Source organism: Gordonia zhenghanii, assembly GCF_021738965.1.
GTDB classification, from domain to species: domain Bacteria; phylum Actinomycetota; class Actinomycetes; order Mycobacteriales; family Mycobacteriaceae; genus Gordonia; species Gordonia zhenghanii.
The window spans coordinates 56,107-113,777 of record NZ_JAKKOQ010000010.1; the positions used below are offsets into that span (position 1 = coordinate 56,107).

52 protein-coding genes and 1 pseudogene (1 of these 53 running past the window's edge) are annotated in these 57,671 nt (G+C 64.7%); 35 read left to right on the top strand and 18 right to left on the bottom strand.

Translation table 11 applies throughout. The features are described 5' to 3' along the window. Positions 1-160 precede the first annotated feature (160 nt). The 5 genes from L5G32_RS12265 to L5G32_RS12285 all read left to right on the top strand — a co-directional run bounded on the left by L5G32_RS12265 (position 161) and on the right by L5G32_RS12285 (position 5,483). Positions 161-2,038: an alkyl/aryl-sulfatase gene (locus tag L5G32_RS12265; protein WP_237011341.1), complete on the top strand. Its 1,878-nt coding sequence runs from the start codon at positions 161-163 to the stop codon at positions 2,036-2,038. A gap of 20 nt (positions 2,039-2,058) precedes the next feature. Then, complete coding sequence (locus tag L5G32_RS12270) at positions 2,059-3,741, top strand: SulP family inorganic anion transporter (RefSeq protein WP_237011342.1); 1,683 nt, start codon at positions 2,059-2,061, stop codon at positions 3,739-3,741. A 27-nt stretch (positions 3,742-3,768) separates the two neighbouring features. Then, positions 3,769-4,176, top strand: a complete 408-nt coding sequence (locus L5G32_RS12275; RefSeq protein ID WP_237011343.1) for a DUF7144 family membrane protein — start codon at positions 3,769-3,771, stop codon at positions 4,174-4,176. 4 nt (positions 4,177-4,180) lie between these two features. Further along, complete coding sequence (locus L5G32_RS12280; protein ID WP_237011344.1) at positions 4,181-4,834, top strand: GAP family protein; 654 nt, start codon at positions 4,181-4,183, stop codon at positions 4,832-4,834. A 160-nt stretch (positions 4,835-4,994) separates the two neighbouring features. After that, positions 4,995-5,483: a DUF1269 domain-containing protein gene (locus tag L5G32_RS12285; RefSeq protein ID WP_237011345.1), complete on the top strand. Its 489-nt coding sequence runs from the start codon at positions 4,995-4,997 to the stop codon at positions 5,481-5,483. 67 nt (positions 5,484-5,550) lie between these two features. On the opposite strand, the gene L5G32_RS12290 is transcribed toward L5G32_RS12285, so the two are convergent. Beyond that, positions 5,551-6,537: a TIGR00341 family protein gene (locus L5G32_RS12290; protein WP_237011346.1), complete on the bottom strand. Its 987-nt coding sequence runs from the start codon at positions 6,535-6,537 to the stop codon at positions 5,551-5,553. A gap of 169 nt (positions 6,538-6,706) precedes the next feature. Here L5G32_RS12290 and L5G32_RS12295 point away from each other — a divergent pair, with 169 nt between their 5' ends. From L5G32_RS12295 to L5G32_RS12310, 4 genes are all read left to right on the top strand, one after another. Next, positions 6,707-7,903 (top strand): NAD-dependent epimerase/dehydratase family protein, encoded by a 1,197-nt coding sequence (locus L5G32_RS12295; RefSeq protein WP_237011347.1) that lies wholly within the window; start codon positions 6,707-6,709, stop codon positions 7,901-7,903. Positions 7,904-8,076: 173 nt separating this feature from the next. Continuing rightward, the gene (locus L5G32_RS12300) at positions 8,077-9,762 is read left to right on the top strand and encodes a hypothetical protein (protein ID WP_237011348.1); all 1,686 of its coding nucleotides are present in this window, start codon (positions 8,077-8,079) and stop codon (positions 9,760-9,762) included. Next, complete coding sequence (locus tag L5G32_RS12305) at positions 9,759-11,654, top strand: glycosyltransferase family 2 protein (RefSeq protein WP_237011349.1); 1,896 nt, start codon at positions 9,759-9,761, stop codon at positions 11,652-11,654. The genes L5G32_RS12300 and L5G32_RS12305 overlap by 4 nt, the downstream gene beginning before the upstream one ends. A gap of 60 nt (positions 11,655-11,714) precedes the next feature. After that, positions 11,715-12,509, top strand: coding sequence for an SDR family NAD(P)-dependent oxidoreductase (locus L5G32_RS12310; protein ID WP_237011350.1), 795 nt, complete (start codon positions 11,715-11,717; stop codon positions 12,507-12,509). Here L5G32_RS12310 and L5G32_RS12315 read toward each other — a convergent pair. After that, the gene (locus tag L5G32_RS12315; protein ID WP_237011351.1) at positions 12,494-13,792 is read right to left on the bottom strand and encodes a PucR family transcriptional regulator; all 1,299 of its coding nucleotides are present in this window, start codon (positions 13,790-13,792) and stop codon (positions 12,494-12,496) included. The genes L5G32_RS12310 and L5G32_RS12315 overlap by 16 nt on opposite strands. Before the next feature lie 151 nt (positions 13,793-13,943). Here L5G32_RS12315 and L5G32_RS12320 point away from each other — a divergent pair, with 151 nt between their 5' ends. The 4 genes from L5G32_RS12320 to L5G32_RS12335 are packed head-to-tail and all read left to right on the top strand — an operon-like array spanning position 13,944 to position 19,493. Next, on the top strand, positions 13,944-14,714 hold the full coding sequence (locus L5G32_RS12320; protein ID WP_237011352.1) for a glucose 1-dehydrogenase: 771 nt from the start codon (positions 13,944-13,946) through the stop codon (positions 14,712-14,714). Positions 14,715-14,725: 11 nt separating this feature from the next. Next, on the top strand, positions 14,726-16,195 hold the full coding sequence (locus L5G32_RS12325) for a class I adenylate-forming enzyme family protein (protein WP_237011353.1): 1,470 nt from the start codon (positions 14,726-14,728) through the stop codon (positions 16,193-16,195). A gap of 2 nt (positions 16,196-16,197) precedes the next feature. After that, entirely contained in the window at positions 16,198-18,060 is a 1,863-nt protein-coding gene (locus tag L5G32_RS12330; RefSeq protein ID WP_237011354.1) for a DUF3556 domain-containing protein, read from the top strand. Beyond that, positions 18,057-19,493, top strand: coding sequence for a phytoene desaturase family protein (locus tag L5G32_RS12335; protein ID WP_237011355.1), 1,437 nt, complete (start codon positions 18,057-18,059; stop codon positions 19,491-19,493). The genes L5G32_RS12330 and L5G32_RS12335 overlap by 4 nt, the downstream gene beginning before the upstream one ends. A 13-nt stretch (positions 19,494-19,506) precedes the next feature. Here the strand turns inward: L5G32_RS12335 and L5G32_RS12340 are convergent, their stop codons facing one another. Continuing rightward, positions 19,507-20,985 carry a phospholipase D-like domain-containing protein gene (locus L5G32_RS12340; protein ID WP_237011356.1) on the bottom strand — a complete coding sequence of 493 codons (1,479 nt, stop codon included), beginning with the start codon at positions 20,983-20,985 and terminating at the stop codon, positions 19,507-19,509. 36 nt (positions 20,986-21,021) lie between these two features. Further along, complete coding sequence (locus tag L5G32_RS12345; protein WP_237011357.1) at positions 21,022-21,639, bottom strand: hypothetical protein; 618 nt, start codon at positions 21,637-21,639, stop codon at positions 21,022-21,024. Here L5G32_RS12345 and L5G32_RS12350 point away from each other — a divergent pair. The 7 genes from L5G32_RS12350 (at position 21,638) to L5G32_RS12380 (ending at position 27,621) form a co-directional block, all read left to right on the top strand. After that, the gene (locus L5G32_RS12350) at positions 21,638-21,799 is read left to right on the top strand and encodes a hypothetical protein (RefSeq protein ID WP_237011358.1); all 162 of its coding nucleotides are present in this window, start codon (positions 21,638-21,640) and stop codon (positions 21,797-21,799) included. The two genes, L5G32_RS12345 and L5G32_RS12350, sit on opposite strands and share 2 nt — an antisense overlap. A 5-nt stretch (positions 21,800-21,804) precedes the next feature. Further along, a complete protein-coding gene (locus tag L5G32_RS12355) occupies positions 21,805-23,022 on the top strand; it encodes a sensor histidine kinase (RefSeq protein ID WP_237011359.1) in 1,218 nt (405 codons plus the stop codon). Then, positions 23,019-23,726, top strand: a complete 708-nt coding sequence (locus L5G32_RS12360; RefSeq protein ID WP_237011360.1) for a response regulator — start codon at positions 23,019-23,021, stop codon at positions 23,724-23,726. The genes L5G32_RS12355 and L5G32_RS12360 overlap by 4 nt, the downstream gene beginning before the upstream one ends. Before the next feature lie 86 nt (positions 23,727-23,812). Next, positions 23,813-24,802, top strand: a complete 990-nt coding sequence (locus L5G32_RS12365; protein ID WP_237011361.1) for an ABC transporter substrate-binding protein — start codon at positions 23,813-23,815, stop codon at positions 24,800-24,802. 2 nt (positions 24,803-24,804) lie between these two features. After that, positions 24,805-25,821, top strand: coding sequence for an ABC transporter permease (locus L5G32_RS12370; protein WP_308192040.1), 1,017 nt, complete (start codon positions 24,805-24,807; stop codon positions 25,819-25,821). Continuing rightward, positions 25,808-26,839 carry an iron chelate uptake ABC transporter family permease subunit gene (locus L5G32_RS12375; protein WP_237011362.1) on the top strand — a complete coding sequence of 344 codons (1,032 nt, stop codon included), beginning with the start codon at positions 25,808-25,810 and terminating at the stop codon, positions 26,837-26,839. Before L5G32_RS12370 ends, L5G32_RS12375 begins: the two co-directional genes overlap by 14 nt. Beyond that, positions 26,836-27,621 (top strand): iron ABC transporter ATP-binding protein, encoded by a 786-nt coding sequence (locus tag L5G32_RS12380; protein WP_237011363.1) that lies wholly within the window; start codon positions 26,836-26,838, stop codon positions 27,619-27,621. Before L5G32_RS12375 ends, L5G32_RS12380 begins: the two co-directional genes overlap by 4 nt. Before the next feature lie 474 nt (positions 27,622-28,095). On the opposite strand, the gene L5G32_RS12385 is transcribed toward L5G32_RS12380, so the two are convergent. The 3 genes and pseudogenes from L5G32_RS12385 to L5G32_RS12390 all read right to left on the bottom strand — a co-directional run. After that, the gene (locus L5G32_RS12385) at positions 28,096-29,040 is read right to left on the bottom strand and encodes an alpha/beta hydrolase (RefSeq protein ID WP_237011364.1); all 945 of its coding nucleotides are present in this window, start codon (positions 29,038-29,040) and stop codon (positions 28,096-28,098) included. Positions 29,041-29,173: 133 nt separating this feature from the next. Further along, positions 29,174-29,620: a nitroreductase family deazaflavin-dependent oxidoreductase gene (locus L5G32_RS19395; RefSeq protein WP_308192041.1), complete on the bottom strand. Its 447-nt coding sequence runs from the start codon at positions 29,618-29,620 to the stop codon at positions 29,174-29,176. Beyond that, positions 29,621-30,881 (bottom strand): annotated as a pseudogene (locus L5G32_RS12390) (NADH:flavin oxidoreductase/NADH oxidase family protein); the annotation flags it as partial. Positions 30,882-31,184: 303 nt separating this feature from the next. Between L5G32_RS12390 and L5G32_RS12395 the strand changes: the two are divergent. After that, on the top strand, positions 31,185-31,742 hold the full coding sequence (locus L5G32_RS12395; protein WP_237011365.1) for a dihydrofolate reductase family protein: 558 nt from the start codon (positions 31,185-31,187) through the stop codon (positions 31,740-31,742). A 430-nt stretch (positions 31,743-32,172) separates the two neighbouring features. Here L5G32_RS12395 and L5G32_RS12400 read toward each other — a convergent pair whose 3' ends face one another. Continuing rightward, a complete protein-coding gene (locus L5G32_RS12400; RefSeq protein WP_237011366.1) occupies positions 32,173-32,715 on the bottom strand; it encodes a DNA polymerase III subunit beta family protein in 543 nt (180 codons plus the stop codon). Between the two features lie 409 nt (positions 32,716-33,124). Further along, a complete protein-coding gene (locus tag L5G32_RS12405; RefSeq protein ID WP_237011367.1) occupies positions 33,125-33,304 on the bottom strand; it encodes a hypothetical protein in 180 nt (59 codons plus the stop codon). Between the two features lie 383 nt (positions 33,305-33,687). Between L5G32_RS12405 and L5G32_RS12410 the strand changes: the two genes are divergently transcribed. Next, positions 33,688-34,485 (top strand): hypothetical protein, encoded by a 798-nt coding sequence (locus L5G32_RS12410; RefSeq protein WP_237011368.1) that lies wholly within the window; start codon positions 33,688-33,690, stop codon positions 34,483-34,485. Positions 34,486-34,533: 48 nt separating this feature from the next. Continuing rightward, a complete protein-coding gene (locus L5G32_RS12415) occupies positions 34,534-34,953 on the top strand; it encodes a hypothetical protein (protein WP_237011369.1) in 420 nt (139 codons plus the stop codon). Between the two features lie 136 nt (positions 34,954-35,089). Here the strand turns inward: L5G32_RS12415 and L5G32_RS12420 are convergent, their stop codons facing one another. After that, entirely contained in the window at positions 35,090-35,551 is a 462-nt protein-coding gene (locus L5G32_RS12420) for an SHOCT domain-containing protein (protein WP_237011370.1), read from the bottom strand. Between the two features lie 1,022 nt (positions 35,552-36,573). Between L5G32_RS12420 and L5G32_RS12425 the strand changes: the two genes are divergently transcribed. From L5G32_RS12425 to L5G32_RS12440, 4 genes are all read left to right on the top strand, one after another. Continuing rightward, entirely contained in the window at positions 36,574-37,434 is an 861-nt protein-coding gene (locus tag L5G32_RS12425; RefSeq protein ID WP_237011371.1) for a deaminase, read from the top strand. 924 nt (positions 37,435-38,358) lie between these two features. Then, the gene (clpB, locus tag L5G32_RS12430) at positions 38,359-40,911 is read left to right on the top strand and encodes an ATP-dependent chaperone ClpB (RefSeq protein WP_237011372.1); all 2,553 of its coding nucleotides are present in this window, start codon (positions 38,359-38,361) and stop codon (positions 40,909-40,911) included. A gap of 165 nt (positions 40,912-41,076) precedes the next feature. Further along, the gene (gene gnd, locus L5G32_RS12435; RefSeq protein WP_237011373.1) at positions 41,077-42,522 is read left to right on the top strand and encodes an NADP-dependent phosphogluconate dehydrogenase; all 1,446 of its coding nucleotides are present in this window, start codon (positions 41,077-41,079) and stop codon (positions 42,520-42,522) included. 295 nt (positions 42,523-42,817) lie between these two features. Further along, positions 42,818-43,195 carry a PPOX class F420-dependent oxidoreductase gene (locus L5G32_RS12440; RefSeq protein WP_237011374.1) on the top strand — a complete coding sequence of 126 codons (378 nt, stop codon included), beginning with the start codon at positions 42,818-42,820 and terminating at the stop codon, positions 43,193-43,195. A gap of 18 nt (positions 43,196-43,213) precedes the next feature. Here the strand turns inward: L5G32_RS12440 and L5G32_RS12445 are convergent, their stop codons facing one another. Next, the gene (locus tag L5G32_RS12445; RefSeq protein WP_237011375.1) at positions 43,214-44,431 is read right to left on the bottom strand and encodes a M20 family metallopeptidase; all 1,218 of its coding nucleotides are present in this window, start codon (positions 44,429-44,431) and stop codon (positions 43,214-43,216) included. Between the two features lie 67 nt (positions 44,432-44,498). Between L5G32_RS12445 and L5G32_RS12450 the strand changes: the two genes are divergently transcribed. Genes L5G32_RS12450 through L5G32_RS12460 form a run of 3 tightly spaced genes read left to right on the top strand, consistent with a single transcriptional unit; the run spans position 44,499 to position 46,717 of the window. Further along, the gene (locus L5G32_RS12450; RefSeq protein ID WP_237011376.1) at positions 44,499-45,467 is read left to right on the top strand and encodes a TtfA family protein; all 969 of its coding nucleotides are present in this window, start codon (positions 44,499-44,501) and stop codon (positions 45,465-45,467) included. 31 nt (positions 45,468-45,498) lie between these two features. Then, the gene (pyrE, locus tag L5G32_RS12455; protein ID WP_237011377.1) at positions 45,499-46,041 is read left to right on the top strand and encodes an orotate phosphoribosyltransferase; all 543 of its coding nucleotides are present in this window, start codon (positions 45,499-45,501) and stop codon (positions 46,039-46,041) included. Next, on the top strand, positions 46,034-46,717 hold the full coding sequence (locus tag L5G32_RS12460) for a TrmH family RNA methyltransferase (RefSeq protein ID WP_237011378.1): 684 nt from the start codon (positions 46,034-46,036) through the stop codon (positions 46,715-46,717). Before pyrE ends, L5G32_RS12460 begins: the two co-directional genes overlap by 8 nt. Positions 46,718-46,772: 55 nt before the next feature. On the opposite strand, the gene L5G32_RS12465 is transcribed toward L5G32_RS12460, so the two are convergent. Beyond that, positions 46,773-47,183, bottom strand: coding sequence for a nitroreductase family deazaflavin-dependent oxidoreductase (locus L5G32_RS12465; RefSeq protein ID WP_237011396.1), 411 nt, complete (start codon positions 47,181-47,183; stop codon positions 46,773-46,775). A 236-nt stretch (positions 47,184-47,419) separates the two neighbouring features. Beyond that, entirely contained in the window at positions 47,420-47,866 is a 447-nt protein-coding gene (locus L5G32_RS12470; RefSeq protein ID WP_237011379.1) for a TetR family transcriptional regulator, read from the bottom strand. A 263-nt stretch (positions 47,867-48,129) separates the two neighbouring features. On the opposite strand from L5G32_RS12470, the gene L5G32_RS12480 reads away from it, so the two are divergent. Continuing rightward, positions 48,130-49,710 (top strand): GMC oxidoreductase, encoded by a 1,581-nt coding sequence (locus tag L5G32_RS12480; protein WP_237011380.1) that lies wholly within the window; start codon positions 48,130-48,132, stop codon positions 49,708-49,710. Here L5G32_RS12480 and L5G32_RS12485 read toward each other — a convergent pair. Then, on the bottom strand, positions 49,703-49,975 hold the full coding sequence (locus tag L5G32_RS12485) for a Rossmann-fold NAD(P)-binding domain-containing protein (RefSeq protein WP_237011382.1): 273 nt from the start codon (positions 49,973-49,975) through the stop codon (positions 49,703-49,705). The genes L5G32_RS12480 and L5G32_RS12485 overlap by 8 nt on opposite strands. A gap of 111 nt (positions 49,976-50,086) precedes the next feature. Beyond that, positions 50,087-50,797, bottom strand: a complete 711-nt coding sequence (locus tag L5G32_RS12490; protein WP_237011383.1) for a DedA family protein — start codon at positions 50,795-50,797, stop codon at positions 50,087-50,089. Between the two features lie 148 nt (positions 50,798-50,945). On the opposite strand from L5G32_RS12490, the gene fbaA reads away from it, so the two are divergent. Next, entirely contained in the window at positions 50,946-51,980 is a 1,035-nt protein-coding gene (gene fbaA, locus L5G32_RS12495; protein ID WP_237011384.1) for a class II fructose-bisphosphate aldolase, read from the top strand. A 106-nt stretch (positions 51,981-52,086) separates the two neighbouring features. On the opposite strand, the gene L5G32_RS12500 is transcribed toward fbaA, so the two are convergent. After that, the gene (locus L5G32_RS12500) at positions 52,087-53,583 is read right to left on the bottom strand and encodes an Rv0361 family membrane protein (protein WP_237011385.1); all 1,497 of its coding nucleotides are present in this window, start codon (positions 53,581-53,583) and stop codon (positions 52,087-52,089) included. A gap of 117 nt (positions 53,584-53,700) precedes the next feature. Here L5G32_RS12500 and L5G32_RS12505 point away from each other — a divergent pair, with 117 nt between their 5' ends. The 3 genes from L5G32_RS12505 (at position 53,701) to L5G32_RS12515 (ending at position 56,312) form a co-directional block, all read left to right on the top strand. Continuing rightward, positions 53,701-54,129, top strand: a complete 429-nt coding sequence (locus L5G32_RS12505; RefSeq protein WP_237011386.1) for a DUF3151 domain-containing protein — start codon at positions 53,701-53,703, stop codon at positions 54,127-54,129. A 90-nt stretch (positions 54,130-54,219) separates the two neighbouring features. Then, entirely contained in the window at positions 54,220-55,323 is a 1,104-nt protein-coding gene (locus L5G32_RS12510) for an FUSC family protein (RefSeq protein WP_237011397.1), read from the top strand. Positions 55,324-55,376: 53 nt separating this feature from the next. Beyond that, positions 55,377-56,312 (top strand): cation diffusion facilitator family transporter, encoded by a 936-nt coding sequence (locus L5G32_RS12515; RefSeq protein ID WP_237011387.1) that lies wholly within the window; start codon positions 55,377-55,379, stop codon positions 56,310-56,312. Between the two features lie 22 nt (positions 56,313-56,334). Here the strand turns inward: L5G32_RS12515 and L5G32_RS12520 are convergent, their stop codons facing one another. After that, positions 56,335-57,120 (bottom strand): site-2 protease family protein, encoded by a 786-nt coding sequence (locus L5G32_RS12520; protein WP_237011388.1) that lies wholly within the window; start codon positions 57,118-57,120, stop codon positions 56,335-56,337. Continuing rightward, a protein-coding gene (locus L5G32_RS12525; protein ID WP_372491692.1) for a hypothetical protein crosses the window boundary here: on the bottom strand, positions 57,117-57,671 show its 3' portion. It continues 87 nt past the right edge of the window; only the last 555 of its 642 coding nucleotides appear in the window; its start codon lies off the right edge, out of view; the stop codon is at positions 57,117-57,119. Before L5G32_RS12525 ends, L5G32_RS12520 begins: the two co-directional genes overlap by 4 nt.

Below are 57,671 nucleotides of genomic sequence, written 5' to 3' on the forward strand. Positions count from 1 at the left end.
TCGTGGGTCGTCGTCGAGACCGACGGTCGGTGAATTCGGCTCACCCGCAAAGAATGAGGTCATCTGTGCAGTGGTCCGGCGCACGGAAGCATTCGTGGCACGGGTTCGCACGACTCAGTGCGGACTCGGGTGCGTGACCACCACCATCGAGGAGGAACCGATGCCACAGCCAGACGCCAGTGAGTTCGTCGCCGCCGTCCACCGTCGAGCGGCCGAATCACTTCCATTCGACGACACCCGCGATTTCGATGACGCTGCCCGCGGCTTCATTGCGAAGCTCGAACCCGGAGTCGTCCGTGACGATGACGGCACGGTCGTCTGGGACAACGACGTATTCGAATTCTTGGATTCCGAACTCGAACCTGGCACTGTGCATCCGAGCTTGTGGCGCCAATCGCGATTGACGAGCATTCAAGGGCTCTTCGAAGTGGTAGCGGGAATCTATCAGGTGCGCGGGCTCGATCTCTCGAACCTGTCGATCATCGAAGGCGACGAGGGGGTCGTCGTCATCGACACGCTGACCTCTCGTGAGACGGCGGCTGCAGCGATGAGGCTGTACCGCGAGCATCGTGGAGACCGGCCAGTCAAAGCGATCATCCACACCCACTGTCACATCGATCACTTCGGTGGCGTCCTCGGCGTCACCGACGCCGAATCCGTCGCCCGTGGTGACGTCGAGGTGATTGCGCCAGAGGGATTCGTTGAGCACGCGATCGCTGAGAACGTGTACGCGGGCACCGCGATGGGCCGGCGTGCCGGGTACATGTACGGCGCAGCCCTTGCTCATGGCCCGTCCGGGCACGTCGGGGCAGGCCTCGGCCAGGCTCCTTCGACGGGGGCCGCAGGCATAGTGGTGCCGACCATCGACATCCATACCACCGGCGAGACCCTGACGATCGACGGTGTGGAGATGGAGTTTCAAATGGCGCCGGGTACGGAGGCCCCCGCCGAGATGCACGTCTATCTTCCGCAGTACCGCGCACTGTGCATTGCGGAGAACGCGACTCATACCCTGCATAACCTGCTCACCCTGCGGGGCGCTGTCGTCCGTGACCCGCACGGATGGTCGGGGTACCTGAATGAGGCGATCGACGTCTTCGGAGACCGCACTGAAGTCATGTTCTCACCGCACCATTGGCCGACGTGGGGGGCCGATCGCATCGTGGAGATGCTCACGCTCCAGCGTGATCTTTACGGCTACCTTCATGATCAGACGCTGCGCATGATTAACCAGGGTTTACAGGGCGCTGAGATCGCTGAATCGATCCAGTTGCCTCCAGCATTGGAGAATGCGTGGCATGCGCGGGGCTACTATGGTTCGGTCAGCCATAATGTCAAGGCGATCTACCAGCGGTATATCGGGTGGTTCGACGGCAATCCGGCGCGATTGTGGCCGCACCCGCCCGAAGCATTGTCGGCCCGCTACGTCGACGCCATCGGCGGTGTCGACCGGACCGTCGACGCGGCGCGGGTCGCCTACGAATCCGGCGATTATCGCTGGGCAGCGACCCTTCTCGACCATGTCGTCTTCACCGATCCCGAACACGTCGAGGGGCGTTCGCTGTATGCCGACACCCTCGACCAACTTGCGTACACGGTGGAGAACGGTACGTGGCGCAACTTTTATCTGTCCGGTGCAACCGAACTACGGGGAGCGAATTTCGGGACTCCGACCAACCCGAGCGCACCGGAGATCCTCGCGCAACTTTCGCCGGCGCAGCTCTTCGACTCGATCGCCATATCGATCAACGGGCCGAAAGCGTGGAATGAGCGCGTAACGCTCGATGTGACGTTCACTGATCTCGATCAGACACATCGCTTGGTTCTCAGCAACGGGGTCCTGGTCCACCGTCTGAGGCTGGACAAGGACGGAGATGCCGACGCGATTGTATCGGCCACCAAGCCGCGACTGTTGGCTCTGCTCGGAGGCGATGAGACGTCGCCGGGTATCGAGATAGTCGGCGATCCAGAAGCGTTGAGCCGACTGACTGGTGTCGTCGACGACGCCGACCCGGCGTTCGACATCATCGTGCCGTAGGACCGAGGGAGGTGCGGCACGTGTCAACCCGGCGCCTGACCGGCACACTGCGCGGATACCGTGTGGTCCCAGGACTGAACAAACAGAATGTCGCACGCGAAGCGATGGCCGGGATCACCCTTGTCACGATCGCGATTCCGCTCAATATCGGATACGCACAGATCGCCGGGCTGCCTCCGATCGCCGGCCTGTACGCCCTGATCATCCCGACGATCCTGTACGCGATCGTGATCTCGTCACGGCAGCTCGTCGCCTCGCCGGACGCCGCGGCGGCAGCGCTGGTGGCGTCGTCCATCGGCGGGCTGGCGGTGGCCGGAACCGATGACTATGCGGCGTTGGCGATGGCGCAGGCGATCATCTGCGGCCTGGTTCTACTGCTGATGTCGGTATTCCGTCTCGGCTTTCTCGCCAACTTCCTGTCCGAGCCGATCTTGACGGGCTTCGTCGGTGGCCTGGCCTTGGACATCCTGGTGTCGCAGACCGCGAAGATGCTCGGCGTGCACCTCGATTCAGGCGAGGAGTTCGTCGGCAAGCTCGTGGGACTGGTCACTGGGCTGCCCGACGCCAACGGATGGTCTGTCGTGATCGCTGCGGCGTCACTGGTCGTCCTCCTGTCCTGGCGGGTGCGGCTGCCACGCGTGCCGTGGGCGTTGATCGTGCTCGTCGGTGCGACTGTCGTCGTCGCCACAGTCCACCTGGACGAGCACGGGGTGTCCGTGCTGGGCGAGGTTCAGGGCGGGCCGCCGATCTTCACGTGGCCGTCCCTGAGTATCGCCCAATGGCTCGCGGTGGTGCCGTCCGCGATCGCATTGGCCATGGTCACCACCGTCGAGGGGTTGTTGGTGTCCCGGTCCTATGCGGAGAAACACGGTTACACGGTGTCCCCCGACCGCGACTTGGCGGCGTTCGGCGTCGGCAACGTCGCGGCGGGCTTCACCGGCTCATTCTCGGTCGGCTCCTCCACGTCACGTACCGCAGCGATGGACGATGCGGGATCGCGTACACAACTGCCGTCGTTCGTCCTCGCAGTCGCAACCTTCTTTCTGCTGCTGTTCGGAACCGGCTTGCTCACCAGTATTCCGTCGCCCGCCATCGGTGCGATCGTGGCCGTCGCAGTCGTCCCACTCTTAGGCATCGAGAAGTTCATCCGCATGTGGAGTCTGGACCGATTCGAGTTCTCGATCGCGGCCGTCTGTTTTGCGACGACGATCTTCGTCGGCTCGATCGCGGGGATCTTCGTCGCGTTCGTGCTTGCACTCGTGAACATCGCCCGTCGTGCATCGAATCCGGCGATCGATGTGCTGCACGCCGACGGGGCAGGTAGCGGCAGGCACAAGCGTCTCACTGCAGCGGACAAGACGGTCACCGCACCAGGACTGATCGTGCTGCGGCCTGCTGCGCCACTGTTCTTCGCCAACGCCGACGTCGTCGTCCAAGCAGCGAAGGACTCCGTATCGGCCGCTGAGACGCCAGTGAAGCATCTGGTGATCGATATGGAAGCGGTGACCGATGTCGATGTGACGGCGAGCGATGCACTGGAGCGATTGCGCACGTGGCTCGCCGACAACGACATCACGCTCGGGTTCAGTCGGCTCCGCGAGGCGATCACGCCCCGGCTACGGACGCTCGGAGTCCTCGGCGAGTCCGACCGAGTCTTCAGCACGAACAGGGAGGCCGCCGCGGAACTACGCATCGACGAATGACAGACGACACATATGAAGGGATAAGACATGACATCGACAGACAATCGGGACCCCAGTCCCGTCCGACAAGGCCTATCGGGAGTCACGACATTCGCGGCCGCCGTCCTACTGTTCGTGGCCGGACTTCTGGCCTTCCTCCAAGGGCTGTCCGCCGTCCTGAACGACGAACTCTTCGTCGTCGGGCCCGAATACACGTACGCGTTCGACACGACGACATGGGGATGGATACACCTAGTCGTCGGCATTCTGGGCATCCTCATCTCGATCGGCATGATGACAGGTGCGACCTGGGCGCGAGTGTCGGCGATCGTGATCGCCGGGATCTCCATCGTCGCCAATTTCCTGTGGCTGCCTTACTACCCGTGGTGGTCGATCCTGATCATCGCACTCGACGTGATCGTCATCTGGGCAGTCACGACGTGGCGGACGGACTAACGCTGTGGGAGCGGTCATCGGTGACCTGCTGCCTCTAGCGGTCGGGGTAGCAGTGTCGCCGGTGCCGGTCATCGCCGCCATCCTGATGCTGATGGGAGTTCATGCCCGAACCACGAGTCTGGGATTCGTGGCCGGGTGGGTCCTCGGAGTCGCAGTCGCGACGACCGTGTTCGTGTTCCTGGGGCAAGCGATGGACGGTGCAGCAGGGGGTCGCGGATGGATCAAGCTGGTACTCGGAGTCGCGCTGTTCGCCTTCGGCGTCCACCAGTGGAAGTCCCGATCAGGTGATGCGCCCGCACCGAAGTGGATGGGCGCGATCGACCAGATGGCTCCGCCCGCCGGCACAGGCATCGGTTTCGTGCTGGCCGCAGTCAACCCGAAGAACCTGATGCTGTGCGTCGCGGCCGGCATGACGATCGGCAGTGCGGGACTGGACGGTTCCGGGACCACCGTAGCCGTCATCGTATTCACAGTGCTCGCAAGTTCGACTGTGGCGGTGCCGGTGATCGCTTATCAGATCGCCGCCGACCGTCTTCGGACTCCGCTGGATTCGCTGAAGGGATGGCTGCAGAAGAACAACCAGACCGTGATGGCCGTACTGATCCTCGTCATCGGTGCAGTCCTCATCGGCAAAGGCATCGGCGGTGTGACCGCCTGAGAAGTGTGCTCACAGGCGTCTCGGTATAGCCGATCGATATTTGACCAGACGGCCTGATCATCGCCCGTCACGGGTGAATAGACCTGCTCGCACGATCGGCGAGCTTCACGATCGACACAGCGGACCGGTATCGGTCCCACCTGAACTGGAAGGAATCACCATGGCTGGAACTCTGACTGTCTGGAAATTCCCGACGCCTAGTGGCGCGGAGACGGCACTGACCACACTCAACGACCTGCAGAAGCAAGAGTTGATCACCGTGCACGACGCGGCGACGGTTTCATGGCCGGAGAACGCGAAGAAACCTAAGACGAAGCAGGCCAACAACCTCACGGCCGCGGGCGCGCTTGGGGGCACGTTCTGGGGGATGCTGTTCGGCCTCATCTTTCTGGTTCCACTGCTCGGCGCGGCCGTTGGTGCAGCGATGGGCGCTCTCACAGGGTCGCTCGGCGATGTTGGCATTGATGATGAGTTCATCACCTCGGTGCGCGACAAGGTGACGCAAGGGACCTCTGCGCTGTTCGTCCTGACCTCGGACGCGACACTCGACCGCGTCCACGAAGCGTTCGCAGGGCAGTCGCCGGAACTCATTTCGACCAACCTTTCGCACGAGCAGGAAGCAATGCTGCACGACGTGTTCGCCGATTGACGATCGTTGCGACGCGGTCCGTGATCGGGCTGCGTCGCAGTGTTCGTTCTCCGTCACTGCCGACAGATCACGGTTGGCTCGAGATTCGGCTGCCCATGACATGGACGAGTACGACGCGCGGATGCCACGGAACCAGTTCGTCGACAGATCGCTGCAAGTCAGCGAGGGGCGGAAGATCTGCGGGACCGAGAACGGTGACGGTTGCGGTGCTTCCCTGCAAGCTGACCTCGGCGACTTGCGCTCCGGTCGTGGCGTCCATCCAGCCGCGCGCCGCGTCGGCTATCTGTGCGGACCACAATGATGTCAACGAATTCACAGTCATCGGTATCGCGACCGCAACTAGTGCCGTCGCCACAATCGAGTACGCGCGCCAGCGACTGCCGAAGGCGGTGGCGTCCTTCTCCCGGTGGTAACCGGCGAGGGTCAATACGATCATGGCCGTGAGTATCAGTGCGACGACGTTCGAGACGAACAGGATGAACGCGCCGAAAGCGAGCCCCAGAGCGTCGGAACCGAGGCACACGCCGACGACTCCCAACGGGGGAACCAACGATATCGCGACGGCGACGCCCGGAAGGACGTCGCCGACGTCGCGCCGGGTGAGCGCGACCGATGCAACTACACCGGTCGCCAACGCTGCGGTCAAGTCCATTAGCTTCGGTGACGTCCGGCCAGTAACCTGGGAGTTAGTGAGTACGTCGGTGCCACTCGGCAGAAGCAACGCAAACGCGTACCCGAGTCCGATGACCACGATGACTCCCGCAGCGAGCAGTGCGACGCTCCGCAGAACAAGACGCGAGTCCCGGGAAACGAGCCCCAGGCCGATACCGAGAATCGGGATCGACAGCGGGGCGACGATCATCGCGCCGATCACCGTCGCTGTGGAATCGGACGCGACACCCGAGATCGCGATCACTGCGGCAAGGACCAGCATGATCCAGAACGCGGACTTCTTCGATGCGCAGTCGCCGACCGACAGGTCCAGGCGATCCCGGAGATCGGCTGTCGACCGTCGTTGATGATCGGGGACCAGAAGACTGCGTACGGCGGTCATCGGTGAACCTCGCGTCGTCGGGACGATCGCTCGTCGTTAACGGGTTGTGGTTTAGGTTGTGCCGTAATCCGGGATGATCGGCGGAAGAATTCACCCGCTGTGGGTGAAGCGCAGAACGCGGGTGCAGGCAACGTCGCAGACTTCATTAGAAAGACGTGAAGGGTCTGGAATGCGAGTCATTGTGTTAGGCGGAGACGGGTTCTGCGGGTGGCCGAGCAGCCTGCACCTGTCTGCCATCGGTCACGAGGTGACCATAGTCGACAACCTGGTCCACCGTCGGATTGACGTTGAACTAGGCGTGCAGTCGTTGACTCCGATCGCCGAGTTGCCCGAACGACTCGCCGCGTGGCACGAGAAGACAGGTAACACGATCGGGTTCGAGGAGATCGATGTCGCGGTCGAGTACGAGCGTCTCAAGTCGTTGATCGGTGTGGTCAGGCCGGACGTCATCGTGCATTTCGCAGAGCAGCGTGCCGCCCCGTATTCGATGAAGTCGTCCGCTCACAAGCGGTACACGGTCGACAACAATGTGAACGGGACTCACAATCTCCTGGCGGCGGTCACCGAGGCGGGAGTAGACGCTCACGTCGTCCACCTGGGGACGATGGGCGTGTACGGCTACGAGACGGTGCCGATGGACCTGCCGGAAGGCTATCTGACAGTCAGCTATCCAGATCGCAACGGTGACACGCACACCCGGGACATCCTGTATCCGACGCAGCCGGGCAGCGTCTATCACCTGACGAAGTCACTCGACCAGCTCTTGTTCCAGTTCTATGCGGGCAACGATGGCCTACGCATCACTGATTTGCATCAAGGCATCGTGTGGGGGACGCAGACCGCCGAGACCGCACTCGATCCGCGGCTGGTGAACCGCTTCGACTACGACGGCGACTATGGGACCGTCCTCAACCGCTTTCTCGTCGAAGCGGCCGTAGGTCTGCCGTTGACGGTGCACGGCAGCGGGGGCCAGACGCGTGCGTTCATCAACATCAACGACACCGTGCGCTGTATCCGGCTTGCCATCGAATCCGGTTGTGAGATCGACGGCTGCGTTCGCGTGATGAACCAGATCAGCGAGACTCATCGCGTGTCCGACCTCGCCGATATCGTCGCCGAGTTGACGGGGGCCGCTGTCAGCCGTGTGGAGAACCCTCGACGTGAGGCCGACGCGAACGATCTGTCGGTGCGTAACGACCACCTCGTCGGGCTCGGTCTTGATCCGATCGCGCTACGATCGGATCTCCTCGCCGCTGAGATCGACCTCGCGCGAGCACATTCGGACCGTGTTGATCCGGCGCGGGTGCCCGCTGAATCGTGTTGGAACCGAGAACGAGTCGAAGCCGTGGAGTCGGTGATTCCGTGACCGATGACGAGCAGTCCGATGACCACCAGCCCGAATATCACCGTAGTGAACGCGGGCGAACGGTGCCGCCGTTCGCATGGTGGGTGCTCGCCACGGCATGTGTCCTGCTCCTGGTGCTACTGGTAGCACGTCCTGATTGGTTCGGGCGGTCCGCGGACGACGACAGTCTTCATGTGGCAGCCGATCGGCACCTGCAGCGGACTCTGGACGGCATCGGATACTCAGATGGTCTGTGGCTGAGTGACGACACCTCGTCCGCGAACGTCGTTTTTCGCGTCCCCGTGGACGTCGGGCAGTCGCAGACACGCATACATCTACGCGGACGTGTGCAGGTCGCACAAGAATCGACGGCGTTCCTTGCCGTCATCGTCGACGGCGACCAGGTAGACCGCAGCGAACTGCCACGCGGCGACGCCGAACTCGACCGTATCGTCGACATCCCGGCCGGTGCGGTGGCCGACGGACAGGTACGCGTGCAGTTCCGTCTTGACGGCTCGCTGCACGACCAGATCTGCGCCACCGACCACTCGACGGGAGCCAACGTCCACATCGAGCCGGACACTCTCGTCGAAGCGGCACTCGACGAGACGGTCGGGACAGTGCGGGACGTCGTCGCGACGTGGGACGACGCCGTCGCTATTGTGCTGCCAGACAACGGGGACCCGTGGCGGACTGTGGCCGCACAGCTCGGCGTCGGCCTGACTCAAGCGGGCCACCACGTCACGTATGCGGATGCCCTGCCCGACGATCCGAGCAATGCCGTTGTGGTTGGTCCCGAAGGGCAGCTTGAGGGCCTCGGATGGGGTTCGTCATCGAATGACCAGGTCGCAGTAGGCACGATCGACGGTGTACCGGTCCTCGGTGTGCGGAGCACGTCCGCGGCTGACGCGACCCGGTTGATCACCGGCCCACTGTTGACCGCGGCAGACGGGTCAGGCAACCAACCGCGTCGGGTGCCTGCCGCGCGCCCGGTCGGGGCAGAAGTTGCATTGGGCGATCTCGGCACCGACTTCACGACGGCCACGGTCGTCGAGAACCACACGTGGCGTGTCTCGTATTCGCTCGCGGATCTTCCCGGCGGTCGGCTGCCGAGAGCAGTGCGCGCGGATTGGGAGCTGCCGGCGAGTCCGTCGGATCTGACGTGGATCGTGAATACCACGCTCAACGGTCGGCTCATCGACTCTCGGCAGCTCCGCGGAGGCGGCCCAACGCCGGTCATCGACCTGCCTGCACAACTGCAGCGGACCAGCAATACGGTGACCTTCACGGTGCAGCGAGACCGCGACCTCGGCGGCTGCGATGTCCGGCAGACGCCGTACTCGATGGCGCTCGACTCCGGATCGGCGCTGCTCCTCGGTGAGGATCGAGGAACCGGCCTTACCTCGCTTCCACAGACGTTGGCGACGGGGTTCACCGTGTACGTACCGCCGCAACAGGGCGTGGACACCGTCGCAGTCCTGAATGCGTCGGTTCCCGTGCTCGCCGAGTTCGTACCCGTAGACGGCGCACCCGACTACCGGTGGAATCGTGCGGCGGAGGATGGGAAGCCGTTCGTTCAGATCGGGACCAGCGCAACCGTGATGACTCCGGTGACGGTCTCGGACGGACGTCTGGAGTCTGGTCGGCCACCCCGGACCGACGTCACCGCGATCAACGACGGCGTCCTCGTCTCGAGTGGAACAGTGGGCGATGCGGTCGCGGGGTTGGTGATCCAACCGGTCGGTTCCGGCACGACGACAATGCTGCCGCCATTCGGCACCGAATCTGCGCAGGTCGTCACCCGACACGGGTCGATTGCATTCGGCGCCGACGGTTCTCCGGTCGAGAGTGTCTCACCGAGTCGGAGCGGTCCGGGATGAGTCGCCGTCCGGCGGACCCCCAGGAGTCGGCTGCGATCACCGACTACTTTCGATCGGTCGACAGCGCGCCAGCCGAGTATTCGGTCGACCGTCCTGCGGCCGGCACAAACGGTTTCCTGGTGCTGTTCGCTGCATTGTGCCTCGTCGCGATGTGTGCGAAGACCGTCGGTGAGCGGACGGGAATCGCCGACGGGCCGAACGACGTCGTGCTGTTCGCTGCAGACCGCGGCGATGCGGCGGTGCCGACTCGGCTGTTCATCGTCATCTTCTTCGTCACGTATGCGGCGTTTGCATACTCGAACGTATGGCGACGGATTGTCATCGGCAGTGCGCTGATCGCAAAGTTCGCCGTGTTCTGCCTGGTATTGGATGCGACCGCGTGGGCGCTGCACCACCTGGGGGTCGTATCCGCGTCGGTGTTCGGGCTCCAGATGATTTCCGGTCTTGTGGCTCTGACGATTCTGCCGCACACGATCATGCGGCAGGCGCAATTGCCAGCGGCGGGACGGCCGCCGCTGGCTCCACGGACGCCTCTGTCGGCGTACCTGGTTCTGTCGTTCGCTCTCGTGGTGGCGCTGGTGGGTGCGGCGGTTGCGCTGCAACTGTTCGGTACCGAGGTCGACGCGTTGCGTCAAGTCGCGATTCTTGGCGGAATCGGGCCGGGAGTCTTTCTGGTGCAACAGATCCTGGCATCGGTGACGGCCGCGTTCGGATGGCGCAGGCTACGCCGCATCGAAGGGGTCGTGTTCACGCCCAGGGTTGCAGTGCTCGTGCCCGCGCACAACGAGGCGCACGACATCGCAGACACGATCGCCTCGGTGGACCGCGCGGCGCAGACCTACGGTGGCGACATCCACCTCTATGTCGTCGACAACGCTTCGAGCGACGCCACCGGGCAGGTCGCCCAAGATGCGATTGCGGCATGCGTGTCCATCACCGGCGAGGTGATGGACTGTCCCCCGCCCGGTAAGGCGATCGCCTTGAACGCGGGCATATCCGCGATCACCGAGGAATTCGTCGTTCGGATCGACGCAGACACAGTCATCGGTCCGAACTGTCTTCAGCGCGCGATGCGGCACTTCGTCGACCCCCACGTCGGGTCGGTCGGCGGCTTGCCGCTGCCCTCAACCGAAGAGACGTGGATCGACAAGGTTCGCCTCGTCGAAGTCCTTCTGCGGCACGGGTTCTTTCAACTCTCTCTCGACGGGTACCAGGGGGTTCTGGGGGTGCCCGGTATGTTTGCCGTGTACCGTCGGAGCGCGTTGGCGCTGGTGGGTCCGATGGTCCAGGGTATGAACGGGGAGGACACCGACATCTGTCTTCGGCTCGACTCTGCGGGCTATCACACGGTCGCCGACCCGACCGCCGTCTACTACAGCGAGACGCCGCTCTCGTACGCTCATCTTCGTGAGCAGCGGACGCGCTGGTTCCGAAGTATCTACCACATCACCGCGCACAACCGCGCCACGTTGTTCGACCGCCGGTCGATGACCGGTACGTTCGTACTGCCGTTTCAACTCGTCAATGCGGCCCGTCGCGCCATGCTCGCTCCGTTGCTGTTGTTCGCGGTGATCGCGCAGACCGCGTTCCACATGACGTTTCTGCAGATGGCATGGCAGCCCGTGGTGGCGACCGTCCTCGGAATGCCGATGGTCGTTGCAGTATGCGTGTGTCTGGCCCTCGCGCCCCGGGCAGTCAAATATGTCCCGGCGTACCTCGGGTTTCGAGTGCTACGCAGCTATTTCACACTCGGCGCTGCGCTGTCATTGCGCTATCCGCCGGTTTACCCGAGAGACGAATGGGCGCGTGTCCGCTCGCGAATCAGTGAACACCCGTTCCGCACCCGTCGGATGAGTAGACCGTTGCCGACTGACTCTCCCGCACAAGTCTGATCGTCGAGACTGTTCTTCGCGCACAGTGTTTCAGATCACCGCCCCATCTACCATCGTGGTATGAATTCAAGTGCTGTAGTCACAGGCGCGGGGCGCGGAATCGGGCTGGCGATCGCTAGAGAGCTCTGCGCGCGGGGCAATCGAGTAGTGCTGACCGACGTGGACGGGGAGTCCGCCGAGCGTGCCGCGGCTGAGATCGGTGGTGGTGCGATCGGTCTGGAGCAGGACGTGCGTGAGATCGGTTCACATCGCCGTATCGCCAACGCCGCCGAGGAACTCGGTCCGCTGGCTCGGTGGGTCAACAATGCGGGAATACTGTTCGCGGGCGACGCGTGGACGCACAGTGATGAACAGGTGGCGGCACTGCTGGAGGTCAACACGCGCGGCGCCGTCGCCGGGTCGTCTGCTGCGATCGAAGCGATGGGGGCCCGAGGCGGTGCGATCTTGAACATCGCGTCGATCTCTGCGCTGACCCCGGTCCCTGGCCTGGCCTTGTACGCTGCGAGCAAAGCAGCGGTCTTGTCGTATACGACGTCGCTGCAGGGTGACCTCGACCACGCAGGCCTGCCGATTCGTGTCCATTCGCTCTGTCCTGACGTCGTGCGCACCGCCATGGTGACCGATAATGAGCGGGACCCGGGTGCCGTCATGCTGTTCTCCGGGCCGGCTCCGCTGTCCGCAGAGCGCGTCGCACGAATCGGTGTCGATCTCCTTGAGAGCCGACGACAGATCTTCCGTGTAGTGCCGCGTTGGCGTGGGTCTTTGGTGCGAATTGTCGACGCCGCACCGTCGGTAGGGCTGAGCGCGCTCGGCGTGATGCGTCGAATCGGCGAACGGCGTCAAGCGCGGTTCTGACCGCTGGACAACACTGATGGCCCGAGCCACCGGCACGCCAGCAGCGCAAACTCGAGGTTGAACCGGTCGTCGTCAACCGGGCGGCCGCGCACCGCGACAGCATTATCGATCCGATACTTCACGGTGTTGCGATGGATGTAGAGCTTCCGGCCGACCGCCTGAAAGCTGCCTCCTTCCGAGAGGAAGCACAACAGCGTCTCCCGGAGCACAGCGGCGGTCTTGTCGTCTGCAGCGAGATCGCCCAAAACTGAAGTGACCATCGACCGGGCGGCGGGCACGTCGCCGACCAGCAGTGAGGCCGCACGCACTCCGGGTTCGGCGAAGGTCGTCACATCGTCGGCGGAACTCGCAGCGAGGTTCGCGACTGCCTGCGCGCGTACCGCCTCCCAATGGGTTTCGCGGAACCCTGCCGCCGACGCGCGGGGGGTGCCAAGCGCAACTCGGACCCCCTTGTCTATGATCGCTTTGCTGCGGATCTCGGAGACATCGACGTCGCTCGCGGACGTCGCGCAAGGGATCCAGGCCCAACCGACGGAACCGTCTTGCGGCATGAACAGCGGCTGTCCTATGCCTCCGATACTGTCGGCGACCCTGCTTACCGCCGACTCAAGGCGCCGCAGGGCTGTCGTAGTGTTGCCGCCCGCATCGTCCCAGACGATTACACCGAGGTGACGTCCCGTCAGTCGATAGCCGAGCGCCGCTTCGGCGTCGGCGATGTCGACGTCAGCGTCATTGAGGAGCGTGGCCAGCATGGTCTCGCGTACCCGGTTCCGATTAGCGAGCCATCGTTCACGTTCAGCGTCGTACGCTTCGATCACCTGCTCGGCAACCCTCTCGACGTAACTGAAAGCGATGTCGTGCATCAACCGCATAGCGCCGTACGCCACCTTCGGGTCGCGTTCCTGACGTGGGATCTCGGTGAATGCCACGTCGAGGATTCGTCGCTGCCCGAATCGATAGGCGCGAGTCAGTGCCACGATCGAGGTCCCGCGCTGAGCCAGACGCTGCGCGTATGCGGTTGCCGCGGCCGGTGCGGTGACGTCAGTGACCTCCAATGAGTGCTGGGTAAGGTGAAGGAACGTCTCGACGTTGCTCTCGGTACTGGCTCGAAGCAGTTCGAGAATCATCGGATCGCCGCGCAGGTCCGGAATGGATTGGGCAAGCTCGAGATGCAACGCGGTTGCGGTCTCAGTGAGACGACCTCCGATCGTGCGTGCGACCTCGCGCACGCAGGCCGCTATCCGTTCGTGCAGATCGTCGTCGTTGGATCTGGTATTCAGCATTGACCTTGCCCCTCGAATCGGCTTAGCCGTCTCATCGCATTGTGCGCACAACTGTTGCACATACACTGTGCGCTCCGCACAGTGTCGTAGCTCACCGGACTTTCTAATGTTGGTGCTGATCATGTTTCGTCCGCAGCAGATAGGAAATCTCATGGTGCACAACCTTGCAGGAAAGACCGCCGTAGTCACTGGCGCAGCGAAGGGAATCGGGTTCGCAATCGCGCAGCGATTCTCCGACGTCGGAGCGAACGTCATTGTGGCCGACCTTGATGGCGAGGCGGCGACAGCGGCAGCGGGCCGTTTGCCGAACGCCATTGCGGTGACTTGTGACGTACGTGATGAGGAACAGGTGCAGGCGCTGGTAGACACCGCGGTCAACACCTACGGTGGCCTGCACGTTATGGTGCCGAACGCAGGCGTGGCGACGGTGTCGCCGATTACTGAACTGGACCTCGCCGGTTGGCGGAATGTGATGTCAGTGAACCTCGACGGCGTATTCCTATCGATCCGGTACGCGGCCCCCGCGATCGTCGCCGCTGGAGGAGGGACGATTGTCAGCCTGGGATCGATCACGGCGCTCGCCGGAACGCCTCTGATCGGCGCATACGCCGCGTCGAAAGCGGCCGTCGTCAACCTGACGAAGACGGCTGCTGTGGAGCTTCGCGACCACGGCGTGCGGGTGAACGCCGTCGTTCCAGGTTTCGTCGAGACCGAGCTGGTGACCTCGCAGGTGCAGGTGTTCGAACAGGCACTGGGTCTGCCGGGCGGAGGTTTCCGCGGCCTGATCGAACAGAAGCAAGGGCGGTTCGGCACAGTCAGTGAGGTTGCTGACGCAGTCATGTTCCTGGCGGGCGACGAGTCGACGTTCTGCAGCGGCAGCAGTCTCGTCCTCGACGGCGGCCTCGACGCCGGTCTGTTCTGAGAGCGACGACCATGCCCACCGATTACCTTCCCTGGGAGCGCCCGGAAGCCTGGGGTGCGAGCAACTGCGTTCGCGACGACAACGAGGAACTCACCTACGACGAGTTCGCTGGCCGGGTGATCGCCGCCGCAGAGCATTTCACTGAGCTCGGTATCGGCCGCGGCAGCGTCGTCGCGATCATGCTGCCCAACCGCATCGAACTGTTGACGTCGATCGTCGCTGCATGGCGGCTCGGTGCGGCGGCGACGCCGATCAACCCGGTGTTCACCGACTCTGAGGCGAACTACCAGATCAACGACGCGGGCGCGGACCTCGTCATCGTCGCCGACGAGTCGTCGACGGTCGACGGGAAGCGGTTGCCGGTCGGCGACCTGCGGACGGCAGCCACCGGGACGCCCGCCGATCCGGCGGTCGACGAGGACGGGCTGGCGCTGTTGATCTACACGAGCGGCTCGACAGGACGACCGAAGGGCGTGCGCCTTACGCACCACAACGTGTCGTCGATGGCGTCGATGATGGACGCCGCGCTGCGGTTGACCACCGACGACCATTGCCTCCTCGTCCTCCCGCTCTTCCACGTCAACGCGATCTGTGTCAGCTTCCTGTCGACGATGCTCAGCGGCGGCCAGCTGTCGATCCTCAGTCGGTTCCACCCGGTCGAGTTCTTGAAGTCGATCGAACGACTCAAGCCCACCTACTTCTCTGCGGTGCCGACGATCTACGCGCATCTCCTCGCACTGCCGGACGAGGTCCAGGCCGACACGTCGTCGGTCCGCTTCGGCATCTGCGGTGCCGCGCCCGCCTCGACCGAACTGTTGGCCGGCTTCGAGGAGCGGTACGGATTCCCGCTGCTCGAAGCCTATGGACTCACCGAGTGCACGTGCGGTGCGACGTCCAACCCGATCGACGGCGTCCGCAAGCCGGGAACTGTCGGCATCGCTCTGCCCGGTCAGACGGTCGGCATCATGGGGCCGGACGGCACGCTGCTGCCTGCCGGTGAGCGCGGCGAAGTGGTGCTGCGCGGCGACAACGTGATGCAGGGCTACCTCGACCGGCCGGATGCGACCGCAGAGACGTTGGCGGACGGTTGGCTGCACACGGGCGACGTCGGGATCCTCGACGAGGACGGCTACCTGAGCATCGTCGACCGCATCAAGGACATGATCATCCGGGGTGGCGAGAACATCTACCCCAAGGAGATCGAGACGGTCCTCGCGCACGATCCCGCCGTCATGGAAGTGGCCGTCGTCGGACGCGACCACCCGGTGTACGGCGAGGTGCCGGTCGCATTCGTGGCCCTGAATCCGGGACGGACGACGACTGTCGACGACCTCCGTGCGCTGTGCGCCCAGCACCTCACCAAGGTCAAGGTGCCCGTCGAGTTCCTCATCCTCGACTCCCTTCCCAAGAATCCTGTCGGCAAGCTCGACAAGCCGACCATGCGCACCCAGACCTCCGACTCCGCCAAAGAAGGTGACTGATCATGGGCTTCTTCGCTCCGGAACCCGAGCCGATGGCTCCCGACGAACTGATTGCGCTACCGGTACGCGAGCGGCTTCGCATCCTCAACACCGCGTGGGTCAAGGACGGTTTCAACACGCCCCGCATGCTCCACATGGTCTACATCGTGAAGATGCTCGGCCTCTACTTCGCACTCGGTCTCGCGATCACGGCGTGGACGTCGTCGACCGTTGAGTTCACCGACCCGATGAGCTGGTTCACCCAGATCGTGACCTACCAGAAGCTCGCCGTGTGGCTGATGTTCCTGGAGGTCGTCGGGCTCGCGGGTGCCTTCGGGCCCTTGTGCGGACACTTCGCACCGATGCTCGGCAACATCCGCTATTGGGTCAGGCCGGGCACCATTCGGATGGCGCCGTGGGGCAGGCGCCTGCCCGGCACCGGTGGCGACGAGCGGACCGTCGGTGACGTCCTCCTGTACCTCGTCGTCCTCGCGAGCCTGCTGTACCCGCTCATCGTCAGCGCCGTTCCCGTGACGGCGGTGCCCGACGGGACCGACCCCCAGGAGCTCATCCCCGCGTACACGTTCATCCCGATCCTGATCGCGATGCCGCTCATGGGGCTGCGCGACAAGGTGATCTTCCTGGCCGCCCGCTCCGAGCAGTACCTGCCGATCTTCCTGTGGTCGGCGATCCTAGGCGCAGTGGCACTCAGTGACGGGGCCACGTCCTCGGACTTCGTCAATCTGGTCATCGTCTTCAAGGTCATCATCGTCGTCGTGTGGGTCGGGGCAGGCGTCTCCAAGTTCGGTCAGCACTTCCTCATGGTGATTCCGCCGATGATCTCCAACAGTCCCGGTCAGCCGTACGCCGTCAAGAAGGCGCACTACCGTGACGCCCCGAACGACATCCGCCCGAGTCGTATTGCATGGTTCATGGCGCACGTCGCAGGCACAGCCGTCGAGATCGTCGTCCCGTTGGTGCTGCTGTTCGTCGCGAACTCCGTCGTCGCGTTGATCGCCGCGATCATCATCGTGGGGTTCCATCTCTTCATCACCTCGACGTTCCCCCTCGCGGTTCCGCTCGAATGGAACGTCTTCTTCGGATTCATCGCGATCGTGTTGTGGGGCGGAGTCAGCGGCGGGTTCGACGCCGCGACCTACAGCATCTGGCACTTCCAGAACGCCTGGATCCTGGTGCCGGTGTTCGCGCTGGCGCTGGTCGGCCCGGTCATCGGAAATCTGCGCCCCGACCTGATCTCGTTCCTGCCGTCGATGCGGCAGTACGCAGGCAACTGGGCGTCGGCGGTCTGGGCCATGCGTCCGGGAATCGAGGAGCGACTCAACGAACTGCCGCTCGTCGAGAACCAGGTGGACCAACTGCAGCGGATGGCGCTCACCCCGTACACCCGCGACGAAGCCGATGTCACCCAGCAGAAGGCGGTAGGCTGGCGCTCCATGCACAGCCAGGGTCGCGGCGTCCTGTCCGCGCTGTTCGAGCACCTCGACGACATCGAGGACCGCACGCTCCGGGAGGGTGAGTTCATGTGCAACACGATCGTCGGCTGGAACTTCGGCGACGGCCACATGCACGATGAGCGGCTCATCGCCTCGATCCAGAAGCGCCTCGATCTGAAGCCGGGTGACCTCGTCGTCGCCTACTGCGAATCGCAGGCCACCCCGTGGAAGTACGACACCCCTCAGCACTACCGCGTCATCGACGCTGCGCTGGGCGTCGTCGAACGCGGTACCTGGCAGGTCGCCGACTGCGTCAAGGAACAGCCTTGGCTGCCGAACGGTCCTATCCCGCTCGACGTGCGATGGACGGCTCCCGGATTCGTGCGGCGCTCCACGCTGACCAGCAGCGCCGACGGCACGGCGGTCCGATGACTGTCGCGGCTGTCGTCGGCAGCGGGCCCAACGGGCTCACTGCCGCTATCCGGCTGGCCCAGGCGGGGCTCGACGTGACGGTCGTCGAAGCGTCCGATCGTCCCGGCGGCGGCACCCTGACCAGTGAGTCGACGGTGCCGGGACTGCTGCACGACGACTGCTCGGCGTTCCATCCGACCGGTGTCGCGTCGCCGTTCTTCACCTCGCTCGACCTGCAACGCCACGGCCTGAACTGGTTGTGGCCCGAGGTCGACCTGGCGCATCCGCTCGACGACGGCCGCGCCGGGTTGGCCGGCCGCGACGCGAGCCTGACCGCTGATTCTCTCGGCGTGGATGCGCAGTCGTGGACGCGGATGTTCCGCGCCTCGGTCAGCAATTTCGACGACCTCGTTCAGGACGTCTTCGGCCCGGTGGTCCACGTGCCGCAGCATCCGGTGACGTTTGTCCGGTTCGGTGTCCGGACGTTGCCGCCCGCGAAGCTCACCGTGCGTCGATTCCGTGACGAGCCGGCGAAAGCACTGTTCATGGGGGTGGCGGCGCACGCCTTCGGGCGGCTCGACCTGCCGTTGAGTAGTTCCGTCGGGATGCTGTTGACGGCGTCCGCACACGCGGTGGGGTGGCCGGTGGCAGAAGGCGGGAGCGAAGCGATCGCCCGCGCCCTCGTCGCCGAACTCACCGAGCTCGGCGGCCGAGTGATCACGGGCGTGCCCGTGACGTCGATGGACCAGTTGCGCGACGTGGTCGGCGCCCGACCCGAGGTGACTGTGTTCGATACTGCGCCGAACGGCGCGGCGGACATCGCGGGCGACGCTCTGCCGCCACGCGTCCTGCGCGGACTGCGGTCGTTCAAGCGCGGGCCCGGATCGTTCAAGGTCGACTTCGCCATTGAGGGCGACATTCCGTGGCGCAACGCCGACTGTCGTCGGGCGGGGACGGTCCACGTCGGTGGGTCGGCGGCGCAGATCGCGGACGTCGAGGGGAAGACGGCCCGCGGCGAGATGCCCGACCAGCCGTTCGTCCTGCTCGGTCAGCAGTATCTCGCCGATCCCTCCCGGTCGGCGGGCGGCCCGGACGGCGTCAACCCGATCTACGCGTACGCGCACGTTCCGAACGGCTACACCGGCGATGCGACGGAGAAGGTCATCGCGCAGATCGAACGATTCGCACCGGGTTTCCGGGACCGGATCGTCGCGGTCTCGACACGCGGCACTCGGGAGCTGGAGGCGCACAACGCGAACTACGTTGGCGGCGACATCGGGACCGGAGCCAACACCATCAGCCAACTCGTGTTCCGTCCGCGGCCCGCGGTGAACCCGTACTCGCTCGGAGCACCAGGGATGTACCTGTGTTCGGCGGCGACGCCGCCTGCTGCTGGCGTGCACGGAATGGGCGGCTTCCGAGCCGCGGAGTCGGCGCTCGCGGCACTGCGCTGAGAGCCGCGGCCGTTCAGAAGGGGAGTAGCGACCGGACTCCGCGGACGGTGCGACGGAGGACTGCGCGGTAGACGCGTTCGAAGCGGAACGCGTCGACGTCCTCGGGGTCGATGAGGTCGTTGTCGGCGAGCGGTGAGTCCTCGTCTGCCGTGTTCTCCCGGGTGAACGGTTCGAGTGTCCGTCCGTCGCCGCGAAGCAAGTCGATCGCCTCGACCAGGGAGCGCCGTTCGGCGAGAGTCGCGTCGAACGCTGCGGCGTCCACACCGAGGTGCTCGGCGATCAGTCGGGTCCGAACCGCGGAGATCGCCGAGCGGACGGTGGCCGACTGGTCGTCGTTGTCGACCGCGTCGATCGTCACGTCGCATTCGCTGTCGAAGCCGAGCGATCGGTTGTTCAAGTTGGACGATCCGATTCGCAGGATTCGGTCATCGGCGATCAGCACTTTGGCGTGCACGTAGATCGACTCGTCTTCCGCGGTGACCGGGAAGAAGATACGGAACCGATCGTGGACGTCGGCGTCCCAGATGTCCCGCAACAGTCGGTAGCGGGCGCCGTCCATGGAGCGCCGTTCGATGTCGCCGTCGGCGTGGCGGGGGAGGACGACGACGATCTCGGGTCCGTCGTCCTCGTTGAGGCGGGTGATCAGGGCGCCGGCGATCTCACGCGAGGCCAGGTACTGGCTCTCGATGTACAGGGTGTCCTGGGCGCTGGCGATCGCCGCCAGATACAGACGGCGGATCTCGTCGACCTCGTCGCGGCCGTCGTATTCGGGCAGGGTGCGGGAGACGCCGACCGTCACGGTGGTCAACGTCGGTTCCAACTCGTCCGGCCAAACCGGCGCCGGGTCCGGCGTTATCGGGTCCAGACGCTTACCGGTCGCAGCCTCCCACCGGTCGTAGGCGATGGTGGCGATGGCCGTCGCGGCTTCGCCGTCGAGGGCGAGCGTCACGTCGTGCCACGGGCCGTACGGGTCGCCGGTCGGTGTCACTCGGTACTCGTTCGACGTCGCGTGGTCGGACGTGTCCCACCGTTCGACGGTCATGTCGATGCCGCCGCAGAAGGCGAGTTTGTCGTCGATCACCGCGATCTTCTGGTGATGCGCTGCGGCGATGGGGTGGGCGGCATCCACGCGGTAGTGGAGTCGGCGGCCGGAGATGGCGTCCTGGACCACTGGCGGCAGCATGCCCCGCGCGATCCCGGTCAGTGCCCCGATGCTCCACCGGAGGACGAAGATCTCCAGATCTGGACGGTTCTTGGCGAGCCAACTGAGGAGGTCGCCGAGTTCGTCGGGGACGCCGGGAGTGGTTGTGTCCCTTTCCAATTCGATCCGGGTGTCGAAGTCCCAGCCGACCAGGATCACGCGGCGCTGCGCCTGCAGGAGTGCCGACTTCGCATGAGTGAAATAGTCTGCGGCGTCGACGATCACCGACAGCCGATCGGCCTTCGCCGTCTGTCTGCACGTGTCGCCGGGGACGAGGATGGATTCGGTCATCGTCGTGCCTGCTGCCGTGTGTTCACCTCTTGATTCTTACAGGTGACGGGACGGCCGAGCAGCGGGACCGGCGTTCGGCGTGGACGCGGTCCCCGAACCATCTCGTGGCGGTTGTCCGGGGAGGAGGATCTTGTCGAGCAGCCACGCGGCGGTGGCCATCATGAGGAGCGCGGCGAGATAATGGCAGGCCATCGCGCCGGCATAGCCCGGACCGCCCCATGCACGGACGGTGAAGTCGGGGTCGAGCCCGCCGGTGACCTGCACACCGACGCGAAACGCACCGTAGAGCAAGACCGCTGCGGGGGCGGCAGCGATCAGTCGCCACGTCCCGTTGCCGCCGGCAGCGCTGCGAAGAGTGTCGCGAACACGGTGGGAGGCGCGTTCGCCCACCGGGAGTAGCAGCACTGATCCACGACGCCCGGCCCGACGACGGCGGATTGCGACACCCGTCGCGAACGCCACCGTGAGCACAGCCAGGATCGCGTGCGGCCACCACGCGGCGGTACCTGCGACCTGGTTGGCGGCGACAGGTGAGCGGTCGATGTAGACAGCGACGCCCTGCGCCAGACCCGCGGCGAACAGGGTTACGAACAGCGCGATCAGTGGCCTGGACAGTGGTGGACGGATGGGACGGTATGAACTCGAGGTGGTCATGGTTCCCACCGTGCCGCTGTGTGAGCGTCCTGTCGTCGGCCCGCAGGCCGGAGTCTCACCCGTCCGCGAGGAGGACGCGTCCGCTGTAGTCCTCCTCGCGGAGGACCCGAAGACGGACCTCGCGAACGACGCGACGGCGCCCGACGCGCTCGTATGTTGATAGACATGGCTAACTCCTCCGTGACGTCGCCGACCGTGGACACTGCGCGGCCACCGTGGTCGGTGCGAGCCGAGAGCCGCCTCGGTGCGGGGCGGGCCGCGACCCTCGTCGATCTCGCGATTGCGATCGGATGCTTCGCGTTGTTCACCGGTCCTCTCCTCGTGGGCGTCGTCGATCGTCACGGCTCGCTTGCCGCGCAAGCGGCCTTCGGGCTGTTGGCCGCGCTTCCGCTGGTCTTCCGACGCCGTCGGCCGATCGAGGTGCTGGCGTGCATCACCGTCGTACTTGTGGCGGCGATGCTGGTCGGCGTGCAGTTCACCCCGTTCGTGTCCGATGCGGGCCTGGTGTTCCCGATCGCCGTCTACACCGTTGCGGTGCAACACGGTCGCGCGTGGTCGTTGTCGGTCTCGGCGGTGGCTGCGGTGGTCACCGCGGTAGGAGGTGCGATCGCGCTCGCCGTCTCGCCGGACATCGATCAGGATGCAGTCCAGTTAGTGCTCGCGGTTCCGGCCTGGTTGATCGGTGATGCGACTCGTGGTCGCCGGGAGTTTCAGCGCCAGGTCCGCGAGCAGGAACGTCGGTGGGAGGGCGAGCGACAGCAACGCCGTCGCGTCGAGGAACACCTGCGACTCTCCCGTGAAGTGCACGACATCGTGTCGCACGGGCTGAGCATGATCGCCGTCCGATCCGGAATCGGGCGAATGGTGTTCGACGAACAGCCTGAGGAGGCGCGCCGCGCGCTCGTCACCATCGAGGCCGCCAGTCGTGACGCGCTCACCGATCTTCGGGGACTGCTCCGCGACATTCGCACCACCGACCCGGAGACGGTCGCGCCGGCACCCGGTCTGGCCGATCTTCCCGCGCTCGTGGCGCGGATCAATGACGATGGGGTGGTCATGGCGACCCTCACCGAGGAGGGGCTGCCGCGACGCTACCCGCCAGCGGTTGACCTGTCGGGCTACCGCATCGTCCAGGAGGCTGTCACGAACGTCGTCAAGCACGCCCCGGGAGCGAAGGTGAGGGTTCGGCTGTCGCACCGACCGACCGAACTGGTCCTGACGGTGGTCGACGACGGCAGTCGTCGACCCGCCAGTTCGCCGGTCGGGGCAGGACTCGGGCTCGCGGGCATCCGTGAGCGTGCCGAGCTGTTGGGCGGCGACGCCGCGGCGGGACCGGACCCGAACGGCGGATTCACTGTGCGAGCGAGGCTTCCGCTCGCATGAATGGCGCGGTGGACCCGATCAGTGTGCTGGTGGTCGACGACGAACAGTTGGTGCGTGCCGGCTTCCGCCTCTTGATCGACGCGACCGCTGATCTGGCCGCGGTGGGTGAGGCGGGAGACGGCGGTGAGGCCGTTCGCGCCGCCCGCAGGCTGCGGCCAGACGTCGTGGTGATGGACATCAGGATGCCGGGCATCGACGGACTCGAGGCGACGCGGTTGATCGCACCGACCGAGGACGCTCCGCGAATTCTGATCGTGACGACGTTCGACGACGACGAATACGTGTTCGCGGCACTTCGGGGTGGGGCCAGCGGATTTCTCCTCAAAGACACCCCTCCCGAGGAGATGCTCGACGCGATCCGCACCGTCGCAGGAGGCGATGCGTTGTTGGCACCAGCGATCACCCGGCGGTTGATCACAGAATTCGTCCGGACACCGACCCGATCCGCCCCTGGTCGCGGCGGGGTCCTCGACACACTCACCGACCGCGAACGCGATGTGTTCGAGCTCGTCGCCGCCGGACTGTCCAACAGCATGATCGCCGACCGACTTCACCTCGGCGTGACGACCGTCAAGACGCATGTCGGACGCCTGTTGACCAAGATCGACGCCCGCGACCGAGTCCAACTCGTCATCTGCGCGTACGAGAGCGGGTTGATCTCGCCGGGTTCGTCGGCCTATGACGGTGGCCAGCTCAGTGATTGACCGAGAGCCCGATTCGCGGAGTGTTGTGAGCAGAGCCTAATCTATAAACAGTTTGGGTTTGCTTACCTACTCTTGGAGAGATGTTTATGTTTTCGCTCATGAAGCGGGGCGCTGCGGTCGCGACAATGGTCGCGGCGACAGTCGCGTTTACCGCGTGTTCGACCACAGGTTCGGACGACGAGGCTTCCTCGTCCGACGGCGAGATGGTCACCGTCACGACCAACTCGGGTGAGGTCGAGGTGCCGAAGAACCCGGCCAAGGTCGTCGTTCTCGACAACACCTCCGCCGAGACCGTGAAGGCGTTCGGCGTCACGCCGGTCGCGATCCCGAAGCAACTGTTCAGTTCGGACCAGCTCACCACGTGGGTCGACGACGACGACGTCAAGGACGTCGGCACGCACAGCGAACCCAAGTTCGACGTGATCGAAGACGTCGAGCCCACGGTCATCATCGGCGGCTACCGCTTCAGCAAGTACGACGACGACCTCAAGAAGATCGCCGACGCGTCGGGCGGCGCCTTCATCGACGTCGCGGCCAACGACGACTCCGAGGGCGGACGCGTCGCGCAGATGACCCGCCAGACCGAGGCCCTCGGCAAGATCTTCGGCAAGGAAGACCAGGCCGACCAGATCGTCGCCGAGTTCCAGGCCAAGCTGGACGCTGCGAAGCAGGCGGCCACCGGGCAGACCGTGTTCCTCGCGAACGTCAGCGGCGGCAAGATCGACAACGGAGCCAAGCGCATCTCGCCGCTCACTGCGCCGCTGAACGTGAAAGACGTCTTCGCCGGCGACGAGGGCGACATCCACCAGAACTCGGGTCTGACGCCCGAGGCGATCGCACAGGCGAATCCCGAGTGGGTCATCGTGATGGACCGCGACGCGGCCGTCGCGACGGACGGTGAGCAGGCGACCCCCGCCAAGGCCGTCTTCGACGCGCAAGAAGCCTTCGCGAACACCACGTTCAAGAAGGAGAACCACACCGTCTACCTCGACCCGCAGTTCTACGTCCGTGAGGGCATCCAGGGCTACGGCGAGAGCTACGCGCAGATCGCCCAGGCGATGGGCTCCGGCAACTAGTCGTGTCGTCGACCACCACTTCGGCCCAGCCCGGAAGCGCACCCGCTTCCGGGCTGGGCCGTTATGTTCTTCCCGCGACGGCCGCCGCGTGCGTGGTGCTCGTCGTCATTTCGATGATGACCGGCGAATACCACATCACGGCGGCCGGGCTGTTGAGCGGCGACACCGAGATGTGGCGAATGTTCTTCATCTCGCGTGTGCCGCGCACCCTCGCGCTGATCTTCGCCGGGGTCGCGATGAGCTTCGCGGGCGTCATCATGCAGCGCCTCACGCAGAACCGATTCGTCGAGCCGACCACCGCGGGCACCGCGGAGTGGGCGGGCCTCGGCGTGCTGCTGTGCTTCATGTACTTCCCCGACGCGTCGCCGCTGATCCGAATGGCGATCTCGACCGCGATGGCGTTCCTCGGGACGGTCGTCTTCCTTGCGATCATCAACCGCATCCGGGCGCGCAAGTCGGCGATCGTGCCGCTGGTCGGACTGATGCTCGGCGCGGTGGTCGGTGCCGCCACTACGTACGTCGCCATCGAGAGCAACATGCTTCAAGCCGTCGTCTCGTGGCGGTCGGGCGGCTTCGCGCACATCGTCCGTGGCTTCTACGAGCCGTTGTGGGCCGTTCTGTTCGTCGCCGTCGCGTGTTATCTGATGGCCAACTACTTCACGATCGCCGGACTCGGGCGCGACGTCGCGACCAGCCTCGGCCTCAATTACGGCCGGACCGTGGCCATCGGCGTCACCATGGTCGCGTTGGCGTCCGGCGTCACCAGCGTCGTCGTCGGATTCATTCCGTTCCTCGGCCTGGTAGTGCCCAACCTCGTCAGCGCGCTCCGCGGCGACGACGTGCGCAAGAATCTTCCGTGGATCGGCGTCGTGGCCGTGGCGCTCATCATCTCCTGTGACCTCATCGGACGCGTGGTGGTCCGTCCGATGGAGATCCCCACCTCCGTGGTGATGGGCGTGGTCGGCGCGACGGTGTTCCTGGCGATCATTCTGTCGAGGAGGTTCAGTGTCAATCTCTGACGGCACTCTCGCACCGGCGATCGGCACAGCGCGCCCGAGTCGTCTTCCGTGGCAGGCGCGGATGGCGATCGGCGTGGTCTTGGCCGTCGCGGCGCTCGTCCTCTTCTTGCTGATCCGAACCGGCGCCGACGACGTGATGCGGTGGGACTTCCGGTTCGGTCCTTCGTTCGACCGTCGGCTGCGCACCGCGTCGGCCATCGTTCTCGCGGCGTTCTGTCAGGGCGTCGCGACGGTCCTGTTCCACACGGTGACGCACAACCGGATCCTGACCCCGTCGATCATCGGTCTCGACTCGCTGTACGTCCTCATTCAGACGGTCGGCGTCGCCGTGGTCGGTGCGCGGTTCGTCGACAACTCCGACGGCGTCCCGCAGTTCCTGCTGCAGACGGCGGCGATGGTCCTGTTCGCAGGCGTCCTGTACCGGTGGATGTTCTCCGGCCGGTTCAAGAGCCTGTTCCTCCTTTTGCTGGCAGGCGTCGTGATGGGGATGGCCTTTCGGTCGATCTCCGAGTTCCTCCAACGACTCATCTCGCCGTCCGACTTCGACGCGCTGCAGATCAAACTGTTCGGCAGGCTCGGTTCGGTAAACACCGAGTTGCTGCCGATCGCCGCCGTCATCTGCGTGGTCGTCGGCGTGATCGTGTGGCGTCGACGCCGGGTGCTCGACGTCCTTCTTCTCGGCAGAGAACCGGCGACCAGCCTCGGCGTCAATCACCAACGAGAGCTGACACTCGCCCTGGTCCTGATCGCGGTCCTGGTGTCGGTGTCGACCGCGTTGGTCGGGCCGCTCACGTTCTTCGGATTCATCATCGCGACCCTCGCGTACCAGGTGTCGGGCGACTGGCGGCACCGCGCGACCTTGCCGATGAGCTTCCTGATCGGTGTGTTCACGCTGGCTGCAGGCCAGTTCGTGATGACCAACATCTTCTACGCGGCCGGAACACTCACCGTCATCATCGAGTTCTGCGGTGGTATCGCGTTCCTGGCGATCCTGCTCTTGCGAAAGGGGACCATGTGATCGAGTTCGCCGATCTCACCAAGACCTATGCCGAGACCACCGTTCTGGGGCCGGTGACCGGAGAGTTCGGGGCCGGGGGCGTCACCGCGCTCGTCGGTCCGAACGGTGCAGGAAAGTCGACGCTGCTGACGATCCTCGGCCGGCTGGTCGACGCCACCGACGGCACCGCGATGCTCGACGGCAAAGCGATCACGTCCTACAAGGCGACGGAGATCGCCAAACGGCTGGCGATCCTGCGGCAGGAGAACTCGGTCAACGCGCGGCTGTCCGTGCGGGACCTCGTCGCCTTCGGCAGGTTCCCGCACAGCCGCGGCCGTCTCTCGGCTGACGACGAGTCGAAGATCGACGACGCCCTTGGCTTCCTCGGACTCGCGGATCTGGCCGACCGCTTCCTCGACGAACTCTCCGGCGGTCAGCGGCAACGCGCGTACGTCGCGATGATCCTCGCGCAGGACACCGACGTCATCCTGCTCGACGAGCCGCTCAACAACCTCGACATGCGGCATCAGGTCCGCATGATGGACCGACTCCGCGACGCCGCAGACAAACTCGGAAAGACGATCATCGTCGTCGTGCACGACTTGAACTTCGCCGCCGCGTACGCCGATCGGATCATGGTCCTCCAGGACGGCGCTATCGTCGCCGCCGGTACACCCGCCGATATCATGCGCTCGGAGCTGCTCACCGAGATCTTCGGAACCACTGTCCGCGTGCACCACCTCGACGGCGTTCCGGTCGCGGTGTATGCCGGATTGTCGTCGGCCATGGTCGGGCAGGAGTAACCCGCGTAGAGTCAGCTGCCCGCACCCAACACGAGACAGGGGCAGTCATGAGTCGTAGATTCGCCGCCGGGATCGCGGTGTCGGCAGCCGCGACAGTATTGAGTATCTTGTCGCCCGGGGTAGCGTCGGCGAGCTCGACGGCCCCCGCCACTCCGGCAGAGGGGTGCTACGGGACGTGGTGCCTGATCGGGATCGACATGGAACAGTGCCAGCGACAACTCGACGCCTGGCCTGCGCTGGGTCTCATACCCGTGAAATGCCTGCCGTTCTCGCTGTAGCGGAGTCTGCGGTCGGCTACTTCATTGCCGAGGAGATCAGACTGCCTTTGCTGCGATCCTCGGTTCCCGGCTGCCGCGTGATTTCTCGAGCGGATCCCACGTGAACGCATCGATCGTCGGGAGCGGACTGCTCGAACGGGCAAGTCACCAGGCTCCCTCCGACTCTTACGTGGACGTGGGCGGACCCGAATCGGGTCTAGCGGGGAGATGCGGCGAAGGCGGCGACTGCGTCGACCATCTGGTCCAGCCCCGGTTGCTCGATCGGGTAGTGCCCGGCGTTGTCGAGCACCACCGTGGTCACCGGGACGCGGGAGACTCGGTCCAAGAATGGAGTGGACAGTTCCTGCGGCGTCCACCGGTCTTCACCGGGCTGGGTGTGGAGCACGGGGCAGGTGTCGAAGTCCTCGGGCGTGACGGTCGGCCGAAAGTTCAGGTACGAGTCGAGAAATGCCATCGTCACTCGGTTGCCTGCTGACGTGGCGTCCGCGTAGCAGGCGCGCTTGGCAGCGGGTTCGTTGACCAGCGCTCGCATCTTGCTGACCAGCTTCATCGGCACCCGCGTGCTGCGCAGCGGTGTGCGCGCCAGGGCCTTCATGACGGGCGCGCCCACTGATCCCGTCAGGGGGTCGAAGGCGGTGTCGCGCCGAACTTTCGCGGATTGCTGGTCGAGGAAGGTCATCCCGACGATGCCGCTGACCCTGCGGTTGATCGACGCGATGTGGAAGGTCTCCATGCCGCCAGCGGAGAGTCCGTAGAGAACCACTGGGCGGTCGTCCTTCGCAAGTTCGGCGTCGACCAGATCGGCGCCGATTCGCACCCAGTCGTCGTACGTGACCGGCGGGCCGGGCGCGACCTCGGTGACGCCGAACGTGGGCATGTCGATCGCGATGGTCTCGAATCCGCGTGCGGCGAGCGGGCGCCCGAGGATCATGGACATCTGGCGGCCGTTGGTGCCCACGCCGTGCAACAGGATCACCTTTACGGCGGCGTCGGGGGCGCGATAGGTATCGAGGTGTATGCGGTGGCCACGGTTCACCCACCACTCCTCAGCGGGTTCGGTGTCCGCGGTCAGCCGGTACGACGTGGGGAGGAACTTCTGGATGGCCCGCCATGCGGACTGGTCTGCATAGTTCACAACCATGATTGTGTCCAGCGCGAACAACGCTGGCAATGGTCAACCGCTTCCTCAGTCAGCGACGTCGACGCATGCCGCTCGAGAAGTCGGCTGATCACAGATCCCGATGACCGCGTCGACTTCGGGGTCAAGTCGGCCTCTACTCGGTGAAGGTGATTCGGACCGAGATCGGATCGGTCTGGAGGGCGCGGAATCCGCTGACGATCAGGGGCGCGGCGAGACGGCTGGTCGCAAAGCCTGCGGCGCGTGTCGAGACGTCGTCCTCGGGTCGGAACTCCGCAATCCCCGAGCGCCACCGTTGTCCCTGTCGGATCCGTACCCGCGGATCGGCGGAGATGTTCCGGGCCCACCCGGCTTTGAGACCGTGCTGACTGATGATCCAGGCGCCGGTCTGGTCGAACGATGCGGCGACTGGCACGACGCGTTCTGTGCCGCTTCGTCGTCCCGTGGTGGAGAGGTCGGTCGCATAGCTGGTCGAGAGGCCGATCCGGTTCAATGCCAGGACAGTCGGATTCGCAATGTACTTGCCGACGAGGCGCTCCACCGCGAACTTGCGTGCTCCGCGCTTCGATGAGCTCGCAGTCACCCTGCGTTGTGTCGGCTTCAGTGCCCCTAGTCCATTGCGTTGAACGATTGTCGCGAGTGTGCGCCACGTGGGCCTGCTGACGTCCGGCGTGCGTCCCGCCCCGAGTTCGTGGAGTTGATCTGTGTGCCACTGCAGGTCGAGAAGTCCTTCCAGTGATTTGACCGTCGAGACGTGGGCCAGACGTCGCGGAACCGGCAACTTCACCGCGCGTCGCTCCAGGGTGTCCGTGGAGTCGTCGAGCAGCGACTGGGCGAGTTGGGGTGCGATGGCCGCCGGTCGTCCGACGCCGACGACGTCGCAAGTGTCCGAGGCGAGCGCCTCGGACATTCCGGTACGGGTTCGGAACCCGCCGGTCACGGCAAGGGGGATGTCGCCGACGAGATCACGGACGGTGCGTGTGTAGTCCAGGAAGTACGCCTCGCGCTGGCTTGAGCTGTTCGATGCGACAGGTCGTCCCATCATGGCCGGGGATTCGTAACTGCCGCCACTGATTTCGATCAGGTCGACTCCGGCCTCAGCCAGCCGTGTGATGACCGCACGGGACTCGTGCTCGGTGAATCCGCCGCGCTGGAAGTCCGCGGAGTTGATCTTCACCCCGACTCCGAACGCCGGTCGTACCGCGGTGCGAATCGCCGCGATGATGTCGAAGAGGATTCGTGCGCGGTTCTCGATGTCACCGCCCCATCGGTCGGTACGGAGGTTGCTCAGAGGGGAGAGGAACTGGGAGATCAGATAGCCGTGCGCTGCATGGATCTGCACTCCGTCGAAGCCGGCGAGCTCCACGAGCTCAGCCGTGGCGGCGAACCGGGCGACGATGTCGCCGATCTCGTCTTCGGTGAGCGCTCTGGGCGCCGGCATGCCCGGAATGTCGAGCCCGACGGCCGACGGTGCGGCCCGTCGTGGTGAGCGGGTTGGCCTGGCGCCCCGGATGATTCACCTGAACCCACACCGGCGATCCGCCGTTCTGAGCGTTCTTCGCCCAACTGCGGAACTCGTCAATCTGTTCGTCGTTCTCCAGAATCACGTTGCCTGGTTCGCCGAGATAGCGTCCGTCGACCATTACGTTGCCGGTGACAATCAGCCCGTAGCCGCCATCGGACCAACTGGAGTAGAGCCGGTCGATGCGGTCGCCGGGCACTCCTCCGTCCTCGGCCAGTCCCTCGCTGAGCGCTGACTTCATGATGCGGTTGGGAAGGATCTGACCGCAGGGGAGCGTGAGTGGGGTGGCCAGTGTGGCCGGCTCGGTGAGGTTCGGTGACATGTCAGCCTTTCGTGAATGGGCCTGGTGGAGAGGGCTTCTCGGCGGTCGGTTCGCGGTCGTGGGATTCGTTGATCGGCGAGGTTGATGGCAGGCCAGGCTCGAGCTCCACAATGCGTCTTCGGGATCCTCTCGTGCGACTAGTCAGGTAGACTGATTGGTCTACCGAACCGTACTCGATGCGCGGAGGCGTGGCAAGGCTCGACTGATTGCTCAATGACCTCGAAGATCTCCGAAGTCGAGCATTAGACTTCGAGTGAGGGCGGGTCGTGGCAGTTGCAGAGGCTGGCCGAGGAGGGATGTCAAATGGGGCTGCTGACGTTCAGTATCAACCTCACCTTGGATGGTTGCGTCGACCACCAGGAAGGCATCGCTGACGACGAGACCCACGCCCACTTCACCCGACTTATGGACGGCAGCGGCGCAATGCTCTGGGGCCGTACAACTTACGAGATGATGGAGAGTTACTGGCCGAGGGTCGCGAGCGGCGAAGTCGATGCGCCGCCGGCGCTGCGCGAGTGGGCGCGCAAGCTGGACGTCAAGCCAAAGTACGTAGTGTCGGCGACGCGGAGCGACTTCCCGTGGACCAACAGTCACCACGTCGACGGCGACCTGCGCGAGGCCGTGCAAGAACTCAAAGATCAGACTCCCGCCGGGGTGCTCATCGGCAGCGGCAAGCTGGCAACTGAACTGGACCGATTGAATCTGATCGACGAGTACAAGTTCCTCGTCCATCCCATGATCGCCGGCCACGGCCCGACCCTGTACCAGGGCGGACTGCTCAGCACCCGTCGCCTCGATCTGATCTCGGCTGAGCCCCTCAGCAACGGCGTGGTCGCCATGCATTACCGACGGGCCGATTGATATCCCGTATCGAGAAGCGACGCAGTAGCGCGGGGTGTGGCATCCCGGTTGGGCGATTGCCTCGCAGACTCCAGCGATCGCAGTGCAGATCATCTGGCCGTACGCATCGTCGGGAAGAGTCGACACGCCCTCCTCTAGTTGTGCGATGTTCTACGAGCCGATATCAGTCGGAGCACGGCATGGCATTGCCAAACTGGTGAAGTCACCGTCGTCCGCTGACCGGATCGTCGCAGGGCCGTCCGAGCCGCGAAGATCGATGACGACGTCTGGGCCGAGTGCGTGAGTGAGTGCGGGGTACAGCGTGGAGAATTCGAACCATACGGCCAGATCCGGGCCCGTAACGGAGGACTGATCGATCTCTCTGCCGGCGGGCAACAGACTGCCCCTGCCTTGCGACAGACTCAATCCCACGACCTCGAGGGGCACCCGCTCAAGTGCTTTGACCATCTTGAACCAAAGTCCGAGTCGCAAACCGGTAGCGGTCCGTGGCGCTGAGCGAGACGGAGTCCGGCTCGACGTCCAGATGCACGCCACTCAATACCGGAGCCTCTGGATCATGAACCGTGGTGGCCAAGACCTGATCGACGGCGGCAGCAAGAACTGGTCCGGGGAGCGAGCACAGTTCGATGTGCGCTGATCCGGAGGAGGACGCTCTGATCGTCGCCGCCGTTCGCTGGACTGCGGCGGCCTCTGCGGTCACGCTCGACACGTGTTCGTCCATGATCCGTGCTGCGTCCGACGCGCTGGCCGTGAAGTAGCAGGCGATCGCCGGGAGCGACATGCCGATGTCGCGGAGCTGTCGTATCTGGGTCGCCCGCGGACGCTGTGCGTCGGTGTAGAAGCGGTAACCGGACACGGGATCAACTCGCGCAGGACGGATCAGGCCGACGTCGTCGTAGAAGCGCAAAGCGCTGGCGGTCATTCCAACTGACTTCGCGAACTCGCCGATAGTCGTCATCTCTGTGTCGGTCATTCGCTCATTCTCGGGTTTCACCCAACTTGAAGGTCAAGGTCCAGCCCAGCCCGAGCAAGAGCCTCGGGTAGACCACTGGCCCAACGACCAGCCCGCGAACCCGCAACCCGCACCGCAGCCAGCCCCTGCCCCAGACCCGGCTCCCGCACCGCAACCGGCCCCTGAACCGGCGCCGCAACCCGCTCCTGCTCCAGAGACCCCGCAGCCTGACACTTCTCCGCAGCCCGAGCAGATCGGCCCGGAACCCGGTGCCGGGGACGGTGACACCACCGGCGGGCAAGAAGGTGGCGATGGCGGCCAAACCGCCGAACCCGTCTTCCTTCCGGCGCTTATCGGTGGTGCCATCCGGATTCTGCCCAGGGTGATCCCGAAGTTGATTCCGAAGAGGATCCCCGTCCCGCCCCTGGATCTACCCGGCCCGGACAAGCCCGATCCAGACTCCGACACCGAGGACGATGCCGAGCTCGAAAAGGACCTCCGCGAACTGCAAGATCTGCTCGATCGTATCGAGCAGCAGATGCGCGAGGGAAAACCCTGGTGGCCCAGTCACCTGAGCCCCCGGGATCTGGAAGATGAGATCGGTCGTCAACACGGGTACGCCAACGATCTGGAAGAGCGGCTCGATTCGGTTGAGGATGAGAACCTCAAACGGTGGGGTAAAGAGTTACTCGACCAGTACCGGCAGTACCTCGAAGAACTATGGGACCGCGAACATCGGCAACCAGGCGACCGTGACTCGCCCGTCCCCGATCTCGGAGACCCACCCGATGACGCGCCCCGAATGCCCACCACACCACCAGGAACCGACCAGCCCGGCGACGGCGAGCCAGAAACCCTCCCGAACCCCGCCCAACCCGGACCAGACACCCCGGGGGATCCCGACTCCCCGGAGGTTCCAGAGCCAGGCATCACCGACCCCGATCTACCCGAGGCACCTAGCCCTGACCCGTCAGGCCCACCGGCGCACCGAAGATGCCCAACGAGGAACCCCCATTCGGCGTTCCGCAAACCCCACACGGCCCCGGTCGCGAACAAGGCGACGACGCACCACCCGAACCCGACGACATCCTCCGCGACCTCATCGATCGAATCATCGCCTCGATAGCACCAGACGGAGACGGAGACGGAGACGGAGACGGAGACGGAGACGGAGACGGAGACAGTGACCAAGGCGAGGGCGGCGAACCGGAGCCGCCAGTCAAGTTGCCAATTGGCGAGGTTCCCCTGCCCGAGCCTGGCGACCCGATCTACGACCTGGTGATGGCTGCGCTCGCCAAGGGCGAAGACTATAGGCAAATATTCTGGGAATTTACCGGGCATAGCCCCTTTGGTAAGGAGATCCACCACGCGATCGAGCAAGCCATATTCAAATACTTTCCGAACCTGTTTGACGAGGGAGATAAAGACCATCCGAACAACCTGCGAGGATTCTGGCTGAGCGATGCGCCAAAAATTCATCGATCTGCCATACGAAATGCTCTAAACTATCTGTATAGGACGCTTGGGATTGATCCTCGTACTCCTGCACCCATACCGGATAGTAAACTCCCTGGACTACGGACAGGATTAATGTTTGGAGCGGTCCTTATTGACATCTTGTTCGGTCGCTGGATGGTGCCTGTCCCGCCAATTTTCGGTAGCCCCATCGCGTCAAACATTCTAGAATCTCTAGGCGTGCCGCCTGATATGATTGATAGTATCGAAGATGCGGATACAGGGGATTTGATGCGGATTTTCAAAATGGCTCTAATCGGCTGGAATAATCTGTAATGTATCTGATAATTACCTGTGAAATCTTCGATGGAATGGAGGCCGTCCGTGGATTACTACGAGATCTTTGAATTTGCCGCCGCTTATGCGATTGACGTTCCTCCAGATCTCGACTCGGTCGAGCGTTCACCTTCGACGATATTCGACCTAGATGAACCGATGCCTGGAGTTCTTGTTGGTAGATTTGGTGCTCACGCCGTAACACGTGAGTTCGCTCAGGAACTCCGGGGGTACAGGTTTACGGGTTTCCGATTCGGAAACGCGTCAGCAAGAGTATCAGAATACAGTGACCGAGGCGATATTAGCATACCGGAGTTGGAACTGCTGATCGTATACGGCACCCCCATGGTTGACGACTTTTCCGTGAATGAATGGGGGGATCTAGTCGTCTCGCAGAGAGTGTTCGATGTCCTCGTGACTCGCGACCAATTCGTATTGGAGGGGTCCTCAAAAATTGGGTCGAGGTGAATCCGGCCAATTAGCTAATGGATGATTCCAAATACCGTGACCGGGTCGACCGCCGGTGCGTTTTCGACGCCGTGTCCATGCCGCACGCCTCCACCTCTGTTATTTCAACCGAGCTTGTACCTGGAATGAGACGGGTTCAGTTTATGAGCTTGTGCTTGGCAGTCTCGAACTCCTCGGGAGTCAATGCACCTGCGTCCCGCAGTGCCGCCAGTTTAACCAGTTCATCTACCCACGAGGCCGGTGCAGCGGCGGCCGCTGCTGGCCCAGCAGGAGCCATCTGGTGTCGGCTACTCCCGAATCTTGGGTGAGCCCGCAGTGTCTGCTCGATCTTGTCAGCGGTTCCGTGGTTCACGGCGACCTCTGCCAGTGTCGTACCCGAGCCTTGTACGACGAACACCTGCTGCAGTCCCGACGCGCCGAGGCGCTTCTTGTCATCACGCGTCGCTTTGCGCACCGAGAATCCGGTGATGTCGGCGACGTTGATGCGAAACGCAGGTAGAAACTTGCCTGTCTGGCGGTACTCGACGCTGTCGCCGTAGTCAATCAGGCCACCGTTGCCGAATCCGAGACCTATCGAAGTACCCTCTTCTCCAGCCATGCGCAATGTCCCCTTCTCTAGACCAGTCGCGTGCAATCGTATCGGCGGGCTCGTAACGGCGGACCCGTTCTGCACCGCAGTTCACGAACAAATATTGTGGCGACCCCGTTCCGCATCTGCCGGGGATGGTGGATGAACGTTTGCGCTGCGACGGGATCGGCTGGCCGCCTTATCCCAACGGTCACCGGTCGAGGGACCGACGGGCAGGGTGGTGTTGGGGCGTTCAGGCCCAGTCTGTGAAGGATCACGTCCATCCATTCGATTCCTCCTTCTGGAGGGGCCTCGACCCTAGTCCGACAAGTGTCGTTGACTGAGCAATCATCCCAGTATTCACGTTGTGTAGGCAGTCCCCCGAACGACCGAACTATGTTGGGGGGCAGGCGACGCGGGACTCTCGAGCGCTCACTTCGACGGGCAGCTTGGACGGAAGTACACCACGCCCGCCTTCTTGGGAGGCAAGCTGTAAACCCTTCGGTCGTAGCGCTCGGTTCCGAACCGGGGTCGTACCTGGACTCGAAAAGTGCATCGGCGTGCGCATGCCAACTGGCACCCGTGAATGCGGTCTTGGCCACCTCGCATACGTGAGGTGACGCAGAATCATGATCCCCATGGTCCGAACGACGGGCATACGGAGGTGGCACCGAGTGCCTGAAAAGTCCAAGACCAGCGCTTTCAAATACTCGGAGAATCAATCTCAATTAGTCGGACCGCGCCCGCTAGTACCGATCTCGGCCTGGAGACCTGACAAGAGGTCAGGACGCAGAAATGTGTTCTGACCTCTTTGTTTTTGCCGTCTCCTGCCGGGCTTCATCGAATTGGTTCGGATTGGGACTTGCCGTCCGAAGTCCCCGATGGGCAGAGTTACGCGTCGAGGTGACCGTCGACTGTCCGGTGACGGCGGCATGCCGTGAGCTAACGTCGGTTGTGACCGGCGTCATGAAGTATGAAGTCAACGATTTCCCGTCGACGCCCCGGCGGCGGATAGCTCGTGCACACGATGCTCCTGACAGGATTTAACTCTCATGAACCCTCAACCGGAGAATGCCCCTCGCGAGGCCCTCGACAGCGCATTCTCGCAACTCGCCATCGACGAGGCACTCAAGTCGCCAGGCAATGCGCGCGTCGGCGTAGTGGTCGTGCGCGATGGTCAGGTTGTAGCGGCTGGACACCGAGACGAGGTCCCGGGTCTGCACGCCGAACAGGTCGCACTCCAGAAGGTCAGCAAAGCGGGTATTGCACTCAGGGGGGCTGAGGTCTACACAACGCTTGAGCCTTGCGCCAATTCGCGTACGGCCAGGATCCCCTGCGCGCAACTCCTTGTAGAGGCTGGCGTAGCCACCGTCCACATTGGACAATTCGACCGCAACCCGCAGGTCAACCGGCTGGGGTGGAAGTACTTGCGCGACGCGGGGGTAGCACTCCGTGACTTTCCCGCGAACCTCCGGGCGATCGCCGCAAAAGCGAACCAGGACTTCGCGCAGAACTTCACCCACGGACTTGGCATGAGTGGAGGAGCGAAGTTCGACTTCACGACGAATGGCGGAAAGTTCACCATCAGCCTTGACGAGGAACCCGATTCGCCGACCTGGGAGACGCGATGGGGTAACTGTGGCGCAACTGCTATCTACCTGAATGGCGGGAGTCCAGGCAGGGTTGCACTCGCACGCTATGCCGGAAAGTTCGACGAGATCGACGATCCTGACGCGCTCGACTACGAGAGCCACTTCGCCAAAGTTCCGATCGGCTCAATCGGAGTCATGCGCAGCCCGCGCGGGCACGCCTTGTGCAGAGTCAAGAAGATTGAACCTACGCCGGACTATGGGGGCACCGGGCATGTTTCGGTCACGATCGACTGGGAAATCCGGCTGGCCGTGAGTCTCTAACCCCAGGCGGGCGAGAACCAGGTTGTCCTTCTCCACAGTCGCCGAGTGCCCGTAGGCCGGTCGCCCAGCGAGACACCCGAGATGGGAGGCTCTGGCTGGCACTTGTCCCGTTCGCCGAGTCTCGAAGGAGGGCCTTTAACGGCTCTTCGCCTTTGAGAGTGCGTAGTTGATGTCCGGCGGGATCGGCTGCGACCACAAAATGTAGGCGGGCCCTGCGGTGTGAGAATGAAAGTTCCTACACGATCACTCCATTCCGCAGGGGCCAGGAACGCGCGTGCGGCGCTGCTCGATGCTTTTCTCTCTCGCGAGGTCGAGCCGGTCGCTTCTGATTGGGATTCCGTCGACTGATCCGTTCTGACGTGTCGACCGGTCGAATCCCGGTCTGAAGTCTGTGCGTGAGAGTCGGATGCAACCTGGCGGATGAGGCCAAGCCGCCAACATATCGCGTCGCATCAAGGTCGGTACTTACCCGTTCGCGATGTAACTCCATGCCGCCCGGGTCACCGCGTTTCGTGCGTCATCGGGATCGAGCGCGCGGAAGGCGCGGGCTGGTGCTCGGTCTTCCAGGTCGGGGCTAGCGCCTTGGAACCAGGCTTGCACCATCTGGTGTGACTCGCCGGATTCGGTTAGTAGAGCGGCGATCCGATACGCATTCCTGGCTAATCCGCGTGTCGGTCCAGAATTTGCAACCACAGTGACCGGTGTGGCGTTTGAGTCCAGCAGTCCAGAGTTTCGCTCGCGCAGTCCAGGATTTCGGCGGCTGCGGCAGCTGCTGCCGGGATGGTGCACATCACATTGCTACTCAGACTTAAGCGGAATGGACTCAACTCTTGATGAGTTGTATTGATCGAACGGTAAACATGAGCCGTATAGACTTAAGTTCGGAAATACGTTCCGGGCTCCGATCAACGGAAAGGCAACCCAGTGGACAGCTTCACTCCCACGACCAAGACGCAGGCTGCGCTGCAGGCTGCTGTCCAGGACGCTGCCGCGTCGGGCAACCCCGACGTGCGGCCCGCACACATCCTCGCGGCACTTCTCGAACAGAGCGACGGTATTGCATCGCCGCTGATCAAGGCGGTCGGTGTCGACCCGATGCACATACGGGCGGAGGCGAACGCCCTCGTCGGGCGCGCCCCGACGGTGGCGAGTAACAGTGGTCAGCCGACGCTTTCGCGTGAGGCGATTGCCGCGGTCACCGCTGCCCAGAATCTCGCGACCGAGATGGGCGACGACTACGTCTCGACCGAGCACCTCGTCGTCGGTCTGGCCACCGGCGACTCGGACGTCGCACGACTTCTCACCAACGCGGGAGCCACACCAGAGGCTCTTCGCGAGGCGTTCGTGTCCGTGCGTGGCACCGGTCGCGTCACGAGGGAAGACCCCGAGTCGACCTACCAGGCGCTCGAGAAGTACTCGACTGACCTCACCAAGCGCGCCCGCGAAGGCGACCTCGATCCGGTGATCGGCCGCGACAGCGAGATCCGCCGTGTGGTGCAGGTGCTGTCGCGTCGTACCAAGAACAACCCGGTGCTCATCGGTGAGCCCGGTGTCGGCAAGACGGCCATCGTCGAAGGCCTCGCCCAGCGAGTGATCGCAGGCGACGTTCCCGAGTCGTTGCGCGGCAAGACCGTCATCTCGCTCGACCTCGGCTCGATGGTCGCGGGCGCCAAGTACCGCGGCGAGTTCGAGGAACGACTCAAGGCTGTCCTCGACGAGATCAAGGGCTCCAACGGCCAGATCGTCACCTTCATCGACGAGCTGCACACCATCGTCGGAGCAGGCGCGACCGGCGAGTCGGCGATGGACGCGGGCAACATGATCAAGCCAATGCTCGCCCGCGGCGAGCTGCGGCTGGTCGGCGCGACGACCCTCGAGGAGTACCGCAAGTACATCGAGAAGGACGCCGCACTGGAACGCCGCTTCCAGCAGGTCTACGTCGGTGAACCGACCGTCGAGGACACCATCGGCATCCTGCGCGGACTCAAGGATCGGTACGAGGTGCACCACGGCGTGCGCATCACCGACTCTGCGCTCGTGTCGGCGGCGACCCTCTCCGATCGCTACATCACCTCGCGTTTCCTGCCCGACAAGGCCATCGACCTCGTCGACGAGGCCGCGTCGCGTCTGCGCATGGAGATCGACTCCCGACCCGTCGAGATCGACGAGGTCGAGCGTGTGGTCCGACGTCTCGAAGTGGAGGAGGTCGCCCTCGAGAAGGAGACCGACGCTGCGTCGAAGGATCGGTTGGAGAAACTGCGCGGTGAGCTCGCCGACCACCGCGAGAAGTTGAACGAACTTCTCGCGCGCTGGCAGGGCGAGAAGACCGCGATCGATGCGGTCCGCGACGTGAAGGAAGAGCTTGAACGACTCCGCGGCGAAGCCGATCGCGCCGAGCGCGACGGCGACCTCGGACGTGCCGCCGAACTGCGGTACGGCCGGATCCCCGGTCTCGAGAAGGATCTCGAGACCGCGATCGAGAAGTCCGGTGGCGACCCCGACCAGGACGTGATGCTGCAGGAGGAGGTCGGACCCGACGACGTCGCCGAGGTCGTGTCGGCGTGGACCGGCGTGCCCGCGGGCAAGATGCTCGAAGGCGAGACCGCCAAGCTGCTGCGTATGGAGGACGAACTCGGCCGACGGGTCATCGGGCAGAAGGCCGCGGTCGGCGCGGTGTCGGACGCGGTGCGTCGAGCACGCGCAGGCGTCGCCGACCCGAACCGTCCACTCGGATCGTTCCTGTTCCTCGGACCGACCGGCGTCGGCAAAACGGAGCTGGCTAAGGCGTTGGGCGAGTTCCTGTTCGACGACGAACGCGCTCTGGTCCGCATCGACATGAGCGAGTACGGCGAGAAGCACAGCGTCGCCCGCCTCGTCGGCGCCCCTCCCGGGTACGTCGGCTACGAGTCCGGCGGTCAGCTGACCGAAGCCGTGCGACGTCGCCCGTACTCGGTGGTCCTGTTCGACGAGGTCGAGAAGGCCCACCCGGACGTCTTCGACGTGCTGCTGCAAGTCCTCGACGAGGGTCGACTGACCGACGGTCAGGGACGCACGGTGGACTTCCGCAACACCATCCTCATCCTGACGTCCAACCTGGGCTCCGGGGGCGACAAGGACCAGGTGATGGCGGCAGTTCGAGCAGCGTTCAAGCCGGAATTCATCAACCGTCTCGACGATGTCGTCATCTTCGACGCGTTGAGCCCGGAAGAACTGGTGTCGATCGTCGACATCCAGCTCGCCCAACTCGGCAAGCGGCTGGCTCAGCGTCGTCTCGACCTCGAGGTGTCGGCTCCGGCCAAACTGTGGCTGGCCGAACGCGGCTTCGACCCGTTGTACGGTGCGCGTCCGCTGCGTCGTCTGGTGCAGCAGTCCATCGGTGACCAGCTCGCCAAGGCGCTGCTCGGTGGCGACATCCGCGACGGCGACGTCGTCCCCGTGAATGTCAGCGGCGACGGCGAGTCGCTGATCATCGGCTGATTCCCGCGGCAACGGAGGTCTCGCTCCCATTGAGGGGAGCGGGACCTCCGTCGTCATCTCTGTGGCATACCGCACATGGTCGACTTCGCACGCGAGTGAACGCGGCCTCGGCGAACATTGCAGAATGGAAGCTAAATCGTGATCAGCGAAAGATGGAGAGAGCACATGGCCGACGAAACGACCGCACGCGCCCAGATCGGAGTCACTGGACTCGCCGTCATGGGCTCGAACATCGCCCGGAACTTCGCCCGCCACGGGTACACCGTCGCGCTGCACAACCGCAGCATCGGCAAGACCGACGCGCTGATCGCTGAGCACGGCGGCGACGGCGACTTCGTCCGCACCGAGACGATGGCCGAGTTCGTCGCATCGCTGGAGCGCCCGCGCCGCGTGTTGATCATGGTTCAGGCAGGCGCAGCCACCGACTCGGTGATCGAAGAACTCGCGTCCCTCATGGAGCCCGGCGACATCATCATCGACGGCGGCAACTCGCTGTACACCGACACGATCCGCCGCGAGAAGGCGATGAGCGAGCGCGGCTTGAACTTCGTCGGTGCAGGCATCTCCGGCGGCGAGGAAGGCGCGCTCAACGGGCCGTCGATCATGCCGGGCGGCCCTGCAGAGTCGTACAAGTCGCTGGGCCCGATGCTCGAGTCGATCGCCGCGCAGGTCGACGGCGAGCCGTGCTGCACGCACATCGGCGCCGACGGCTCGGGTCACTTCGTGAAGATGGTGCACAACGGCATCGAATACGCCGACATGCAGCTCATCGGCGAGGCCTACGACCTCATGCGCAAGGCACTCGACCTACCGGTCGACGAGATCGCTGGCGTCTACCGCACATGGAACACCGGTGACCTCGACTCCTACCTGATCGAGATCACCGCCGAGGTCCTCGCACAGGTCGACGCCGCGACCGGTAAGCCGCTCGTCGACGTGATCGTCGACGCCGCAGGACAGAAGGGCACCGGGCGCTGGACTGTGAAGTCGGCGCTGGACCTCGGCATCCCGGTTACCGGCATCGGCGAAGCGGTCTTCGCTCGCGCGCTGTCGAGCGCTGGCGACCAGCGCAAGCAGGCACAGGGACTCGCATCCGGTGCGCTCGCAGCGGCCCCGACCGACAAGGAAGCATTCGTCGAAGACATCAAGAACGCGCTGTACGCGTCGAAGGTTGTCGCCTACGCGCAGGGCTTCGACCAGATCAAGGCCGGCAGCGTCGAACACGGGTGGGACGTCAAGCCCGGCGACCTCGCGACCATCTGGCGCGGCGGCTGCATCATCCGCGCCAAGTTCCTCAACCGCATCCGTGACGCGTACGCGGAGAACGCGGAACTGCCGAGCCTGCTGCTCGATCCGTACTTCCGCGACGCCGTCGAGAACGCCGTCGACAGCTGGCGCCGCGTCGTCTCCACCGCGACCCTGATGGGCATCCCGGTTCCGGCATTCGCGTCGTCGCTGTCGTACTACGACGGTCTGCGCGCCGAGCGCCTGCCTGCCGCTCTCGTCCAGGGGCAGCGCGACTTCTTCGGCGCCCACACCTACCGCCGCACCGACAAAGAGGGCTCGTTCCACACGTTGTGGAGTGGCGACCGATCCGAGATCGAGGCGTAGGCAGGGGATCGCCACGCGTTGAGCCTGATTCTTCACGCGGGGATCGAGCGTTCCTCACGCGGTGAGCGAGCGTTCCTCACGCGGTGAGCGAGCGTTCCTCACGCGGTGAGCGAGCGAGCGTCACGTCATGAGCGAGAGCCTTCACACGCTGATCGAGCGGAGTCGAGATCCCGGTCTCGACTCCGCTCGACCGGCGGACGGAGGTCTCGACTTCGCTCGACCGGCGGACGGAGAGCTCGACCAGCAGAACAGCTCGACCGGCGGACGGAGGGCGATACGCCGGTAGGCTGAGACGATGACCACTGTCGGGGAGATCGCCGAAGCGAAGTACGTCATGTTGACCACCTATCGGAAGACCGGGGAGGCCGTGGCGTCACCGCTGTGGGCGGTCCGTGACGGAAACGATCTCGTCATGTGGACCGTCCGCGACTCGTGGAAGGTCAAGCGACTCCGCCGCGACAACCGGGTGCTCGTCCAGAAGTGCGACGCACGCGGATCCAAGACCGTGGGGCCGCAGGTCGCAGGCATCGGAACGGTGAACGACGACGGTTCCCGGGCGGGCGACATGATCATCAAGAAGTACGGGATCTTCGGTCGACTGACCGTCCTGGGCTCGCGACTTCGACGCGGGGCAGCGGGAACCGTCGAGGTCCGCGTCCACGACGTGGTCTGACCGGTAGGTCTGCGCGACCTACGAGTCGGTCAGCAGGTCCACTGCGGCGCGCACGTAACTCTGCGCCGCAAACACCAACTCCGACAGTCCGACGGACTCGTCGGGCTGGTGCGCCTGAGTGTTGATGTCGCCTGGGCCGAGCACCACTGTCGGGACGCCGAGCGAGGTGCTGATGAAGCCCCCGTCGCAGGCGGCAGTCCAGCCACCGACCGGAGCGTCGAGCGCTGCTTTCGACGCTGCCGACACCAGGGGATGGCCGACGTCGGTTGCGAAGCCGGGCAAGAACATCGTCGGCGTGACCCGCACGTCTATCCCGTCGACGACGATCCCCGCTGCGTGGATGTCGGCGAGCAGCCGATCGCGGATCTCGTGGACGTCCTCGCCGGGCATCAGTCGTCGGTCCACGCCGAGGGAGCACGACGGTGCGACCACCGAGATGCCTTGTCCGCCTTCGATGGTCCCGACGTTCCAGGTGCCGAAGCCGAGGAGGGGATCCGGTGCTGCGGCCAGCCGGACCTGATCGGCGCGGATCACCTCGATGACGCGTGCGGCAGCGTCGATGGCGCTGACGCCGTCGCTCGGACGACCCGAGTGCGCGGCGCGTCCAGTCACCTCGATCTCGAAATACGACGCGCCCCGGCAGCCGCGCACCACCTCCATCCGTGTCGGCTCGGCGACGATGCAGCCGGCGAACTCCTCGACACCGGTCATCCGGTGCAGGAGATCGGGGTTCGCCACGAGATGACGGACACCCGCGCCGTGCTCCTCTTCGTCGACCGTGACGACCAACTGAACCGGGCCCGACAGTTCGAGACCGAACTCGCTTGCCCGCGCCAACGCCGACATCGCGGCGACCGCGGCGGCGATCCCGCCCTTCATGTCCGACGCTCCGCGTCCGATGATCAGATCGCCGTCACGGCGCGGTACGAACGGATCCGCCGACCAGTCCGGCCCTGCAGGCACTACGTCCGAGTGGCCGAGGAACATCAGGCCGGGGCCAGTGCCGCCGATCGGAGCCGTTGCGACGAGGTTCGGACGCCCCGGAGCGGCCTCGACGACGTCCACGGCGAACCCGGCGGCCCGGCACGCGTCGGCCAACACCGCGACCGCCGACTCTTCGGTCCCGCCGGGGTTGACGCTCGGCTCGGCGATCAAAGCGCAGGTCAGAGTGTCAATCGCGGCGGCGTCGACAGCCTCGAGCAGCGCGGCGAGCGCGTCGTCGCGTCGTGCGGTCACGGGGTTCCCTTCGTCGGCGTTCGAGTCGTGCGTGGTTCGCGGGACGTTCGATAGTAGGATATCGGTGATGACCATTGTCTATTTCGTGATTGCGGCGCTCGCACTGGCCGGTGCGGCGGTTCTGTTGTGGCTTGACCGTAACCGGTCCGAACAGGTCCACCACCAGCGTGCAGTGTGGGGCGAGACGCACTCCTTCAAGTTCCGCGACAGCGACAGCAAGCTGCGCACCGTCTTCAAGCGTGCCTCCATGGACGCGCCGGATCACGTGCAAGTACGCGACGTGGCCTACGGGGTCTACGATGGCGCCGAAGCAGTCGTGTTCGACCTGGAGGAGACCGCCACCGTGGTCGCCGTTCGACGTCCGGCCGCCTCGTCGGTCACCGTCGACCTCCGGTACGAGGACGTCCTCGCTCCGGCCGAAGACGATGTCGACCTCCTCGGTGCGATGGGTTCGCGTGTCATGTTCGCGAGCAACCTCGATGCCGCGCGTCGCGTCTGCGACCGCCGCATGGTGACGCTCGCGACCGAGGCGCCCGACTACCTCGAGATCCTGTGGAACGAAGGCAACTGGGTCCTCGGCTCGATGCCGGTCACCACGGACGACGAGCGACTCGACGTCGCACTCGACTCGGTGCGCCGTTTCGCCGATCTACTGCGCGTGCTGCCGCCCGCCGTCGATCCGCAGGACTCGCCTGATCCCCGCGACCCGCACGGCCCCATTCGCGAAGAACTCGCGGATGAGAAGACGGAGTCGTTGCGCGACAAGGAGCGTCGTCGCCGCGCCGAAGCCGCTGAGGCGGCGCGCACCGACGACGCAGCCCGCGGTGGATCGTTGCTCGACAAGACTCCGCGTCCGTCGTCACGTCCTGCCGCGCGCCCCGCACCCGTCTCGGACGAGCCGTCCCGGGTGGAGCCGATCCGCAGGCCCGCACCGCAGCCCGCCGCTCCGGACCCGACTCGTCCGGCGCCCGCGCCGCGCGCGCCCCGGATGGATCCGCCGAACCTTCCCCCGCTGAACGACCCGCGCGGCCGCTGACGCGTCGCGCACCCATTCGAAAAGGACAACGATGTCGGACGCCGCTGCTCGCGCACGCCTGGCCGAACTCGTCACCGAACTCGCCGTCGTCCACGGCAAGGTGACGCTCTCGTCCGGGAAAGAAGCCGACTATTACGTCGACCTGCGCCGCGCCACGCTGCACAACGAAGCGAGCAGGCTTATCGGCACGCTGATGCGTGAGCTGACGTCCGACTGGGACTACGCGTCCGTCGGTGGACTCACCCTCGGCGCCGACCCGGTCGCAACGTCGATCATGCACGCCGACGGTCGGCCAATCGACACGTTCGTCGTCCGCAAAGCTGCGAAGACGCACGGTATGCAGCGGCGGATCGAGGGTCCGGACATCGCGGGACGCAAAGTCCTTGTCGTAGAAGACACTTCGACTACGGGAGCGTCACCGTCGCAGGCTGTCGAGGCCGCCCGTGAGGCGGGCGCCGACGTCGTCGGCGTCGCGACCGTCGTCGACCGCGCGACGGGCGCCGACGAGGTCATCGCTGCGCTCGGGGTTCCGTACCGTTCGCTGCTGGGCCTGGCCGATCTCGGCCTTGCCTGACTCCCCGGACTCGGACGGCGCAGGCCCCACCGAGTGGGCGACCGGCGTCGGACCCGCAGTAGGTGTCGGGCCGTGGGCGGACGAGCGTCCCGGTGTCGCTCCTGACGATCCCCGTCTCGATCCCGAGTTGGTGGCCGACGGCGACCGCCGCAACGTGGTCGACGAGTATCGCTACTTCTCGCGGGAGGCGATCGTCGCCGACCTCGACACCCGCCGTCACGACTTCCATGTCGCCATCGAGAACTGGGCGCACGACGCGAACATCGGCACCGTGGTCCGCACCGCGAACGCCTTTCTCGCCGCCGAGGTCCACATCGTCGGACGACGCCGCTGGAACCGCCGCGGCGCCATGGTCACCGACCGTTATCAGCATCTGCGCCACCATGAGAACGTCGACGACCTCGTGGCGTGGGCTCGCGACAACGACCTTGCGGTGGTCGCCGTCGACAACACTCCCGGAGCATCGCGCCTAGAGACCGTGGAGCTTCCACGTCGCTGCATCCTGCTGTTCGGTCAGGAGGGCCCCGGCGTGAGCGAACAGGCGCAGGAGGTCGCAACGATGACGGTGTCGATCGCCCAGTTCGGATCGACCCGCAGCATCAACGCAGGCGTGGCCGCGGGCATCGTCATGCACCGCTGGATCGCAGCGCACGCGGACCTGGATCAAGCCTGGTGAGGGATCAAGCCTGGTGAAGGATCAGGCCCAGTGAGGGATCAGGGCCAGTGAGGGATCAGGCCCGCGTCAGCTTCAGCACCGGGATGGTGCGGACGCCCTTCGTCTTCTCCTCGTATTCGGCGAATCCGGGGAAGCGACCGGCTTGCTCGGCATAGATCCGGTCACGTTCTGCCCCAGTCACTTCGGTCACGGACACGTCGAAGGTCTCGGTGCCGATCTCGACCGTCGCTCGGCCTGCGTCGACGAGGTTGTAGTAGTACGCAGGGTTGGTCGGCGCCCCGCCCTTCGACGCGAAGATGTAGACGACAGCGGGATCGTCGTCGTCCGGCAGGTACATGACCGGGGCAACGCTCTGCTTGCCCGACTTCCGTCCCACGTGGTGGACGAGAACCATGGGTGCACCGTCGAACGGTCCGCCGACCCGCCCCTCGTTGGCTCGGAACTCCTCGATGATCTGTGTGTTCATATCGCTCACTCGTCGGACATTACGAGCCGGTCGACACTCTCGCGCGCGTCATCGCCTAGACGAGTTCGATCCGCGAGAAGCCCCGACCGCGCGGACAATGAGTTGCCGCGAAGTCGTGAGTTGAATCACAATGGGCCGCTGACTCTTCCCTGGTTAAGTCATCTGACTGATTATTGACGGGCACGATGTCGTACGGCACTGCAACGCCATGAGGAGGTGGTCGTCACATCCGACGGTCAGCCGGTTGTCACCGGAGCCGACCACAAGCCGACGAGTCCGTCGACCACTGCATCGGAGAACCCCTGCCACGACGTCGAGTCGGAGGCGCCGAGTTCGTTCCTCCTGCGTTCGAAGTCGGCGAAAGTCGTGATCAGAATGTTCTGCGTCATCAGGTTGCGGACTCGGACGGTCTCTTCCGCGAGCGGGGGCAGTGCCGCGTACATGCCTGCCAACGTCACCGCGAGCGACTCCGATCGAGCCGCTTCGGTGTACAGAACGGGGGCCGTCGTCGGATTGGTGGCCATCGCCAACCAGAACTGACCGAAGTAGCTCAGGCCGGGTCCGGCGCCGATGTACTCCAGTTGTGGCTGAATCAGGCACCGCAGCCAGTCGCGCAGCTCCGGCGACGATCCGATGCCGTCGATGCTCCGCTGCCGAATCACGTCGAGACGCTCCACGTGCATACGCAGCAAGGTGCGCAGAAGCTCTGTGCGGGAACCGAAGTGGTAGCCGACGGCGTAGTTGTTCGCCTGCCCCCGCAGCCTCGCTGATCTGACGGTTCGACACGGCGTCAAGGCCCTGCTCGGCGAACAGGCGCTCGGCGCAGGAGAGCAGGCGTTGACGCGTCTCGTCGGCCTTCATGCCCCGATCCTTCACGACCCGGTCACCGCTCACCCGCACTCCTTCGTTCGCACCATTGTTCCCCATTGAAAGGCTCCAACTCCGCATGCCCATCACACGTCGAACATTTCTCGCCGGAGCACTGGCGGCCGGGTCGTCTGCCGCGGGGCTCGCGATGAGCCCACTCGCGAGTGCCGCGCCACGCCGCGTTCGGACTGAGACGTCGGACCACCGCGTCATCGTCGTCGGCTCCGGCTTCGGTGGAGCTGTCACGGCTCTGCGCCTCACCCAGGCGGGTGTTCGGGTGCTACTCCTCGAACGGGGCCGCGAATGGAAGACCGGGCCCAACGCGCGCACGTTCCCGAGTCCCACGAACCCGGACAAACGCATGCTGTGGCATAAGAGTGCGCCTCAACTGTTCGGTCGTCCGTTCTCGCCGGAACCGTATACAGGCCTCGTCGACGCCGTGGTCGGCGACAACGTGACGGCAGTGACGGCGGCCGGGCTCGGCGGCGGAAGCCTTCTCTACCAAGGGATGTCACTGGAGCCTGTGGAGCACGTGTTCAATGAGCACTTGCCGGAGCAACTGGACTGGGCGCGTATGCACGCCACGTACTACCCGCGGGTGTGGAAGATGCTGCAATTGCAGACGGCGCCCGACTCGCTCATCCGCACGCCCGAGTACAAGGCGGCACGACTGTTCGCCTCGCAAGCGCGCAAGGCCGGGCTGCCGGTGTCGAAGATTCCGATGCCCATCGACTGGCAGTACGCCCTCGACGAGATCGCTGGCAAGATGCGGCCCTCGTACACGGACGGATCCGGTGCGCTTGGTGTCAACAACGGTGGCAAGCACAGTGTCGACACCAACTACATCAGGCAGGCTCGGGCCACCGGACTGCTGACCGTCGCGACCTTGCACGAGGTGTCCGAGGTGACGCGGGCGAAGGACGGACGCTGGAAGTTGGCGGTGACGCAGACGGACGAGAACGGTGATCCGGTCGCACACAAGACCATGACTACCAAGGCCCTCGTGATGTCGGCGGGCAGCGTCCACACGACGCGGCTCCTCCTGCGGGCGCGGGGAACAGGCGGCGTGGACCTGCCCGACGCACTGGGCACCGGGTGGGGGACCAACGCCGATCGCATCTACGTGTGGAGCAACCCGAACCTCGACTTCGGCGCCGTGCAGGGCGGTCCAGTCGTGTACGGCAGTCTGAACTGGGATCGGGCCGACTCCGCGCACACGGTGATCCAGGCGTCGATCCCGTCGTTCGGCGTGGACGCGCACAGCACGATGATGGTCGGCTACGGCGTGAGCCGATCGCGAGGGGCGTTGCGATACGACGCGTCGACAGGCGACTCCCGCCTGCACTGGCCCGCGGGTGGCGACCGGAAGATCCAGTGGGGGCACATCCACCCGACTGCGCTCAAGATCGCAGGCGAGGGGGCGGTGCTCACCGACTCGAACCGTTTCCTCAACACCACGTGGCATCCGCTCGGCGGTGCCGCTATGGGTGCGGTGTGCGACCTGGAAGGGCGCGTGCACGGCCAGAAGGGGCTCTACGTGATCGACGGTGCGCTGATACCCGGCACTGCGGCCGCCTGCAATCCGTCGATGACGATCGCCGCCGTCGCCGAACGCGCCCTGGACCGCATCGTCCGATCCGACGTCGGCCCGATCATCTGACGCGGACTGTTCGCGTCACCGGCCCGAGCCGGGACTCGACGCGGTCGAAGACGTCGGCCAACTGGATCGGGTCGTCGACGTCGGCGACGAGCGCGACCGTGTATCCGGATCGGCCGACCATGAACGGGACGACCGAACGGTAGTCGCGGCCGACGACCGCGACCGGGCGCCCCGTCGACGTCAGCTCATGCGCGAGTCGGGAGACGGTGTCGTCATCGATGACGAGCAACGGAATGTCGGTCGGGGAGATCGTGTGATTCTGCATGCTTCAACGATCTCGCCCGAACCTTGGAGCTGCCCTGCGGTTCGTGTGTGCATCGGCTGGGAGGTCTCGACTCCGCTCGACCAGCAGACGTCCGCTCGGCCGGCGGTGGCCTTACTCAGCAGCGATCGCGTCGTCCTCGTTCTTGCCGTTACGGCGACGGCGGAGCCACTCGAAGACCATCGGCAGCACCGAGACGAGAACGATCACGATGAAGATCGGCTCGATCAGCTTCTGGACGATCTCGAACTGGCCGAGCCAGTAGCCGAGCAGGACGATGCCCGCTCCCCAGACGATGGCGCCGACGACGTTGTAGATCGTGAAGATCGCGAACTTCATGCGTGCCGCGCCCGCGACGATCGGGGCGAGCGTGCGGACGATCGGCACGAAGCGAGCCAGGAAGATCATGATCGGGCCGTGCTTCTCGAAGAAGAGATGCGCCTCGTCGAGGTACCGCTGCTTGAGGAATCGGGCGTCGGGCTTGAACATCGAGGTGCCGACGTATCGGCCGATCCAGTAGCCGATCTGACCGCCGATGATGCCCGCGATCGGAACTCCGATCAGGAGCGGCCACAGCGTGAGGCCGGAGTCGGCGACCTTCTCCGCGTGTTCACCAGACTGGCTGCCTGCGGCGATGAGGCCTGCGACGAACAGCAGCGAGTCGCCCGGGAGGACCGGGAACAGCACACCGGATTCAATGAGGATGACCACGAGCAGTCCCCAGAAAGCGGCGGGTCCGAAGTAGCCGATCAGGTTGAACGGGTCCATGAAGCCGGGCATCAATGCCACATTCGAGGTGGTCTCGGCGAGAAGAGTGTCGATCACAGGGCCCGACTCTACCGGTGAAACCTTCCGGAACCCTTAAAGCGCCCGGTGGCGGGGGATGACACCGCGTCGAAACGTGACCTGGCAAACTATGGAGGAACCCCGTAACACAAGTGGAGACCTCCACCAGGCTCGACAGGACGTGAGTATGCCCATCGCAACACCCGAGAAGTATGCAGAGATGCTCGCCAAGGCGAAGAAGGATCAGTACGCCTTCCCGGCCATCAACTGCACGTCGTCGGAGACGATCAACGCAGCCATCAAGGGCTTCGCCGATGCCGGCAGTGACGGCATCATCCAGTTCTCTACCGGCGGAGCCGAATTCGGCTCGGGCCTGGGAGTCAAGGACATGGTGACCGGCGCGGTCGCCCTCGCCGAGTTCGCGCACGTCGTCGCCGACAAGTACGACGTGACGATCGCGCTGCACACCGATCACTGCCCGAAGGACAAGCTCGACGGCTTCGTGCGCCCGCTCCTCGAGATCTCGCGTGAGCGCGTCGCCAACGGGCAGAACCCGCTGTTCCAGTCGCACATGTGGGACGGTTCGGCCGTGCCGATCGACGAGAACCTCGAGATCGCCAAGGAACTCTTGGCCGCAGCCAAGGCTGCGAAGATCGTCCTCGAAGTCGAGATCGGCGTCGTCGGCGGCGAAGAGGACGGTGTCGAGAACGAGATCAACGAGAAGCTGTACACGTCGGTCGAAGACTTCCAGAAGACCGTCGACGCCCTCGGAACCGGCGAGAACGGCCACTACCTGCTGGCCGCGACCTTCGGCAACGTGCACGGCGTCTACAAGCCTGGCGGCGTCAAGCTGCGTCCGGGCGTCCTCAAGGAGGGCCAGGACGCGGCGATCGCCAAGCTCGGCCTCGACGCCGACGCAAAGCCGTTCGACTTCGTCTTCCACGGCGGATCCGGTTCGCTCAAGAGCGAGATCGAGGAAGCCGTCGGCTACGGCGTAATCAAGATGAACGTCGACACCGACACCCAGTACGCGTTCACTCGACCGATCGCCGGTCACATGCTGGGCAACTACGACGGTGTGCTCAAGATCGACGGCGAAGTCGGCAACAAGAAGGTCTACGACCCGCGCAGCTACCTGAAGAAGGGCGAGGCGTCGATGACCGAGCGCGTCGTCGAAGCCTGCAACGACCTCGGATCGACGGGTAAGTCGATCGGTCGCTGACGCGATCTGACGTCTTTCGAGACACGAGAAGGGGCGCCCGAATCATCGGGCGCCCCTTTTCATGTCTTGCTCGGTCCGGCTGGTTCTTCAGACCGACCCGTCCTGGTCAGTTCACTTTTGTGCAGACCTTCCAGTCGCCGTCGACCTTGTGCAGAGTGATCTGCGCAGGCACCTTCTTGCTGGAGTCGCTCGTGTTGTACATGTCGACGCCTGCACGAGCGGTGTCTCCGTCGATCGCCACCGAATTGACCTCGTCGAACGTCATCAGCTCGTTGCGGGACTTCTGGGTCTCGTACGCCTTCGAGAAGTCGTCGTCGGAGACTGTGGTGTAGTACTTGTTCTCCTCGCCGCAGGTGATGTCGCGCAGCTCGGACAGGTCGCCGTCGTTCATCGCTTCCTGGTACGACGAGGCCGTATCTGCGACCTCCGTCTCCGGGGAGTCGCCTGCGAACAGGTAGAACAATCCGGCGACGATCGCTGCGATCACAACGACCGCTGCGATCAGGGCTGCGATCAGCTTGCCGCGGCTCTTCTTCTCGCCGCCGTCCGACGGGGCGATGACCTGCGACTGGGCCTTCGGCTGCTGGGCCTGCTCCTGCTGTTTTTTGGCTTGCGGCGCTGTGGGTTTGGCCTGCGGCGTCTGGGGCTTGGGCTGGCCCTTCGGCTCGGCCTCAGGAGCCTTCTCGTCCTTCGAAGCGTCCGACGACGGCTTCTTCTGGGTGCTGATCTTCGCCGTCGCCGCTCCTGCGCCCGCAGCCGCTGCTGCGGCTGCCGCGGGAACTGCGATCTTCTCCGTCGGCGTGGAATCCGAGCCGTCTGAATCGTCGGCCTCGGTGTCAGCGTCGTTCGCGCCAGTCTCGTCAGCTTCGGCGTCAGCAGACTCCGCGGCATCGGCATCGGCATCGTCGGCGGCGGCTTCGTCCTCGTCTTCGTCGCCGTCCGAATCGACGTCGACCGACTGCTCTACGACGGCGGCTTTGTCCGTAACCCCTGCCTGTGCCTGAGTCCCTGCCTGTGCCTGAGTCTCGGACTGCGCCTGGTCGTCCGACTCGGGAGCCTTCGCGGACGTCGGCTCGCCGACGACCGTCTCCTCGGCCAGCCCGGTGTTCTCCTCGCCGGACTCGTCGGACGTCGTCTCGTCGGCCGCTTCCGCTTCGGGCTGGTCGCCATCGGTCTCGTCAACGCCGGCCTCGTCAATGTCAGGCTCGTCGGCGTCAGGCTCGTCAGGTTCTGGGGTCTTCCCGCCCTTCGCCGCTGCTGCGACACCCGCGGGAATCTTGAACGCGCGCGTCGGCGACTCGGAGTCGCCGCCCTTCGGCTTGGGGGCCTTCTGCTCGTCGCCGAGCTTCATCACCGGCGTCGGACCCTGACCCGACTTGGCCTGGTCCGACTTACTGTCGGTCGAGTCACCCTTGGGCGAGTCGCTCTTGGTCGACTCGCTCTTGGCTGACTCGCTCGTGGTCGACTCGCTCTTATCAGGCGTGGCCTCTTCGGGCTTCTTCGCGTCGCTGCCCGACGCGTTGGACGCCTGCTCTCGGCGTGCACGAAATGCGCCGACCACCTTGTCGATGGCGGCTGGCTTTTCTTTATCCGAATCAGGCATCTGGCTCAATCCTGTATCGCGTCGAGGTTGAAAGCGCGCAAGGCGCGATGTCGAGACTATCGAATGTCTACCGCTGCGGTCTCCTCGGACAGCTCGGATGAATGATTGAATGGCCGTGTGACCTCATTCGGAGACCTTCTCGGACCCCCGCCCACGCTCCTCACCGGAGACGACGAGGCGGAATCAGACCTGCTCAACGGAGCGGACCCGGCGGCAGTGGCCGCCGACCACCCGACCGCGTCCGTCGCCTGGGCGTACCTCGCTGAAGCTGCACTCGACGGTGAGCCTGCGACTTCGGGCGTCATCGCCGCCTACGCGTACGCCCGCACCGGCTACCACCGCGGCCTCGACCAGCTCCGACGCCACGGGTGGAAGGGATTCGGCCCCGTCCCGTGGAGCCACGACCAGAATCAAGGCTTCCTGCGCTGTGTCGGCGCCCTCGCCCGCGCCGCAAAAGCTATCGGCGAGGAGGACGAGTACGTCCGGTGCCTGGACCTGTTGAACGACAGTGACCCGCGCGCCGTCACCGAACTCGGGCTCGACTGACTCCAACACCCGAATCCCGAGCACGCTGACATGGATCCGGCCCGAACGATCCGCGACGCAGGCCACGCAGGTGACCAGGCGCTGCAGAGTATGCGTTCGCGGTTCGGGGCGAAGATTCCGAAGTTTCTGCGGGTTCGGCTCCGCCGGTTGTGGCTGTCGTTCGTTCCGATCCTGCAATGCGGGCTCGCGAGCGGGCTCGCCTGGTGGATCGCTGCCGACATCGTCCACCACGACCGGCCGTTCTTCGCGCCGATCGCCGCCGTCGTCTCCCTCGGGCTCTCTCTAGCCAAACGGTGGCGGCGGTCGGTGGAACTCATCGGCGGCGTCCTGATCGGGATCATCGTCGGCGATGTCGGCATCTCCATCCTCGGCTCGGGAGGATGGCAGATCTCGGTCGTCGTCGCCATCGCTATGAGCGTTGCGGTGTTCCTCGACAAGGGCGTCATGATCCCGATTCAGGCGGCGTCGTCCGCGGTCCTGATCGCGACCCTCATCCCGCCCGGCACCGGTAGCTTCGGTCGGGCCGTCGATGCGCTCATCGGCGGCGGCGTCGGGCTGCTCGTCGTCGCGCTCGTCCCGATCAATCCGGCCCGACGCGCCAGGCGTGACGCGGCGGAGATCCTCTCGATCCTGCGCAACCTGTCCGCAGACCTCGCCATCGCGCTGCGCCTCGAGGACGAGGACGGCATCTACCGGGTGCTCGCGACTGCGCGTGGAACCCAAGGTGCCATCGACTCGCTGCGGGCCGGCGTCACGGCAGGCCGCGAAGTCAGCAGACTGTCCCCGATGTACTGGTCCTCGCGGGGCCGAGTCGAACGAATCGGCGCCACCGCCGACCCCATCGACAACGCGGTACGCAATTTCCGTGTCATCTGCCGTCGATCGCTTGGCGTGACGCAGCGGGGGATCGCGATCGAACCGGAGATCGTCGGCGTCGTCGATGACCTTCAACTGGGTTTCGAGACCCTTCGGGCGATGATGATGGCCGAGCCAGGGGACAGTCCCGATCAGGCCGATGCCGCGCGCGTCATCCGGTCCATCGTCCGCAAGGCCCGCACCTCCCTCGCGGACGGCGTGGAAGACCTCTCTGAAGCCGCCATGCTGGTGGAACTCCGGTCACTGCTCGTGGACATGCTGATGGTGACGGGCCTCAAGCGATCGTCGGCGATCGCTCAGTTGCATCGGAATCAGTAACGATCAGGTCACCCTAACCTTGACATATTCAGTAGCACGCATATATTGAGGTCATGAGCAGTAACCACGGGCACGAAGGGCACAGTCACGGGCCCAGTGCAGCCGATCTCGCATCGGGCGCGACCAATCGACGACTCTGGCCGATGACGGTGTCGGTCGTCATCATCGGCGGGTTCTTCGTCGTCGAGCTCGTCACCGGCCTGCTCTTCGGGTCGCTCGCGCTGGTCGCCGACGCCGGGCACATGCTCACCGACGTCGTCGCACTCACCATGGGGCTCTCGGCCCTGCTCCTCGCGCGGCACGGTCGGGTCACCGACGGGCGCAGTTTCGGTTGGTACCGCGCAGAAGTCTTCACCGCCGTCGTCAATGCAGTCCTACTCATCGGTGTCGGCGTGTTCGTTCTCGTCGAAGCTATCCGCCGCATCGGCACCGACCCCGAGGTTCCCGGCGGACCGATGATCATCGTTGCCGCCCTCGGTCTCGTCGCCAACCTCGTCGTGATGCTGCTGTTGAGGGCCGACGCCGAAGGGTCGATCGCCATCCGCGGCGCCTACCTCGAAGTCCTCGCCGACGCCGTCGGCAGCGTCGGCGTCCTGGTCGCAGGCATCGTCGCGCTCACCACAGGTTGGGGTTACGCCGACCTCATCGTCGCTGTGCTCATCGCAGTCTGGGTGGTCCCGCGTGCGCTGAAGCTCGCACGCGACGCGCTCAAGATCCTCAACCAGCAGGCGCCGTCGCACATCGACCTCACGGACCTGCGTGCCCGTCTCGCCGATGTCCCCGGAGTAGACGACGTCCACGACCTGCACGTCTGGTCGGTCACCACCGGTATGGACGTCGTGACCGTGCACCTGACCGCGTTCGGCGACCACACCAGAGTTCTCGCAGATGCGCGCGCCGTCCTCGACGCGCAAGGCCTCGAACACGCCACGGTCCAGATCGAGTCGTCGGGCAGCAAGGCTGCATGCACCGGCGAACTGACCTGGTGAGAATGCGTGGAAGACGCGGCGGCTACAGCCAGAACGCGAACAGGTGCCATCCGTAGGAGACGAACAGCGAGTCGACGCCGAACAGCCCCATCAGGCCTTCGATGAGGGCGAAGAACGCCCTGTTCAACGCCGGCAGCCACAGCACGACGAGAACGATGAGGAACCCGAACGGGGCGATCTTCTCGGCGGAACGGCGAATGTCCCATGACAGGTACGGCTCGATCGCGTGGTAGCCGTCGAAGCCCGGCACCGGGATCAGGTTCAGGATCAACGCGGTGAACTGGAGAAAGGCGAGCATCGCGAGCGACGACCACAGATTGAGGTTTCCGAGGTCGTCGGCCAACGGCATCGCAGTCAACAGGATGCACAGCACGACGCCCAGGATCAGGTTCGCGGCAGGCCCGGCCAACGCGACCTTCGTCCGCTGACTCTTGGTGAAGGCACTGTGATCGACGTACACCGCGCCGCCGGGGAAACCGATGCCGCCCAGCGCGATGATCAGCAACGGCAACGCGATCGACAGACCCGGATGCGTGTACTTGAGCGGATTCAACGTCAAGTAGCCGCGGAGTTCTGTGTTGCGGTCGCCGTAGCGGAACGCAGTGAACGCGTGCCCGAACTCGTGCAGACACAGCGAGATCACCCAGCCAGACAGGACCAGGAGGATCGCGCCCAGCGTCGCGGTCGCAGAGTCGTCACGTCCCGACGAGACCAGCAGTGCCACACCGACACCGAACGCGACGCAGAGGCCGAGGAAGACGACGCCGGGTCGCACTGACTTCAACGCGACCGAAGTCGGAGTCGTCACTGAGAGACCAGCTTCCAGTCGATGTGATGACGGTAGAAGGTCGACCGTTTGACCAGACGCTCAGTGATGACGCCCTCGCGTTCGACGACCAGGTTGCTGCCGCCCGTCTGTACCGCTCGCCCGGTCTTCCAGCCGCCCGGCAGCCACCGTGCGACACGCCCGCGTACCCCCGGCTCCTCCGGGATGGGCTCGATCTCCACCGCATCCACCTCGCCGTCGAACAAGCGATCGGAGTCGACGTACGCCTCACCGTGCAGCTTGGCGCCGTCGGCGCCCAGGTGGCGGGCTCGGCCCACGAGAACAGTCGCGGCATCGTCGCGGATCAACGGCAGGCTGCGGGCGACGCCGGACTCGGCGAGCGCCATCGCGTTGGCACCGTATTTGAGGTTGTACGCCTTGGTCGCGTCGGTCTCATGCGGTGCGACATAAGCGATTTCGACGTCGAGTCGGTCCTGCTTCATGACTGCGGCGACGATCTCGGCGAGGAACACGTCGGGCTCCACGCCGGACTCCTCGACAGCGGGCGGAGCGACGATGAGTCGGGTCAAGTC

Bases quoted from the DNA above. Each gene is read 5' to 3' on its own strand.
- L5G32_RS12515 (WP_237011387.1), top strand. From the start codon at position 55,377: ATGAGCAGTAACCACGGGCACGAAGGGCACAGTCACGGGCCCAGTGCA.
- L5G32_RS12290 (WP_237011346.1), bottom strand. From the start codon at position 6,537: ATGACCGCCGTACGCAGTCTTCTGGTCCCCGATCATCAACGACGGTCG.
- L5G32_RS12335 (WP_237011355.1), top strand. From the start codon at position 18,057: ATGACTGTCGCGGCTGTCGTCGGCAGCGGGCCCAACGGGCTCACTGCC.
- L5G32_RS12480 (WP_237011380.1), top strand. From the start codon at position 48,130: ATGCCCATCACACGTCGAACATTTCTCGCCGGAGCACTGGCGGCCGGG.
- L5G32_RS12465 (WP_237011396.1), bottom strand. From the start codon at position 47,183: ATGAACACACAGATCATCGAGGAGTTCCGAGCCAACGAGGGGCGGGTC.
- L5G32_RS12450 (WP_237011376.1), top strand. From the start codon at position 44,499: ATGACCATTGTCTATTTCGTGATTGCGGCGCTCGCACTGGCCGGTGCG.
- L5G32_RS12425 (WP_237011371.1), top strand. From the start codon at position 36,574: ATGAACCCTCAACCGGAGAATGCCCCTCGCGAGGCCCTCGACAGCGCA.
- L5G32_RS12340 (WP_237011356.1), bottom strand. From the start codon at position 20,985: ATGACCGAATCCATCCTCGTCCCCGGCGACACGTGCAGACAGACGGCG.
- L5G32_RS12330 (WP_237011354.1), top strand. From the start codon at position 16,198: ATGGGCTTCTTCGCTCCGGAACCCGAGCCGATGGCTCCCGACGAACTG.
- L5G32_RS12365 (WP_237011361.1), top strand. From the start codon at position 23,813: ATGTTTTCGCTCATGAAGCGGGGCGCTGCGGTCGCGACAATGGTCGCG.
- L5G32_RS12310 (WP_237011350.1), top strand. From the start codon at position 11,715: ATGAATTCAAGTGCTGTAGTCACAGGCGCGGGGCGCGGAATCGGGCTG.
- L5G32_RS12295 (WP_237011347.1), top strand. From the start codon at position 6,707: ATGCGAGTCATTGTGTTAGGCGGAGACGGGTTCTGCGGGTGGCCGAGC.
- L5G32_RS12410 (WP_237011368.1), top strand. From the start codon at position 33,688: ATGCCCAACGAGGAACCCCCATTCGGCGTTCCGCAAACCCCACACGGC.
- L5G32_RS12485 (WP_237011382.1), bottom strand. From the start codon at position 49,975: ATGCAGAATCACACGATCTCCCCGACCGACATTCCGTTGCTCGTCATC.
- L5G32_RS12305 (WP_237011349.1), top strand. From the start codon at position 9,759: ATGAGTCGCCGTCCGGCGGACCCCCAGGAGTCGGCTGCGATCACCGAC.
- L5G32_RS12470 (WP_237011379.1), bottom strand. From the start codon at position 47,866: ATGCACGTGGAGCGTCTCGACGTGATTCGGCAGCGGAGCATCGACGGC.
- L5G32_RS12345 (WP_237011357.1), bottom strand. From the start codon at position 21,639: ATGACCACCTCGAGTTCATACCGTCCCATCCGTCCACCACTGTCCAGG.
- L5G32_RS12320 (WP_237011352.1), top strand. From the start codon at position 13,944: ATGGTGCACAACCTTGCAGGAAAGACCGCCGTAGTCACTGGCGCAGCG.
- fbaA (WP_237011384.1), top strand. From the start codon at position 50,946: ATGCCCATCGCAACACCCGAGAAGTATGCAGAGATGCTCGCCAAGGCG.
- L5G32_RS12500 (WP_237011385.1), bottom strand. From the start codon at position 53,583: ATGCCTGATTCGGATAAAGAAAAGCCAGCCGCCATCGACAAGGTGGTC.
- gnd (WP_237011373.1), top strand. From the start codon at position 41,077: ATGGCCGACGAAACGACCGCACGCGCCCAGATCGGAGTCACTGGACTC.
- L5G32_RS12510 (WP_237011397.1), top strand. From the start codon at position 54,220: ATGCGTTCGCGGTTCGGGGCGAAGATTCCGAAGTTTCTGCGGGTTCGG.
- L5G32_RS12355 (WP_237011359.1), top strand. From the start codon at position 21,805: ATGGCTAACTCCTCCGTGACGTCGCCGACCGTGGACACTGCGCGGCCA.
- L5G32_RS12315 (WP_237011351.1), bottom strand. From the start codon at position 13,792: ATGCTGAATACCAGATCCAACGACGACGATCTGCACGAACGGATAGCG.
- L5G32_RS12420 (WP_237011370.1), bottom strand. From the start codon at position 35,551: ATGGCTGGAGAAGAGGGTACTTCGATAGGTCTCGGATTCGGCAACGGT.
- pyrE (WP_237011377.1), top strand. From the start codon at position 45,499: ATGTCGGACGCCGCTGCTCGCGCACGCCTGGCCGAACTCGTCACCGAA.
- L5G32_RS12350 (WP_237011358.1), top strand. From the start codon at position 21,638: ATGGTTCCCACCGTGCCGCTGTGTGAGCGTCCTGTCGTCGGCCCGCAG.
- L5G32_RS12440 (WP_237011374.1), top strand. From the start codon at position 42,818: ATGACCACTGTCGGGGAGATCGCCGAAGCGAAGTACGTCATGTTGACC.
- L5G32_RS12285 (WP_237011345.1), top strand. From the start codon at position 4,995: ATGGCTGGAACTCTGACTGTCTGGAAATTCCCGACGCCTAGTGGCGCG.
- L5G32_RS12275 (WP_237011343.1), top strand. From the start codon at position 3,769: ATGACATCGACAGACAATCGGGACCCCAGTCCCGTCCGACAAGGCCTA.
- L5G32_RS12385 (WP_237011364.1), bottom strand. From the start codon at position 29,040: ATGGTTGTGAACTATGCAGACCAGTCCGCATGGCGGGCCATCCAGAAG.
- L5G32_RS12265 (WP_237011341.1), top strand. From the start codon at position 161: ATGCCACAGCCAGACGCCAGTGAGTTCGTCGCCGCCGTCCACCGTCGA.
- L5G32_RS12325 (WP_237011353.1), top strand. From the start codon at position 14,726: ATGCCCACCGATTACCTTCCCTGGGAGCGCCCGGAAGCCTGGGGTGCG.
- L5G32_RS12360 (WP_237011360.1), top strand. From the start codon at position 23,019: ATGAATGGCGCGGTGGACCCGATCAGTGTGCTGGTGGTCGACGACGAA.
- L5G32_RS12395 (WP_237011365.1), top strand. From the start codon at position 31,185: ATGGGGCTGCTGACGTTCAGTATCAACCTCACCTTGGATGGTTGCGTC.
- L5G32_RS12400 (WP_237011366.1), bottom strand. From the start codon at position 32,715: ATGACCGACACAGAGATGACGACTATCGGCGAGTTCGCGAAGTCAGTT.